Source organism: Actinomycetospora lutea (genome assembly GCF_028737205.1).
In the GTDB taxonomy this organism is placed as follows: Bacteria; Actinomycetota; Actinomycetes; order Mycobacteriales; family Pseudonocardiaceae; genus Actinomycetospora; species Actinomycetospora lutea.
This window is the reverse complement of the sequence record NZ_JAQZAL010000022.1, coordinates 1-55,796: the sequence shown is the minus strand read 5'-3', so window position 1 is coordinate 55,796 and position 55,796 is coordinate 1. Positions and strand designations below refer to the sequence as shown.

Genomic DNA, 55,796 nt, shown 5'->3' with positions numbered 1-55,796 from the left:
CCGAGAGCCGTTGCACGACCGGGGGAGGTCGCATGCCCGAGCCGACGGATGCCCGCGACACGGAGGACGACGCCGCGTGGCGCAAGAGCCGACGCAGCAATCCCAAGGGGAACTGCGTCGAGGTCGCCCCGCTGCCCGACGGCGGGGTCGCCGTGCGCAACTCGCGCCACCGTGACGGGCCGGTCCTCGTCTACACCCGCGCCGAGATGACCGCCTTCCTGCTGGGCGCCAAGGACGGCGACTTCGACGACCTGCTCGCCGAGGGGGCCTGAGCCTCCTCGTCCGCGTCCGGACCGGGAGCGACTGTTACGGTCGTCTCCCTGTCCGGGCGCGCCCTCGGGCGCGCCGGCGAGCGCGTGGAGGTGCCGGCGTGGGCCCACCCGGGGAGCCCGCGGGTGCGGAGGTGCCGCCGGACCGGCCGCGCGACATCCGTGGCGCCCCCGGCGGCGGGCCGACCGTCCTGCGCATCATGCTCGGCCAGCAGCTGCGTGGCCTGCGCGAACGCGCGGGGGTGACCCGCGAGGCCGCCGGCGACCGCATCCGCGGCTCCCACGCCAAGATCAGCCGGCTGGAGAACGGGCGCACCGGGTTCAAGGAGCGCGACGTCGGCGACCTGCTCGCCCTCTACGGCGTCCACGACCCCGACGAGCGCGACGCGCTGCTCGGGCTCGCGCGCCGGGCCAACGCGCCGGGGTGGTGGCACCGGTACTCCGACCTGCTCCCGCCGTGGTTCGAGACCTACGTCGGCCTCGAGCAGGCCGCGAGCCAGATCCGCACCTACGAGCCCCAGTTCGTGCCGGGGCTGCTGCAGACCGAGGCGATGGTGCGCCACGTGACCGCGCTCGGGCACGCCTCGATGCCCGACGACGAGGTCGAGCGGCGTGTGGAGCTGCGGCTGCGGCGACAGGAGGTGCTCGACTGGGACGACGCGCCCACGTTGTGGGCGGTGCTCGACGAGGCCGCGCTGCGCCGGCTGACCGGCGGGCCCGCGGTGATGCGCGAGCAGCTCGACCACCTGATCGACGTCTCGGAGCGCCCCGGTGTGGTCGTGCAGATGGTGCCGTTCCACCTCGGCGGGCACGCCGGGGCGGGCGGCCCGTTCAGCATCCTGCGGTTCCCGCGGGAGTCCGCGGTGCCCGACGTCGTCTACCTCGAGCAGCTCACCAGCGCGCTCTACCTCGACAAGCGCGCCGACGTCGACGACTACCTGGCGACGATGGAGCTGCTCTGCGTCCAGGCGCTCGCGCCCGACGGGACGCGGGAGGCCCTGCGGACGCTGCGGGCCGAGCTCGGCTGAGCCCGCAGACCGGCTAGCGGTTGACCTTGCCGGCCTTCAGGCAGGAGGTGCAGACGTTCATGCGCTTGCGGTTGCCGTTGTCCAGGCGCGTGTGGACGACCTGCACGTTCGGGTTCCAGCGGCGGTTCGTCCGCACGTGCGAGTGCGACACCGACTTCCCGAACCCCGGGCCCTTCGCGCACACGTCACACACGGCACTCACGGCTGAACTCCTCGACACGCCGACGACTCCGCACTCACACCGGGACGGCGGGTGCGCACTGTCTCCAGCGTAACCGAGGCCCGCGCCGCCACCGGCCGCCGGGGTGTCCGGCCCGTCCGCGGCACCGCTGTCGGTGCGGGATGACATCCTCGAGGGCGTGGTCGGCATGGACACGTCGCTGCGCACGGCCCTCGGCGACAAGACCGCGCGGCCGCTGGCCAAGCAGCTCGAGCTGGCGACGGTCGGCGATCTCCTGCGCCACTATCCGCGCCGCTACGTCGCGCACAACTCGGTGACCCACTCCTCCGAGCGCGAGGACCAGCGGTTCCGGCCCGGCGAGCACGTCACGCTGCTCGGCCGGGTCGACGGGCTCGACGGCCGGCGGATGCGCCACCGCCGCGGACACGTCCTCGAGGTCGCCGTGTCGGTCGGCGGGCAGCGCTTCACGTGCACCTTCTTCAACCAGCCCTATCGCGAGCGCGACCTGCAGCCGGGCACGACGGCGCTGTTCTCGGGCGACCTCAAGCGCTACCGCAACGCCTGGCAGCTCGTGGCCCCGGAGTTCATCGTGCTCGGCGCCGGCGACAGCGGGCAGCTGCCGGGGCTGATCCCGATCTACCCGGCCAGGCGCAAGCTGCGGTCCTGGGTGATCATGATGGCGGTCCGCCAGGTGCTCGACCTGCTCGACGACCCCGAGGACCCCCTGCCCGACACGCTGCGGGCCGCCCACGGCCTCGCCTCGCTCGGCGACGCCCTGCGCCGCGTGCACCTCCCCGACAGCTGGGAGGAGCAGGCCGCGGCGCGCCGGCGTCTGGTGTGGGACGAGGCGTTCGGGCTGCAGCTCGCGATGGTGGGCCGGCGCGCGAGCGCCACGACCCGCCCGGCGCCCGCCTGCCCGCGCCGCGACGACGGGCTGGCGGCGGCGTTCGACGCGCGGCTGCCGTTCACCCTCACCGGCGCGCAGCGGCGGGTCGGCGCGTCGCTGTCCGAGGTGCTCGCCGGCGAGGAGCCGCTCAACCGCCTGCTGCAGGGCGACGTCGGCTCGGGCAAGACGATGGTGGCGCTGCGGGCGATGCTCCAGGTGGTCGACGCCGGCCGGCAGGCGGTGCTGCTCGCGCCCACCGAGGTGCTCGCCGCCCAGCACGCCCGCTCGCTGCGGGCGATGCTCGGGCCGCTGGGGCGGGCCGGCGAGCTCCCCGACGACCCCGCGGCCGACCCGGATCACGCCACCCGGGTCACGCTGCTCACCGGCTCGCTCGGGGCCAAGGCGCGGCGCGAGGCGCTGCTCGACGCCCAGTCCGGCGCCGCGGGCATCGTCGTCGGCACCCACGCGGTGATCCAGCAGGGCGTCGGGTTCGCCGACCTCGGCCTCGTCGTCGTCGACGAGCAGCACCGCTTCGGGGTCCACCAGCGCGACGAGCTGCGCTCGCGGCCCGGCACCACGACGCCGCACGTGCTGGTGATGACGGCCACGCCCATCCCGCGCACGGTCGCGCTGACCATGTACGGCGACCTCGACACCTCCGAGCTCGACGAGCTGCCGGCGGGCCGCCGGCCGATCGCCACGACGGCGGTCCCCGCGGGCGTCAAGCCCCGGTGGCTCGAGCGGGCGTGGGAGCGCGTGCACGAGGAGGTCGCCGCCGGGCACCAGGTCTACGTCGTCTGCCCGCGCATCGGCGAGGAGGGCGGCGAGCCCGGCGAGGCGTGGCCCGAGCCGCCGGCCGACGACCTGCTCGACCCGGAAGCGCCGGGGCCCGACGAGTTCGAGGAGGCCCTGCGCACGCTGCGTCCCCCCGACGAGGGGGAGCCGGAGGAGGGGTCGCGCCCGCCGCTCGCCGTCACCCAGGTCGCCCCGATGCTGGCGGAGGGCCCGTTGCAGGGGCTGCGCCTCGAGGTGCTGCACGGCCGGATGCCCACCGACGAGAAGGACGCCGTCATGCGGGCGTTCGCCGACGGGACGGTCGACGTGCTCGTGGCCACGACGGTCATCGAGGTGGGCGTCGACGTCCCGAACGCCACGATGATGATCATCATGGACGCCGACCGCTTCGGCGTCTCCCAGTTGCACCAGCTGCGCGGCCGGGTGGGTCGCGGGTCGGCGCCGTCGTCGTGCCTGCTCGTCACCGAGGCGGTCGAGGGCTCGCCCGCGCTCGATCGCCTCGAGCGGCTGGCGGCCACCCCGGACGGCTTCGAGGTCTCGCGGATCGACCTCGAGGTGCGCGACGAGGGGGACGTGCTCGGGGCCGAGCAGTCCGGACGGCGCTCCGGGCTGCACATGCTCTCGGTGCTCAAGCACGCCGACCTGGTCGAGGAGGCGCGCGACGAGGCCCGGGCCGTCGTGGCCGGCGACCCGACGCTCGCGCATCACCCGGGTCTCGCCGGACTGGTGCGGTCGGTGGTCGGCGAGGACGACGCGGCGTTCCTCGATCGGCTGTAGTCCCCGCCCGTCCGGCCGCAGGTCGACGACGAGGAGTGAGATCCACCGTTCGTCGTCACCGATTCAGGGCAGTCTCGCGGCGAGCGGTTCAGGGGCTCGATCACCCTGCCGATGAGCGCGGTGCGACGACCGGCGAGCGCGCTGTGACGGCGTGGCGTGGCGCCCGGGGGTCACGGATCGGTTACGTTCTGGTCGTCGCCCGGCATCAGCGGGGCGGCGCGCTCGGCCGCTTCGTCCGACTCCCCGTCCGGCGGCCTCCCCGGGGCGCACGACCACCCAGGACGGGGCGGGTGACCGACGTCGCGCCGCAGCTCCCCAGCGGCACGCCGTCCACGGGCCCGGAGCCGTCCCCACGGCCCCGGCCCGTCGCGAGCCGCCCGGCGGACGTGGAGTCCACGCATGACGGCTGTGCTGCCCGAGATCGCCGAGGTCCCCCCTCGCGCCCAGGGACGCCACCGGGCGCCCGAGGACGCGACGACCGGCTCGATGGGCGTCATCCCCGCCGAGCTCCGCACGCGGTCCGGCCGGGGACGTCACGGCCGGCCGGACAGCGCCTCCCACGCGCCGGCCGCCCACCCGCTCTCGCGCGCCGCCCGCACCGCCGGCCTCTCGCTCGCGGCCCTCGGGGCCGTCGCGACCGCCGGTGGTCTGGCCACGCACGGTCTCGTCGGCGGCGAGGACGCCCCGGCGACCGGTGAGCACGCGCTGGGCCCGCAGCTGGCCTCGGCCAACCTCGCGATCGCCCCGGCCGCCACGAGCGGCACGGATGCCGCCACCTCCTCGGTGCTCCCGGTCGTCAACGAGCCCGCCGCGTCGGGCGCCTCGTCGATCAAGCACGACTCGCCGGACTCCCGCGCCGCGGCCGCCCGCACGGCCCAGCAGACGCAGGAGCGCCAGGCCGCGGCCTCCACGCAGCGTTCGGAGACCACGGAGACGCAGGCCTCCTCCGCCGGCTCCTCGGCCGCGCAGCAGGCCATCTCGGCGGCGCGCGCCCAGCTGGGTGTGCCCTACGTCTGGGGCGGCACCTCCCCGAGCGGGTTCGACTGCTCCGGGCTGATCCAGTTCGCGTACGAGAAGGCCGGCGTCGATCTGCCGCGCACCTCCCGCGCCCAGGCCACCGAAGGGCAGGAGGTCAGCGCCGACAGCATGAAGCCCGGCGACCTCATCTTCTTCAACGAGCCGGTCAGCCACGCCGGCATCTACATCGGCGGTGGCAAGATGATCGAGGCGCCGCGCACGGGCTCCGACGTCAAGATCTCCGACGTCGAGCGGCGCTTGGACGACGTGAACACCGTCCGGCGCGTCCTCTGAGCACGCCACGACCGTGACGTAGAAGGGTCCGGGCCCGTCGCCCCGAACGACGGGCCCGGACCATGTGGTGTGCGGAGGCTCCCCAGCTCCCACTCACCAAGTCCGTGGGACGGGGGTAGCCCCGCGGTGCGCCGCACAAACACCCTGTGCGGGCCGATCGGTCTGTTCTGCGCGCCCACCGGTCACCCCGCCCCGTGCGATCCCTCCGTGCCGCGTGCCGGCGTCGACCGCTCGGCGCGCTCCTGCTGGTGATCGGCGCGGTGCTCCCGTCGTGTGGTGTGGCGCCGGCGGGCCCCGATCCGTGCTCGCCCGCCGTCCCCGGAGCGGTGACCCGCGCCGTCGACACGGCGGGTCCACGCCTGCACGTCACGGTCGCCGGCCCCGCGGACGCCCCGCCCGTCGTGCTCCTGCACGGGTTCCCCGAGACCGCGGCGACCTGGCGGGCCGTCGCGGCCGACCTCGCCGCCGACCACCGCGTCGTCGTCCCCGACCTGCGGGGGGCCGGGTGCTCGGGGTTCGCCCCGCCGGGCACCGACGCCTACGCCACCGCCGACCTCGCCGCCGACCTGGCCGCCGTCGCCGCGACCCTGCGCCTGCCCCCGGCGACGGTCGTCGGGCACGACCTCGGCGCCATGACCGCCGTCGCCTGGGCGCACGGCCGCGCCGACCAGGTCGCCCGCCTCGTGCTCTCCGGCGGCGGCGTGCCCGGCGTCGGCCTCGCCGAGCGCGGCCCGCCGCACCTGCGCGCCTTCGGTGACGCGCCGCCCGGCGCCGTGGAGGCGGCGCAGCGTCCCCGGCTGCGGGACTTCCTGGCCGGCTTCACCGGCAGCCCCGCGTTCCCGCTCGACGAGGCCGTTGCCGCGTACGCCCCGCCGGGGCGTCTCGTCGCCGCGATGGGCCGGTACCGCGCGCTCGACCGCGACGCCGTGGCCCGGCGCGCCGACGCCCGGCCGCTCGCGATGCCCGTGCTGGTGGTGGCCGGCGGCGCGCCGGACCTCACCGTGGACACCGTGACCCCGCTGGCGCCCGCCCGACGCGTCACGGTGATCCCGGGCGCCGGGCACTACGTGCCGGTCGAGCAGCCCGCAGCGTTCGCCGCCGCCGTCCGCGGCGCGTGATCGACGGGGACGGCGCGCCCGTGACGCAGCGAGCCCGTCGTCGCCGGGGGAGGTGACCGGGGTCAGGCGCGCAGGCGGTCGCGCAGGTCGCGGGCGCCGCGGACGGCGGCGCGGCGGACGGCCTCGGCGGCCTGGGTGTACTCCGACCCGGGCGGGTTCACGCGCGGGGGAGCGGGGTCGACGGCGCGGGTCTCCGACGCGAGGGGTGCCTGCGGCCGGGGCGACTCGGCCCGCGGCGACTGGGCCCGCTGCGGCTGGGCCTGCGGCGACTGGCCCCGCCGCGACTGGGCCAGACCCTCCGCCACGCGCTGCGCGTCCTCCCACGCCGAGGCGGCGCGGTCGACGGCGGCGGCGAACTCGGCGCGCCGGGGGCCGGAAGGCTCCTCGTCGGTGGCCAGGAACTCGGCGTCGCCCATGGCCTGCACGAACCGCGCGGTGGCGGGGACGGTGACGTCCGCGAGCGCCGGGCGGGCGGCCACGGCGTACTTGTCGGCCTCGAAGGCGGCGTACTCGGCCTGCAGGGTCGCGAACCGGTCGCGGGCGAGGTGCCAGCGCGCCGCGTCGTGCTCGGCGAGGCGCCCGACGCGGCCCTGCGGGTGGCCGTGCACGACCGTGCGCACCCGCGTGACGCCCCGGCGCACCGCGATGACGGTGGCCACGACGGCGGCGACGACCGCGGCGACGAGGTCGGCGACGGCGGCCAGCAGCGCGACGCCGAGGCCCTCGAGGTCGCCGGCGGCGACCCAGACGGCGAGGAAGATCACGGGAGAGAGGAGCGCGAGCAGCCCGGCGAGACCGTAGAGCCAGGGCGCGGCGGAACGTCGGGGTCGGTCCACGGTGTCCTCCTCGTCTCACTCCTGCTCTCCTTGATACCGCACGGCCCCGGCACACGTCGCCCGGCGCGGTAGCCTCCGCCGGCCCGGGTGCCGGGTGGACCCGGCAGGAGGGTGTCTCGATGTTCCGCAAGGTGCTCGTCGCCAACCGTGGCGAGATCGCGATCCGGGCCTTCCGGGCCGCCTACGAGCTGGGTGCGGCCACCGTCGCCGTGTTCCCGCACGAGGACCGCAACTCCGAGCACCGTCTCAAGGCCGACGAGGCCTACCAGATCGGCGAGGTCGGCCACCCCGTCCGCGCGTACCTCTCCATCGAGGAGATCATCGAGGCCGCCCGGCGCTCGGGCGCCGACGCGGTCTATCCCGGCTACGGGTTCCTCTCCGAGAACCCGGGGCTCGCCACCGCGTGCGAGCAGGCGGGCATCACCTTCATCGGCCCGCCCCCGCGCGTGCTCGCGATGGCCGGCAACAAGCACCGGGCCGTCGCCGCCGCCCGCGAGGCCGGGGTCCCGGTGCTCGACTCGTCCGACCCGTCCGACGACCTCGACACCCTGCTCGCGGCCGCGGAGTCGATGACCTACCCGGTGTTCGTCAAGGCCGTCGCGGGCGGCGGCGGGCGCGGCATGCGGCTCGTGCAGGAGCACGGCGGCATGCGCGACGCCGTGGCGGCCGCGATGAACGAGGCGTCGAGCGCGTTCGGCGACGCCACCGTGATCCTCGAGCAGGCCGTGGTCGACCCGCGGCACATCGAGGTGCAGATCCTCGCCGACGGCGACGGGCACGTGATGCACCTCTTCGAGCGCGACTGCTCGGTGCAGCGGCGCCACCAGAAGGTCGTCGAGATCGCGCCCGCGCCGCACCTGGGCCCCGAGCTGCGCGAGCGCATCTGCGCGGACGCGGTGAAGTTCGCCGAGGCGATCGGCTACGTCAACGCGGGCACCGTCGAGTTCCTGCTCGACGGCGAGGGCCACCACCACTTCATCGAGATGAACCCGCGCATCCAGGTGGAGCACACGGTCACCGAGGAGGTCGCCGACGTCGACCTCGTCGGTTCCCAGATGCGCATCGCGGCGGGGGCCACGCTCGCCGACCTGGAGCTCTCGCAGGACACGGTGGCCCTGCACGGGTTCGCCATCCAGTGCCGGATCACCACCGAGGACCCGGCCAACGAGTTCCGGCCCGACATCGGGATGATCTCGGCCTACCGCTCGGCGTCCGGGTCGGGCGTGCGGCTCGACGGCGGCACCGCGTACGCCGGCGCCGAGATCAGCGCGCACTTCGACTCCCTGCTGGTCAAGGTCACGTGCCGCGGGCGCGACTTCACCACCGCGGTGCGCCGGGCCCGCCGCGCGCTCGCCGAGTTCCGCGTGCGCGGCGTCGCCACCAACATCCCGTTCCTCATGGCCCTGCTCGACGAACCGGACTTCCGCGAGGGCCGGGTGACGACGAGCTTCATCGCCGAGCACCCCGACCTGCTCGCGGCGCGGGCCCCCGCCGACCGCGGCACCCGCCTGATGACCTACCTGGCCGACATCACCGTCAACAAGCCCTACGGCGAGCCCCCGCGCCTGGTCGACGCGCGCGAGAAGCTGCCCGCGGTCGACCTGACCACGGCGCCGCCGGACGGCTCGCGGCAGCGGCTCGGCGAGCTCGGGCCCGAGGGCTTCGCGTCCTGGCTGCGCGAGCAGACGAGCGTCCCGGTCACCGACACCACCTTCCGCGACGCGCACCAGTCGCTGCTCGCCACCCGCGTGCGCACCCGCGACCTCATCGATGTCGCGCCGCACGTCGCCCGCACCACCCCCGAGCTGCTCTCGCTCGAGTGCTGGGGCGGCGCGACCTACGACGTCGCGCTGCGCTTCCTCGCCGAGGACCCGTGGGAGCGCCTCGCGCGCCTGCGCCAGGCCGTCCCCAACCTGTGCCTGCAGATGCTGCTGCGCGGGCGCAACACCGTCGGCTACACGCCCTACCCGACCGAGGTCACCGACGCGTTCGTCGCCGAGGCCGCCCGGGTGGGCATCGACATCTTCCGGATCTTCGACGCGCTCAACGACGTGGGGCAGATGCGCCCGGCGATCGACGCCGTCCGCGCGTCCGGCGGCGCGGTGGCCGAGGTGGCGCTCTGCTACACCGGCGACCTCTCCGACCCGGGGGAGAAGCTCTACACCCTGGACTACTACCTGCGCCTCGCCGAGCAGATCGTCGACGCGGGCGCGCACGTCCTGGCGATCAAGGACATGGCGGGCCTGCTGCGCCCGCCGGCGGCGCGCACGCTCGTCACCGCCCTGCGCGAGCGCTTCGACCTCCCCGTGCACCTGCACACCCACGACACCGCCGGCGGCCAGCTCGCGACGCTGACCGCGGCGATCGACGCCGGGGTCGACGCCGTGGACGCCGCGGTCGCCTCGATGGCGGGCACGACGTCGCAGCCCTCGCTGTCCGCGCTGGTCGCGGCCACCGACCACAGCGACCGCCCGACCGGGCTCTCGCTCGACGCCGTCAACGCGCTCGAGCCCTACTGGGAGCTCGTGCGCAAGGTGTACGCGCCGTTCGAGGCCGGGCTCGCGTCGCCGACCGGGCGCGTCTACCACCACGAGATCCCCGGCGGGCAGCTGTCGAACCTGCGCCAGCAGGCCGTCGCGCTCGGGCTCGGCGACCGCTTCGAGCAGGTCGAGGACGCCTACGCGGCCGCCGACCGGATGCTCGGGCACCTGGTGAAGGTCACCCCGTCGTCGAAGGTCGTCGGCGACCTGGCCCTGCACTTCGTGGGGGCCGGGGTCGACCCGGCGGCGTTCGAGGCCGAGCCTTCCAAGTTCGACATCCCCGACTCGGTGATCGGCTTCCTGCGCGGCGAGCTGGGCGACCCGCCCGGCGGCTGGCCCGAGCCGCTGCGCACGCGCGCCCTGGAGGGCCGGACCGAGCGTCCGGGGCTCGCGGAGCTCACCGACGACGAGCGCAAGGGCCTCGAGGCCGACCGGGCCGCGACCCTCAACGACCTGCTCTTCCCCGGGCCGACCAAGGACTTCCGCGAGCACCGCCAGTCCTACGGCGACACCTCGGTGCTGCGCAGCCAGGAGTTCTTCTACGGGCTGGAGTCCGAGCGCGAGTACGCGGTCGACATCGACACCGGCGTGCAGCTGCTCATCGAGCTCCAGGCGATCTCCGAGCCCGACGAGCGCGGGATGCGCACCGTGCTGATGTCGCTCAACGGCCAGCTGCGGCCGCTGTCGGTGCGCGACCGTGCGGTCGACACCGACGTCAAGGCCGCCGAGAAGGCCGACCGCAGCAATCCGGGCCACGTGCCGGCGCCGTTCGCCGGGGTGGTCACGCTGCAGGTCGACGAGGGCGACCGCGTCGAGGCCGGGGCGACCGTGGCGACGATCGAGGCGATGAAGATGGAGGCCTCGATCACCGCGCCCACGGCGGGCACCGTCGAGCGCCTCGCGATCGGTGCGGTCCAGCAGGTCGAGGGCGGGGACCTCGTGGTCGTCCTGTCCTCGTGACCCGGATCATCGGCGGCACGGCCGGCGGGCGGCAGATCGCCGTGCCGCCGACGGGCACCCGCCCGAGCACCGACCGGGTCCGCGAGGCCCTGTTCTCGGCGCTCGAGGCCCGCGGGGCGATCGAGGACGCCGAGGTCCTCGACCTCTACGCGGGGTCCGGCGCGCTCGGGATCGAGGCGCTCTCGCGCGGGGCGTCCACGGCGATCCTCGTCGAGCGCGACCCCCGGGCGTGCGCGGTGATCCAGAGCAACGTGGGCGTCGCCGGCGTGCACGGCGCGCTCGTGCGCCGGAGCGCGGTCGAGGCGTACCTGAGGAAGACACCGGGGCCGGTCGACCTCGTCTTCGTCGACCCGCCGTACCAGGACCCCGTCGACGGCGTCCTGGCGCGCGTGCCCCGCTGGATGCGCGCGGGCGCCGTCGTCGTGGTCGAGCGCGATTCCCGCTCGCCGGCGCCGGCGTGGCCCGACGGCCTCGAGCCCGACGACCCCCGGACCTACGGCGAGACGACGCTGTACCTCGCGACCGCCCGGGGTTGACTTCGGCACGGCGGTGCGAGCGATGCGGCATCGCTGGCGTGTGACGCCAGGATCGCCACATCCTCGCCACGCGACACGCCGCGGGTCGGTCGGCGTCAGGGCCGTCCCGAGCCGATCGGACGGCCGGCGCCACGACGGTGGGCGCAGAGCGGTGCGGTGGTGGGCGGCATGCGCTGCGCCGCTCGGAGCCACTTCGCCGTGGGGGCCCTGAACGTCGCGTCGGGCGCCCACGACCGGGGAAGACCGGGCTCCCCGACGACGGGTCGAGCACCGCGGCCCGCCCGTCCCGAGCGACGGACAGCGACGTCCGGCACCCCCGGAAGGACCACCACCCCATGACCGAAGCGCTGGGCATCGAATCGATCGACCTGCACGGGTCCGTCGTCATCGGCGGCCGCACGGTGCGGATCGACATCACGACCGAGGAGACGCCGGCGCGCGACGCCGGCCGGAGCGAGGAGCCGGACGAGGCGGTCGACCGGGACGAGCTCGACGACGGGTCCGACGACCTGCCCGCGGAGGACGTCGACGACGAGGTCGAGGACGACGAGGTCGAAGACGTCGAAGACGTCGAGGACGCCGACGACCTCGAGGTGGAGGACGAGGCGGACGCCGAGGACGAGGACGCCGACGACCTCGAGGTCGAGGACGAGGCGGACGTCGAGGTGGAGGACGAGGCGGACGTCGAGGACGTCGAGGACGTCGAGGACGTCGAGGACGTCGAGGACGTCGAGGACGAGGCTGACGACGAGGACCTCGAGGACGAGGTCGACGGCCAGGTCGACGACCAGGTCGAGGACGAGGTCGAGGACGAGGTCGACGACGAGGCCGAGGAGACCGGCGAGGAGGAGCAGCGCCAGGGGCTCGCCGAGAGGTTCCACCTGCGCCGGGGCGGTCGGGGCCGGTCCGGCGAGTCCGGCGAGTCCCCGGCGTCGTCGGAGGAGGAGACGGCGCCGGCACGGAGCGGGCGGCGACGCCGGACGGAGTCCGGGACGGACGAGCCGCCGCGCCCGCGCTCGCCGCGGCGGCGGAGCACGTCGGGGTCGACCAGCTGACCGACCCCTCCGGGCGGCCGGCGCCGGGCCGGCCGCCCGGAGCCGTCAGGTCGGCTCGTCGGGCGTGTCGATCCAGGACAGGATTGCCGCGTCGACCTGCACGTCCTCGTAGGTCACGTGCGCGCGGACCTCGTTCGGGAGGTTGGTGCGCCGGCTCCCGGAGCGCGTGGCCTCGATCCGGACGTCGGGCTCCTCGTCGAAGCGCAGCCTCCGGGCCCGCACCGAGGCGCGGAACTCGATGTCGGGGGCGCGGTCCTCGCTCACCCCGTCGTCCGCCGCGCGGGGCGTGGACGGGCCGACGAACCGCGCCGCGACGTGTCCGTCGACGACGAGTTCTTCGACGACGAGCCCTGCGGTGACGAGCCCTCCTCGTCGCCGTCCCCGTCGTCGGAGGACTTCCGGGACGAGCGGCGCCGCCGGACGGCCTTCGGCGCCTGCTCCTCGGAGCCTCCGCCGGAACCCCCGCCGTCGGAACCCCCGCCGTCGGACTCCCCGTCGCCGGACTCCCCGGCGACCGCGCCGGTCGCGTCGCCGACGGCCTCGGTGGCGGTGCCGGCGACGTCCTGGACGGTGTCGCCCACCTCGCTCGTGGCGTCCGCGGCCGCCTCGCCGACGCTGCCGACCGCGTCGCCGGCGGCGTCGCCGACGGAGCTGCCGAGCTCGCCGACCGCCGACCCGGCGGCGCCGCCGATCTGCCCGACCGCGTCCCCGGCGGCGCTCCCGACCTCGCCGACCGCCTCGCCGACACCCGACCCGACCTCGCGGACGGCGTCCTGCGCGGTCCGCGCGATCGTCTCGATGATCTGCGGGTTGCGATCGATCGTGTCGAGGACCCGGTCGATGATCCGCGCGACCTCGTCGAGGCGGACCTTCAGCGTGGCCTCGGCCTGGACGCCGTCGATCTCCAGCTCGACCGAGCCCAGCTGGGCGTCGACGCCGACGTTGAGCTTGAGCAGGTTGAGCACCTCGGCCTGCAGCGAGACCTTCGCGCGCAGGTCCTGCACCTTGAGCCCGATGTGCTCGACCTCGAGCTTGGGCACGTCGAGGTAGACGTCGGGCCGGCCGCCGGCCTCGCCGCGCCCACCCTCCGGGCGCCTGCTCGTGCTGCCGGATGCGCGCCGCGCGGGCCGCTCCTCGGAGCGCCCGGCTCCGTCGTCGGTGTCGCCGGTCGGGGTGCTCGTCCGTCGCGTGCGGCGCGGGGGACCGTCAGCCATGCGTACCTCCTGCTCGGTGCCCGGAGGATGCTCCGCGGGGACCTTCCGGGAAACGGGCCCGGTCGGCCCAGCCGGCCCCGCCCGACGGCCCAGCACGACCCCCGCTGGCCAGCTCTGACAGCATCGCCGCGTGCGGTGGACCGCCCTCGGTGGGCTCCTGGCCCTGCACCTGGTGCTGGCGGCGTGCGGGCCCGGGGTCGAGCGCGTGCCCGCCGGCCCGCCGAGCGCGGAGCAGGTCGACCGGGCCCTGCGCTTCGCCGCGCTCGCCCCGCTGCCCCCGGACGCGGCCGTCACCCGCCTCGAGACCCAGGGGGGCATCGACACCCAGGTGGTGCTCGCCGTGCGGCTGCCCGCCGGATCGACCTGGCGGACCGCCTCGGGGCTGCCCGCCGACGGGACCCAGCAGCGCGTCGCCAACCCCGACGGCGCGATCGTCGTCCGCGAGGTCCGGACCGGGCCCGGCGAGCTGACGGTCACGGCCTTCACGACCTGACGGTCACCCGCTGATCGCCGCCAGGAACGCGTCGGCGCCCTCGACCTCGACGTCCCGGAGGCGCTTCCGGCGCCACGCCGCCGGGGTCACCGCCGCGTGCACCTCGACGACCCCGTCGGTGCCGGTCTCGCGATGGGTCTCGCGGTAGCCGCAGGCGGCGCTGACGCGGCGCGAGGCGGCGTTCCCCTCGGCGGCCGCGGTGACCGCGCGCGCCATGCCGAGCGGCCCGAACGCCAGCTCCAGCAGCATCAGCCGCACGCGCCGCCCGAGGCCGCGGCCCTGCTCGGCGCGCGCGAGCCAGGACGAGGTGCGCACGGTGCCCGCGGGGTCGTCGAGCTCGTGGGCCAGCACGGCGAGCCCGAGCGCCCGGCCCCCGTCGAGCACCGCGAGCGGGGCCCGCCAGCGCGCGGCCGACGGCGTCTCGCGCAGCCGCCACGCCCACTCGAGGAACCGGCGGGCGGCCACGGCGCCGTCGTCCTCGGGCCAGCCCAGGAGCTCCCCGGCGCGGCCCGGCGCCACGATGCCGCCGGGCTCGGCGACGATGTCGGCGAGCTCGAGCAGCTCCTCGTCGGTCGGCGCGAGCAGGACGGTGCCTCGGTGCGCCACGCGCAGCCCGTACTGCGGGTAGAGCGCCGCCAGGTCGGCGCGCAGGAGGTCGGCGTCCACGCAGCGCATGGTGCCGCCTCTGCGATGATCGCGACCATGGCGATCGCGGTCTGCCCCGGCTCGTTCGATCCCGTGACGCTCGGGCACGTCGACGTCGTCACCCGGGCCGCGGCGCTGTTCGACGAGGTGGTCGTCGCGGTCGCGGTCAACCCGGTCAAGCAGGGCCTGTTCACCGTCGACGAGCGCCGCGAGCTGCTCGCCACGTCCCTCGCGGGCCTCGACAACGTCCGCACCGACGCGTTCGAGGGCCTGGTCGTCGACTACTGCACCGCGATCGGCGCCGCCGCGCTGGTCAAGGGCCTGCGCTCGTCGACCGACTTCGGCTTCGAGGAGCCGATGGCGCAGATGAACCGCCACCAGACCGGGGTCGACTCGGTCTTCCTCATCACCGACCCGCGGTACTCCTACGTGTCGAGCTCGCTGGTCAAGGAGGTCGCGCGCGGGGGCGGGGACGTCGCGGCGTTCCTGGACCCCGAGGTGCACCGCCGCCTGCTCGACCGCCTGGGCTGAGCAGACCCGATGGGTCGAGCTCCCCCTCTCGGCGTGCTCCCCTGTCTGCTCCGTCTCCCCGCGACACGCCGACGGGCAGGGCGAATCCCCGGCCGCCGTGACCGGCGGCGGCACACTCACCCCCGTGTACCGCGTGTTCGAGGCGCTCGACGAGCTCGTGACCCTCTGTGAAGAGGCGCGCGGGCTCCCCATGACCACCAGCTGTGTCGTGCCGCGCGGCGACGTGCTCGAGCTGCTCGATGACGTCCGCGAGGCCATCCCGGGCGAGCTCGACGACGCGCAGGACGTCCTCGACCACCGCGACAAGCTCCTCGCCGACGCCACCGAGGAGGCCGAGCGCGCGCGGACCGAGGCGCAGGTCGAGGCCGACCGGCTGCTCGCCGAGGCCCGCGAGCAGGCCCAGCAGATGATCGCCGAGGCCGAGCACGAGGCCGAGCGCACGGTGGGCCGCGGGCGCCGCGAGTACGCCGAGCTCACCGAGCGCGCCGAGGCCGAGGCCGAGCGCATGGTCGAGGCCGGCCGGCAGAACTACGAGCGCTCGGTGGCCGACGGGCGCGCCGAGCAGGCCCGTCTCGTCGAGGCGCACGAGGTCACGCGGGCCGCGCACGTCGAGGCCGAGCGGCTCGTCGACGCCGCCACCGACGAGGCCGACCGCCGCCGCGCCGAGTGCGACCACTACGTCGACGGCACGCTCGCCGACTTCTCCGAGACGCTCGAGTCGGTGCTCGACACCGTCGGGCGCCACCGCCACCAGCTGCGCATGAACGCCCCCACCGGCCCTGCCGCCGCCGGACCGCCACGCGGCCGGGACGACGAGGAGGGCGAGTCCCGCGAGGCCGCCCCGCGCGAGGGCTGGCGCCGGTGGAGCGAGCGGCTCGGCGCCTGAGACCGCTCGCGTAGACTGATCGGTTGGGCCGCGTCGTGCGGCCGCCGAGCGCTACCCCGTCGGGACCAGAGATGACGAGCGAGAAGCCCCACCCCACCGTCGACGCGACCAGCCCCTGGGTGGTCGACGTCGCGCGCGAACTGCTGCGCAGGCCCGGCCAGATGAAGCCGCTGCGGCGCGACGTCGCGGCGCCCGAGGGCTTCGGGCTGGACATGGTCGGCGTGCCCGTCGGCGAGACGATCCACCTCGACCTGCGCCTCGAGTCGGTGATGGAGGGCGTGCTCGCCTCCGGCACGGTCCAGGCGGACGTGCGCGGTGAGTGCTCGCGCTGCCTCGAGCCGTTCACCGACCACGTCGACGTCGACCTCACCGAGCTCTACGCCTACCCCGACTCCGTCACCGACGACACGACGGACTCCGACGAGGTCAGCCGGATCGTCGACGAGCGCATCGACCTGGAGCCGGCCGTGCGCGACGCGGTCCTGCTCGAGCTGTCCGTCACCCCGCTGTGCCGCGAGGACTGCCCGGGCCCGGAGTCGCCCGACCCCGAGGCGTGGGCCTTCGTCCCGTCCGGGGAGGCCCATGAGAGAATCGATCCTCGCTGGGCCGCGCTGCAGGAGAAGTACGGCGCCGGCCGTACCGAGAACTGAGGAGAGCTGACCGAAGTGGCCGTCCCGAAGCGCCGGATGTCCCGCGCGAACACCCACGCCCGCCGCTCGCAGTGGAAGGCGTCCGTGCCGCAGCTGATGGCGTGCCAGAACAAGGCCTGCGCCAAGCCCAAGCCGCCGCACGTGGCCTGCCCGCACTGCGGCCAGTACGCCGGCCGCCGGGCCGTCACCCCGGCCTGAGGGCCGTCCCGGACGACCGCGGCATGACGGCGTCGAGCACGCAGTCGGCGGAGAACCCGACGGAGCCCACTCTCGGTGAGGTGCTCGGGGTCGATCTCGACCCGGAGCTGGTCGAGCTCGCCCTGACCCACCGCTCCTACGCGTACGAGCACGGCGGGCTCCCGACCAACGAGCGCCTCGAGTTCCTCGGCGACGCCGTGCTCGGCGTCGTCGTCACCGAGCGTCTCTACCGGGAGCACCCCGACCTCCCCGAGGGCCAGCTGGCGAAGCTGCGGGCCAGCGTCGTCAACATGCACGCGCTCGCCGGCGTCGCCCGCGAGCTCGGGCTCGGCGACCGCCTGCACCTCGGCCGCGGCGAGGAGATGACCGGCGGGCGCGACAAGCCGAGCATCCTCGGCGACGCCGTCGAGGCCGTGCTCGGCGCCGTGCACCTGCAGCACGGCATCGAGATCTCGCGCCAGGTCGTCGAGCGGCTGTTCGGCGAGCTGCTGCGCACCGCCCCGCTGCTCGGCGCCGGGCTCGACTGGAAGACGAGCCTCCAGGAGCTCACCGCCGCCTCCGACCTCGGCGTGCCCGAGTACCGGATGGTCGACGAGGGCCCCGACCACCTCAAGGTCTTCACGGCCACGGTGGTCGTCGCCGGCCACGAGCGCGGCAGCGGTGTCGGGCGCACCAAGAAGGAAGCCGAGCAGAAGGCCGCCCGCGCGGCGTACCAGTACCTCGACGGGGAGGGCGGCGCGTCCTCGGGCCAGGACGCCGAGCGCAGCGGAGCCGGACCGTCGAGTAGTGCCTGAGCTCCCCGAGGTCGAGGTCGTCCGGCGGGGTCTCGCCGCCCACGTGCTCGGCCGGCGGGTGAAGTCCGTCGAGGTCACCCACCCCCGGTCGGTCCGCCGGCAGGCCGGCGGCGCCGCCGAGCTGGGTGAGCGCCTCAGTGGCCGCGTGCTGCGGGCCGCGCGCCGCCGGGGCAAGTACCTCTGGCTCGAGCTGGGCGGACCGGACGGCGAGGTCGAGGCCGCCCTGCTGGCCCACCTCGGCATGAGCGGGCAGCTGCTCGTCCAGCCCGCCGACCGGCTCGACGAGTTGCACCTGCGCATCCGGCTGCGCTTCGACGACGACGGTCCCGAGCTGCGGTTCGTCGACCAGCGTACGTTCGGCGGGCTCACCGTCACCGACGTCACCGGCCCCGACGCCCTCCCGGTGCCCGTGGCCCACATCGGGCGCGACCCCCTCGACCCGGCGTTCGACGCCGAGGCGGCGATCGGCGCCCTGCGCCGGCGGCGCACCGGCCTCAAGCGCGCCCTGCTCGACCAGACCCTGGTGTCGGGCATCGGCAACATCTACGCCGACGAGTCGCTGTGGCGGGCGAAGCTGCACTACGAGCGCCCGACGGCCACGCTCTCGCGACCCGAGGGCCGGCGCCTGCTGGCGGCGGCGAGCGAGGTCATGGGCGAGGCCCTGGCCGCCGGCGGCACGTCGTTCGACGCGCTGTACGTGGACGTCAACGGCGACGCGGGCTACTTCGACCGTGCGCTCGCCGTGTACGGGCAGGAGGACCGGCCCTGCCCGCGCTGCGGCACCCCGATCCGGCGGGCGGCGTTCATGAACCGCTCGTCGTTCTGGTGCCCCACCTGCCAGCCCCGTCCCCGGCGCCGGCACGTCTGAGCAGCGACTACGGGGTCTCGGCGCGCACGACGTCGAGGTTGCGGAAGGAGATCGGGCCCTCGCACAGGCCGGTCATCTTGCTCGCGAACGCCGATGTCACCGGGCTGTCGGAGTTGCGCTGCGCGGCCTCCGAGCTGGGGAACTCGACGACCTCGACGTAGGTGTCGGCCCGGTCGCGGTCCCGTCCCATCACCATCCACCGGGCGGTGCGGTCGGCGCCGATCTCGGACGTCCAGCCGTCGATGAGCATGTCCATCTGGTCGTACTGCTGCGTCCGGAACTCGATGAGCTGCACGAACGCGCCGGCTCCGGTCGCCTGCGGCGCGTCGCGCAGGTGCGCCCGGAGCCCCGAGCGCAGCTCCTCGCCGTCGGTGTGTCCGTGGACGGCGACCGCGTGGGCCGCGCCGGCCTCGAGGACCTCGTCCTCCTCGCCGGTGAGGGTGAGCGTGCAGTCGTTGTCGCTGGGCACCTCGCGACAGTCGAGCATCCTGCGCATGACGGGCCTCCTGGGGCGATCGGCCGTCGGACACGGACGGCGCAGTCCCAGTCAAGTCCGGTGTGCGGTGAGCACTCGATACGGAGGCCTACGTAGACCGAACGGGTGACGACGGCTCCCGGCGCAGCGGGGGTCGCGAGACACTCGGTGACCCGCTCACCGGAGTGGTGCCCATGACCGCCGAGCGCGTCCTGACCGTGGCCCTCGACCTCGTCGCGGCCACCGCCACCGTGCGCACCTGCACGGACCTCGACCGCGCCGTGTGGCCGGGGCTCTCCGCGCTCGTCGGCGGGGCGAGCCTCGCGGCGACGGGGTTCGACGGGCGCGCGATGACGTGGCCGCGTGACGCGGCCGCCGACCCCGGGGCCCGTCCGCGCGCCGTCCTCGTCGTGCGCCGGCAGGGCGCGGAGGCGAGCGTGGCCCTGCGTCGCGAGGACCGCGACTTCACCGACCGCGACGTCGCCCTGCTCCACCTCGTGCGGCCCCACCTCGCGGACGCGTTGTGGCGCGCCGCGCACGGCCCGCCGCCGCGGCCGCTCACCGCCCGCGAGCAGGCCGTCGTGGCCAGGGTGGCCCGGGGGGCGACGGACGCGGCGATCGCGCACGAGCTCGGCATCAGCCGCCGCACCGTCGGCAAGCACCTCGAGAACGCCTACGCCGCCCTCGGCGTGCACGACCGCACGTCCGCGGCCCTTCGCCTGGCGGTACCGCCCGCCTGAGGACCCGCCCTCGCCGCTCCGTTCAGTCGTCGCGATGCAGCGAGCGGCGGATCTCCTCGAGCTTGTCGTGGGCGGCGGCCTCGTGGTCGGCCTCCTGCTCGGCCCGCGCCCGGCCCTCGGCGCTGTCGGCGACGAGCTCCTCGTACCCCGCGGCGGCCGCGGAGCGGCGCTCGATGGTCTCGCGGACGTGCTCGAACGTGGGCACGCCGTCCTCGGTGTATCCCGGCTCCGTCACACCGTCGAGGGTAGCGCCGCGGACACACGTCGGACCCCGCATCGTGAGGCGACGCGGGGTCCGGACGACGGAGCTCAGGAGCTGACGTTCTGCGACGAGCTCTCCATGAGTTGCTTGAACTCGTTCAGCGCCTTCTCGATCTTCTTCTGCGGGTCCGCGAAGAGCTTCGCGGCCGCGTCGCCCGCGGCCCCACCCGGCGTCTGCACGTGGAGGCTGACCTCGACGCCGGTGGTGTCACCGTGCGGGTCGAAGCGCACCGCGCCGCCGGTCTCGACGTGGTTGTTGCTCTGCTCGAGCGACTTCCACGCGATCTTCCGGTCGCGCTCCTCGTCGATGATCTTGGCGTCCCACTCGACGGTCTTGCCCAGCGGGCCGTCGACCACCCAGTGCGTGACGTCGGCCTGGCCGTCCTTCGGCTCCACCGACTTCACGTCGTCCATGATCTGCGGCAGGTGGGTCAGCGGCCGCCACCACTGGTAGCACTGCGCGGCCGGGGCGTTGACCTCGAGGTAGTGCGTTGCGGTTGCCATGTCGGCGGGTTGACGTCTCGTCGCGACCCGAAACGGACGGGTTCGGGCGGCCGGAGCGACGCGCCACACGCGCCCGACCGATCCCGACGACGTGAAGCGACGTGTGGCGACGTGTCAGTCGGACCCCGGCGGTGGTGGATAGATGTGGATCCAGTCGGTCTCCATGACGGCGGGCTGCAGCCCACTCGGCGTGTTGGCATCGAGCTGCACACACGGGGTCATCGGTCCGCCCGGCTGCACGACGAGGTCGGTCACGACATACCACTGCTGGCCGTCGATCCATCCCGCGATGTGGGTCGGGGTCCACTCGACCGCGTAGTTGTGCCACTGGGAGAGGTCCACGGGTTGCCGGAAGGCCTTCCGGTCGGCGTCGCTGGTCGGGGGGTGGAGGAAAGTGCTGACCTGGCCGCTGCCCACGTCGGTCTCGGCGAAGTCGATCTCTCCGCCGGTACCGCCCGGCTTCACCGAACCAGGCGCGTTCGCCGGCCAGAGCAGCAGGACGGGGTGGTAGGGGTCGCCGTCGCTCGCTCCGGGCAGGGGTGCGGCGCGCATGCGGACCTCCCATCGGCCGTACCGCTGGGCGGTGCGGTTGGCGAGGCCGCCGGTGGTGCCCTCGGCGTCGCCAGTGATGGTGAGCACGCCGTCGCGGACGGCGACCGCGTCGGGGCTGCGCGTGCCGTTGCCGGCGTGGCCGTCGCCGTCGTACACGTCCCATCGGGTGGGGTCGACGCCGCCGTCGGTGAAGTCGTCGGAGCCCGGGCCGGGAGCACCCCACTGGTTGACCGCCGCCGCGGTGGTGTCGCCGGTGGTGGCGTCGAGCGAGAGGACCGGCTCGCCGGAGGTGGGACCGGGGGTGGACGGCGCCGTGCTGCACCCGGCGATCAGCGCGGCGGTCGTGACGGCCGTGCCGATCAGGGCGAGAGCCCGATGGCTTGTCATCAGTCGGCGTCCCTGGGACGGAGGGTCAGGGGAGGTGTCGAGGTCCTGGAGCGCAGTGACACTGTGCGGGGCGGGGATGGGCACGGCCAAGAGCACGGCCCGGATTCGGCCCCCCGCGGCGCCACGGAGGGGAGACCCCGGGTCGGCGCATGTCGGCGAGGATGAGCCACGCGGGTGGCACCTCCCTGGGCAGTTCCTGTGAGAACGATGTGGAGCGGAACGTCGGGCTCCGGCACGCGCGTGGCGAGGCGGGGCTCCGGCCCCGACGTCGGGGCCCTCGCGTAGCGTCCTCGATACCCGGGCTGGGGGAGGAGGACCGGGCGTGCACCTGAAGAGCCTCACGCTGAAGGGCTTCAAGTCCTTCGCGTCGTCCACGACGCTGCGCTTCGAGCCGGGCATCACGTGTGTGGTCGGACCCAACGGCTCGGGCAAGTCCAACGTCGTCGACGCCATCAGCTGGGTGCTGGGCGAGCAGGGGGCCAAGGCCCTGCGCGGCGGCAAGATGGAGGACGTCATCTTCGCCGGCACCTCGGGGCGGGCCCCGCTGGGCCGTGCCGAGGTCACGCTGACCATCGACAACGCCGACGGCGCGCTGCCGATCGAGTACGCCGAGGTGTCGATCACCCGGCGGGTGTTCCGCTCCGGCGCGGGCGAGTACGAGATCAACGGCAGCAGCTGCCGCCTGCTCGACGTCCAGGAGCTGCTCTCCGACTCCGGCATCGGCCGTGAGCTGCACGTCCTGGTCGGCCAGGGCCAGCTCGACGCCATCCTTCAGTCACGCCCCGAGGAGCGCCGGGCGTTCATCGAGGAGGCCGCGGGCGTCCTCAAGCACCGCAAGCGCAAGGAGAAGGCGCTGCGCAAGCTCGAGGCGATGCAGGCCAACCTCACGCGCCTGTCCGACCTCACCACCGAGCTGCGCCGCCAGCTCAAGCCCCTCGGGCGCCAGGCCGAGATCGCCCGCCGGGCCCAGACCATCCAGGCCGACCTGCGCGACGCCCGCCTGCGCCTCGCCGCCGACGACCTGGTCACCCTGCGCGGGCAGATCGAGCGTGAGCAGGCCGACGAGGACGCCGCGCGCCGCCGCCGCGACGAGACCGAGCGCGCGCTCACCGAGGTGGGCGGGCAGGTCACCGCGCTCGAGGCGGCGGTCGAGGCCGCGACCCCGGCGCACACCCGCGCGCAGGAGGGCTGGTTCCGCCTGTCGGCGCTGCAGGAGCGCCTGCGCGGCACGGTCGCGCTCGCCGCCGAGCGCCACCGGCACGTCGCGACGGCCGAGGACGCGCCCACCGGCCCCGACCCCGACGAGCTCGAGCGCCGTGCGGACGAGGCCGCCGGGCACGAGGCGGCGCTGGAGGCCGAGGTCGCCGAGGCCCGCGCCACCCTCGAGGCGCACGCCGAGGGCCGCGAGCGCGCCGAGGACGCGCTGACCACCGCCGAGCGCCGGCTCGCCGCGGCCACGCGTGCCGCCGCCGACCGCCGCGAGGGCGTGGCCACGCTCGCCGGGCAGGTGGAGACGCTGCGCGGGCGGCTGGCGTCGTCCACCGAGGAGCTCGAGCAGATCGCGAGCTCGCTGCACGAGGCGCACGAGCGCGCGGCCGTGGCCCGCGAGGAGCTGGCCGCGGTGGAGGAGGAGGCCGGTCCCGCGCCGGTGGTGGCCCAGGACGCCACGACGCCGGAGCCCGCGGCCGACGACGACCGGCCCGACCCCGAGGCCGCGCTCGACGCCGCGGTCGAGCGCCACGAGGTCGCCCGGGGCGCGGTCGACGCCGCCGGCGCGGCCCACCGCGACGCCGAGCGCGACCGCGCCCACTGGCAGGCACGCACCGACGCGCTCGCCCTCGGTCTCACGCGCCGTGACGGCGCCGGCGCCCTGCTCGCCGCCGCCGACCCCGTGCCCGGGGTGCTCGGCTCGGTCGCGGCGCTGCTGCGGGTCGGCGCGGGCGACGAGGACGCGGTCACCGCCGCGCTGGGCCCGGCGGCGGACGCAGTGGCGGTGCGCGGCCCCGAGGCGGCCGCCGACGCGCTCGACCGGCTCCACGAGACCGAGGGCGGGCGCGCGGGGCTGCTGGTGGGCGGGGGTGCCGACGGTCCGGCGTCGTCCGGACCACCGCCGGAGGGCAGCCGCTGGGCCGTCGACCTGGTCCGCGCTCCCGACGAGCTCGCCGGCGCCGTCGCGCGGGTCCTCGCCGGCGTCGTCGTCGTCGACGACCGCGCCGCCGCCCGCGCGGTCGTGCGCGACCACCCGCACCTGCGCGCGGTCACCCGTAGCGGCGACCTGCTCGGCGCCGACTGGGCGTCCGGCGGCCCGTCGGGCAACCAGAGCCTGCTCGAGATGCAGGCCGCCGCGGACGAGGCGGGCGACCGGCTCGCCGCCGCCGAGCGCCACGTCCGCGAGGCCGAGGCGGCGCTCGAGGCGGCGCGCGAGGCCGAGTCCGCCGCCCGCGCCGAGGTCGGCGTCGCCCGCCAGGTGCGTGACGACCGGCGCCGCGCCGACGCCGAGGCCCGCCGTGCCGCGGACGCCCGCCGCGCCGCCGACGACGCCGCGCGCGCCGACGCGGCCCGCCGCCACGGCCGGCTGAGCGAGACCGTACGCGCCGCCGAGGCGGAGGCCCAGCGGCTCACCGAGCGGCGCGCGGCGGTCGAGCGCACCCGCGACGAGCGCCGCGACGAGCTCGACGAGCTCACCGAGCGCCTCGCGATGGCCCAGGACGAGGCCGCCGACGACGCGGCCGGCGCCGACGCCGACGAGCACGCGGCGGCGCGCGACCAGGCGTCGGCCGCGCTCACCGCCGCCCGGGCCGCCGAGGTCGACGGCCGGCTGGCCCTGCGCACCGCCGAGGAGCGGCTGCGGGCCGTCGCGGGGCGCGCCGAGGGCATGCGCCGGCGCGCCGAGGGCGAGCGCGACGCCCGCGCCAAGGCCGCGGACCGGGCCCGCGAGCGCGCGCGGGTCGCGACGCTCACCGAGGCGGCCGTCCGGCACGGCCAGGACGCGCTGGCGCGCCTGCAGACCTCGCTCGCCCGGGCCGCCGAGGCCCGCGACGCCGCCGCGGCGGTGCGCACGGCCCGCGCCGGCGAGCTCGACACGGCCCGCGAGCGCCAGCGGGAGCTGCAGGCGGGCCTCGAGCGGCTCACCGACGCCGTGCACCGCGACGAGGTCGTCCGCGCCGAGCAGCGCACCCGCCTGCAGCAGATGGAGGCGGGCATCGGCGAGCGCTTCGGGATCGGGCTGGAGGACCTCGTCACCGAGTACGGCCCCGACGTCCCGATCCCGCCGCCGGCCGGCGAGGTCGCCGAGGTGGAGGCGGCCCGCGAGCGCGGCGAGCAGGTCGTCATGCCCCCGCCCGAGCCGTTCGACCGCGCCACCCAGCAGCGCCGCGCGACGCGCGCGGAGAAGGAGCTGGGCACGCTCGGCAAGGTCAACCCGCTCGCCCTCGAGGAGTTCGCCGCGCTCGAGGAGCGCTATCGCTTCCTGTCCACGCAGCTCGAGGACGTCAAGAACAGCCGCAAGGACCTCCTCGAGGTGGTCTCGCAGGTCGACGCCACCATCCTCGAGGTCTTCGCGACGGCCTTCGCCGACGTCGCGCGGGAGTTCAAGGCGGTGTTCCCGGTGCTCTTCCCCGGCGGCGACGGGCGCCTCGTGCTCACCGACCCCGAGGACCTGCTGGCCACCGGCGTCGAGGTCGAGGCCCGCCCGCCGGGCAAGAAGGTCAAGCGGCTCTCGCTGCTGTCGGGCGGCGAGAAGTCGCTGACGGCCGTGGCCATGCTCGTCGCGATCTTCCGGGCGCGCCCCTCGCCGTTCTACGTCATGGACGAGGTCGAGGCGGCCCTCGACGACGCCAACCTGCGGCGCCTCATCGGCCTGCTCGCCGAGCTCCGCCGCAACTCCCAGCTCGTCATCATCACCCACCAGAAGCCCACGATGGAGATCGCGGACGCGCTCTACGGCGTGAGCATGCGGGGCGACGGGATCACCGCTGTCATCTCGCAACGCCTGCGGGGCGCGGATGCGCCCGGACCGTATGCCGGGACCACCCCGTCGTAATCACTCTGCGTGCTGCTACGTTGCGCTGAGTATCACCGGCAGCCCGGATCGGGGGCGAGGACGACGCTGTCGTGGCCTCCCGGCTCGCGACCGGCGCCTCTACCGTGCTGGTGAGAGCGCTGCGAGCGGACTGACGGGGGGGCGGACATGACGGCGGTGCGGTCCGGACCGGAACCCGCTGCCCCCCTGCCCCGCACCGGGCGGCACGCGCGGCGGGAGACCGGGGCCCCGTCGGGTCCGCTGGTGCCGCTGCGCACGGTCGTCCGCACCCCGGTCCCGGACCCGATGGCGTCCGTCGGGCTCGCGCCCGGCCGCCTGGTGATCGACAGTTCCTACTCCCGCCTGTGCCCGCACCTCGGCGCGCGCCGGGTCGCGGTCAGCGTCGACGGGCTGCCATGGCGCTTCGCCTGGGGGCGCACCCCGATCGACCTGCCCGCCAGCCGGCACCTCGTCGAGATCGAGGTCGAGCAGGGCCGCGCTGGGCGCCGCGCGTGGGGCCACGTCGCCGACGCGGTGCCGGTCGCCGCGGGCAACACCGTCGAGGTCTTCTACCGCGCCCCCGCCCTGCCCCGCCTCGCCGGCTCGCTGGGCCCCTCGCGCCAGCGCACCGCCGGGTTCGCCCTGTGCGCCGCGCTCCTGGCCCTGGCCGGCGTGGCCGTCCTCGCCGGCCTGGGCCTGCTCGTCCTCGCGCTCGTCGCGCTCGCGGGCTGACGCGCGCGAGATCAGGAGCGTCGTGGTGCGCACGCCGGCGCGTGCGGGGCGCACCGTGCGCTCCTGATCTCGGGGGGACGCGGTGCCGGGCGACCGGCCGCGCGCCGTCGCCCGGCCCGACTGGGAGACTGGCGGGCGTGTCACTGAGCTCGTCGCTGACCTCCCCGCTCGACCTGCCCGCCACCGACCCGACGGTGGGCGCCGCCCTCGCTGCCCCGGCCGGCGCGGGCACGCTGTCGACCGGGCTGATCGCCACGATCGTGGTCGTCGCCGTGGTCGTCGTCCTGCTCATCGTGCTGGGCGTCGGGCTCTACCTGCGCCGGCGCCGCCAGGTCTCGCTCGCCGAGGAGCAGGAGGAGCCGGCCAAGCCGACGAAGGGCTCGTACCAGGCGGGCGGCGGGTTCAGCTTCAGCGCGGGCAGTGGCGGCAGCTCGACGCTCGCGCCACCGCGCCCCGAGCCGCAGCCCGAACCGCAGCCGGAGCCCGAACCGAGCGAGCCGGCCGAGCGCCCGGAGGCCGGCGGCCCGCAGGGCACGGCCCCGCCCGGCGCGGCCGGGGCCCCGCCGGCGACCGCGCCCGCCGAGCCCGCCGAGCCCGCCGAGCCCGCCGAGCCCGCGGCACCCGCCGAGCCCGCCGAGCCCGCGGCACCCGAGCCCGACACCGCCGCCACAGGCCCCGGCACGCCGGCGTTCCCCGACGTCGCCGCCGGCCCGCAGGCCACGGCCCCGCCGGAGGCCGCCGAGCCCGAGACCGCCGAGCAGGTGGCGCCGGAGCCGGAGACCCCCGCCGCCCCGGCCCCCGCCGGCACCACCACCGAGGACACGACCGAGACCGTCGCCCCGTCGACGGGGACGACCGTGGCGCCCGCCGCGCCGCCCGAGGAGATCCCGTCCGCCGAGGGCCGCCTCGAGCGTCTGCGCGGCCGGCTGGGGCGCTCGCGGTCGACGCTCGGGCAGGGCCTGCTGGGGCTGCTCGGCGCCGGGGACCTCGACGAGGACTCGTGGGAGGAGGTCGAGGACACCCTGCTCCTGGCCGACCTCGGCTCCGCGACCACGCAGGAGATCGTCGGCAAGCTCCGTGAGCGCATCGCCACCCGCGGCGTGCGCACCGCCGACCAGGCCCGCGAGCTGCTGCGCGAGGTGCTGGTCGAGTCGCTGGGCCCGGACATGGAGCGCTCCGTGCGCGCGCTCGCCCACGACGGGCGCCCCGCGGTGGTGCTCGTCGCCGGCGTCAACGGCACCGGCAAGACCACGACCACCGGCAAGCTCGCCCGCGTCCTCGTCGCCGACGGCCACGTCGTGCTCCTGGGGGCCGCCGACACCTTCCGCGCCGCCGCGGCCGAGCAGCTCGCGACGTGGGGCGAGCGCGCCGGCGCCGAGACGGTGCGCGGCAAGGAGGGCGCCGACCCCGCGAGCGTCGCGTTCGACGCGGTCAGGCGCGGCACGGAGTCCGGCGTGGACGCGGTGCTGCTCGACACCGCCGGGCGGCTGCACACCAAGACCGGCCTGATGGACGAGCTCGGCAAGGTCAAGCGGGTCGTCGAGCGCCAGGCCGAGGTCGACGAGGTCCTCCTGGTCCTCGACGCCACCACCGGCCAGAACGGGCTGACCCAGGCGCGGGTGTTCAGCGAGGTCGTCGACGTCACCGGCGTCGTGCTCACCAAGCTCGACGGCACCGCCAAGGGCGGCATCGTCTTCCAGGTGCAGCGCGAGCTGGGCGTGCCGGTGAAGCTCGTGGGCCTCGGCGAGGGCCCTGACGACCTCGCGCCGTTCGAGCCCGGGGCGTTCGTGGACGCGCTGCTCAAGTAGCGCTGTCGGGGGGCGTCCCTACCGTGCGCGCCATGTCCGGCATCGCGCGCCTGCAGCTGACCGCCATCGACAGCCCCGACCCCCGGGCCCTCGCGCAGTTCTACGCGACGCTCGTCGGGCTGCCGATCGACGAGTCCGCCACCGACGACGACTGGATCGAGCTCGACGGCGGCGGCGGGCCGACCCTGGCCTTCCAGCTCGCCCCCGCCCGGCGCGCGCCGGCGTGGCCCGAGGAGGGGGCGCTGCAGTTCCACCTCGACGTGGAGGTCGACGACCTCGACGCGGGCGAGGCGGCCGTCCTCGCGGCCGGCGCGACGAAGACGGCCCACCAGCCGGGGACGACCTTCCGGGTCTTCCTCGACCCCGACGGCAACCCCTTCTGCCTGGTGCTGTCCGCCGATGGAGCAGGCGATCATCGCGCACCGTCATGACGCAGGTCTCACGCCGCCCGGTCACGCCGGTCGCGAAACATGATGGTGACATCCGCGGGCGGGCTGTTAACTGCCGCGAAACGAAGCGCGCCCCCATCGGAAACACGGCCTGCGCATTCTCGCTCTTCGAAATCGGTGCCCGCGAGAAGGGAAGCTGCTGGCCGTGGAACTCGACAGCGGAACGATCGCCTGGATGTTGACCAGCACCGCGCTGGTCCTGCTCATGACGCCGGGCCTGGCGCTGTTCTACGGCGGCCAGGCGCGCTCGAAGAGCGTCCTCAACATGATGATGATGGTCTTCAGCACCTTCGCCACGGTGGGCGTGCTGTGGGTCATCTTCGGCTACTCGATGTCGTTCGGTGACGACGTCGGCGGTGGCCTGCTCGGCAACCCGGGCCAGTACTTCATGCTCTCGAGCCTGCTGTCCGAGACGGTGCAGACCGACGGCCTGCCCGACATCGCCTTCGTGGCCTTCCAGGCCATGTTCGCGATCCTCACGGTGGGTCTGATCGCGGGCGCCGCTGCGGACCGCATGAAGTTCAACTCGTGGATGGTCTTCTCCATCCTCTGGGCGACGCTGGTGTACTTCCCGATCGCCCACTGGGTGTTCGACCTCGACGCCGGCTGGATCGCCAACGGCATCGGTGCGGTCGACTTCGCCGGTGGGACGGCGGTCCACATCAACGCCGGTACGGCCGCGCTCGTGCTCTGCATCGTCCTGGGCCGCCGCCGCGGCTGGCCGCGCGAGGCCATGCGCCCGCACAACCTCACGATGGTCATGCTCGGTGCCGGTCTGCTGTGGTTCGGCTGGTTCGGGTTCAACGCCGGTTCGGCCGCGGTCGCGAACTACTCCGCCGCGTACGCGTTCCTCAACACCGTCGTCGCCACCTGCACCGCGATCTGCGGCTGGCTGATCATCGAGCAGATCCGTGACGGCAAGGCCACCTCGCTGGGCGCCGCCTCGGGCATCGTGGCCGGTCTGGTCGCCATCACCCCGGCCTGCGCGGCGGTCACCCCGCTGGGCGCCATGGCCATCGGCTTCATCGCCGGCATCGCCTGCGCCTACGGCGTCGGCCTGAAGTACCGCCTGGGCTTCGACGACTCGTTCGACGTGGTCGGCGTCCACCTCGTCGGCGGCATCGTCGGCACGCTGCTCATCGGCTTCTTCGCCTGGGACGGCTCCCCGGCGGCGGCCGCGGGCGTGTTCTACGGCGGCGGCTGGGGCCAGCTCGGCATCCAGGCGATCGCGGCCGTCGCGGTCATCGCCTACAGCGGCATCGTCACGGCGATCATCGCTCTGATCATCAAGGCCGTCATGGGCCTGCGGGTGGAGGACGACAGCGAGGCCGCGGGCATCGACGAGGGTGAGCACGCCGAGTCGGGCTACGACTTCTCCAGCCTGCGCAGCGGGGGTGGCGGATTCGGGTCCTCGCACTCGACGCTGTCCTCCGCGACGCAGGTCACCGCGACCGCAGGGAAGGAGGGCTGAGCGAGATGAAGATGGTGACGGCGATCATCAAGCCGTTCGTGCTGGAGGACGTCAAGGGTGCCCTGGAGCAGCTCGGGGTCCTGGGCATGACCGTCAGCGAGGTCCAGGGCTACGGCCGCCAGAAGGGCCACACCGAGGTCTACCGGGGTGCGGAGTACTCCGTGGACTTCGTGCCGAAGGTCCGCATCGAGGTCGTCACCGACGACACCGCCGCGGAGAAGGTCGTCGACGCGATCGCCGAGACCGCCCGCACCGGCAAGATCGGTGACGGCAAGGTCTGGGTGACCCCGGTCGAGACCGTGGTGCGCGTGCGCACCGGCGAGCGCGGGGCCGACGCGCTCTAGGGCTGCCCTGCAGTTCAGGCACCACGACGACGCCGGGTCCCCGCGACGTGGGGACCCGGCGTCGTCGTCCCGGGCACCAGCGAGAGGGGACGCGGGCCGATGGCCGTGGCGGACGCGGAGTGGAACGGCGGGATCGACGGGGGACCGTCGAGCCTCGACGACGAGCGCGGGACGACGAACGGCGACGCCGTGGACCTCGTCCGCGCCCGCGCCGCGCTGCTCGACCCGCCGCCGGGCGCGCGCCGGCTCGGCCCCGCCGCGCTGCGCGAGGCGCTGGTCGAGCTGCACGACTTCTGGCTCTCGTCGCGGGCGGCGGCGGTCGGGGTGGGGGAGGGCTCGGCGCTCGTCGCGGTCGGCGCCCTGGGCCGCCGGGAGTTCGCGCCGTACTCCGATCTCGACCTCGTGCTCGTCCACGACGGGAAGCACGGCGGTCGCGACCAGATCTCCCGGGTGGCCGACTCGCTCTGGTACCCGCTGTGGGACGCGGGCATCGGGCTGGACCACTCGGTGCGCACCGTCGGCGAGGCCGTCGAGGTCGCCACCACCGACCTGCGCGTGGCCCTGGGCCTGCTCGAGGTCCGCTACCTGGCCGGCGACCCGGAGCTGGCCGAGCGCCTCGCCGCCACCGCCCGCCAGGCCTGGCGCGCCGGCATCCGCAACCGCTTCGACGACCTGGTCGCGTCCACCGGGACGCGCTGGGCCCGCTCCGGCGAGGTCGCGCACCGCATCGAGCCCGACCTCAAGAACGGCCACGGGGGGCTGCGCGACGTCCAGCTGCTCGACGCGCTGGCCGCCGCGCAGCTCGTGGACCGGCCCACCGTCGACGTCCAGGACGCCCGGCGCCTCATGCTCGACCTGCGCGTGGAGCTGCACCGCCGCGCCGGGCGGGCCCGCGACGTGATGCAGGCCGAGGACGCGCACGAGGTGGTCGCCGCCGCCGCGAACGAGCTCGGCGTCACCGACCGCTTCGACCTCGCGCGGGCCCTCTCCGGCGCCGCCCGCACGGTCGTGTTCGCCACCGACGCCGCCCTGCGCTCGGCGCGCGCCGCCCTGCCGCGCCGGGGCCTGGCCGCGCTGCGCCGCGCGCCGGCGCGCCGCCCGCTCGACGACGGCGTCGTCGAGCACGGCGGCGAGGTGGTCCTCGCCCGCGACGCTCAGGTCTCCCGCGACCCGGCGCTGGTCCTGCGCCTCGCCGCGACGGCGGCCCGCACCCGGCTGCCGATCGCCGCGAGCACCCTGCACCGGCTCGCCGACGTGGCCCCCGAGCTGCGCGAGCCGTGGCCGCGGGCGGCGCTCTCCGAGCTGCTGGCGCTGCTCGGCGCCGGCGAGGGCACGGTCGACGTCATCGAGGCCCTCGACCGCACGGGCCTGTGGGGGCGGCTGTTCCCCGAGTGGGGCGCGGTGCGCGACCTGCCCCCGCGCGACCGCCAGCACGTGTGGACCGTCGACCGCCACCTCGTCGAGGTCACCCGCCGCGCCGCGGAGCTGACGACGCGCGTCTCGCGGCCCGACCTGCTGCTGCTCGGCGCGCTCGTGCACGACATCGGCAAGGGGCGCGACGAGGACCACTCGGTGGTCGGCGAACGTCTCGCCACCCACCTCGGCAAGCGACTGGGGCTCTGGCCCGCCGACGTCGACCTCCTCGCGGCGATGGTGCGCCACCACCTGCTGCTGCCCCACACCGCGTCGCGCCGCGACCCGGAGGACCCGGCGACGGTGGAGCGCGTCGTGGAGACCCTCGGCGCCGACCCGGTCCTGCTCGAGCTGCTGCACGCCCTCGCCGAGGCCGACTCGCTGGGCACCGGCCCGGGGGTGTGGACGCCGTGGCGGGCGACGCTGATGGGCGACCTCGTCCGGCGCTGCCGCGTCGTGATGGCCGGCGAGCCGACGCCCGGGCCGTCGACCCTGTCGGCGGAGGCCCTGGGGCTCGCCGAGACCGTGGCCGCCAGCGGCCGCCCGGAGGTGTCGGTGTCCGGCGACGGCGAGCTGACCACGATCACGATGACGGTCGCCGCGCCGGACCGCCCCGGCCTGCTCTCCCGCGCCGCGGGGGTGCTGGCGCTGCACTCGCTGCAGGTCCACACCGCCGACCTCGGCGAGCACGACGGCGTCGCCGTCGACGCCTTCACCGTCTCGCCGCGCTTCGGGCGCCTGCCCGAGGCGTCGCTGATCCGCGAGGACCTCGTGCGGGTGCTGCGCGGCTCGCTCGACCTGCCCGCGCGCCTCGAGGCCAAGGAGCGCGACTACGACCGCCCGGGGCCCGCCCCGGCTCCGAGCCGCGTGCTGTGGTTCGACGACGAGGCCACCGGGGCCGTGGTGCTCGAGCTGCGCACCGGCGACCGGATCGGGCTGCTGCACCGCGTCGCCGCGGCGCTCGAGGCCGAGGGTCTCGACGTGCGGTGGGCGCGGGTCTCGACGCTGGGCAGCTCGGTGCTCGACGCCTTCTGCCTGGAGACCGCCGAGCACGAGGTCCTCGACCCCGAGCGCCGGCAGCGGGTCGAGGAGGTCGTGCTGGCCGCGGCCACCAGCGGGCTCGCGGCGCCGGAGCGGTATCCGACGGCCTGAGCCGGCCTGAGGCGGCCTGGGACCGCCCGACACGGCGCGACCGTTAGGCTGGGGGTTCGCCCGCGGTGATGTCGTGCCGGGGCCCGCCTGCGCCGCCAGCGACACCTCGAGGAGTGCGAGCGCCGTGTTCGACGCCCTGTCCGACCGCCTCACGTCGGTCCTGTCCGACCTGCGCGGGAAGGGTCGGCTCTCCGAGACCGACATCGACACGACGTGTCGCGAGATCCGCATCGCGCTGCTCGAGGCCGACGTCGCCCTGCCCGTGGTGCGCGGGTTCGTCAAGCAGGTCAAGGAGCGGGCGCGCGGCGCCGAGGTCTCCGAGGCGCTCAACCCGGCGCAGCAGGTCGTCAAGATCGTCAACGAGGAGCTCGTCGGCATCCTCGGCGGCGAGACCCGGCGCCTGCGCTTCGCGAAGACGCCGCCGACCGTGATCATGCTCGCCGGTCTCCAGGGCTCCGGCAAGACGACCCTGGCCGGCAAGCTCGCGTTCTGGCTCAAGAGCCAGGGCCACACCCCGATGCTCGCGGCCTGCGACCTGCAGCGCCCCAACGCCGTCAACCAGCTCCAGATCGTCGGCGAGCGCGCCGGGGTCGAGGTCTTCGCGCCCGAGCCGGGCAACGGCGTCGGCGACCCGGTCGACGTCGCCCGCCGCGCCGTCGCCGACGCGCGCAGCCGCCAGTACGACGTGCTCGTCGTCGACACCGCCGGCCGCCTCGGTGTCGACGAGGAGCTGATGCGCCAGGCCGCGGACATCCGCGACGCCGTCAGCCCCGACGAGACGCTGTTCGTCCTCGACGCCATGGTCGGCCAGGACGCGGTCACCACCGCCGAGGCGTTCCGCGACGGCGTCGGCTTCTCCGGCGTCGTGCTCACCAAGCTCGACGGCGACGCCCGCGGCGGCGCCGCGCTGTCGGTCCGCGAGGTCACCGGCGAGCCGATCCTCTTCGCGTCCAACGGCGAGAAGCTCGACGAGTTCGACGTCTTCCACCCCGACCGGATGGCCTCGCGCATCCTCGGCATGGGCGACGTGCTCACCCTCATCGAGCAGGCCGAGCAGGCCTTCGAGGAGGGCCAGGCCGAGGCCGCCGCGGCCAAGATGGGCACCGGCGAGCTGACCCTCGAGGACTTCCTCGAGCAGATGATGGCCGTGCGCAAGATGGGTCCGATCGCGAACGTGCTGGGCATGCTGCCCGGCGCGAACCAGATGAAGGACCAGCTCGCCGGGCTCGACGAGAAGCACCTCGACCGCGTCCAGGCGATCATCCGCGGCATGACGCCGGCCGAGCGCGCCGACCCGAAGATCATCAACGGGTCGCGGCGGCTGCGCATCGCCAACGGGTCCGGGGTCGGCGTCACCGACGTCAACCAGCTGGTCGAGCGGTTCTTCGAGGCCCGCAAGATGATGAAGAACATGGCCGGCCAGTTCGGGCTGCCGGGCATGGGCGGCGGCCGCAAGGGCAAGCGCCAGGCGGCGAAGGCCGCGAAGAACGTCCGCAAGGGCCCGAAGCAGATGCCGGCGATCGCGGGCATCGCGCAGGAGAGCACCGGGCAGCAGGACCGTGGCGAGCGCGCGGTCGGCAGCTACCAGACCCCGGGCCTCAACCAGCTCCCGCCGGCGCTGGCGGGCATGAACGAGCTGCCCGCGGGCTTCGACCCGAGCGCGCTGAGCTTCCCCGGCAACGCCGGCGGCGGGGGCGGGCGCGGCAACGGCGGCGGCAAGAAGGGCAACAAGAAGAAGCGCAAGTAGTCAGCGCCCTCCGGCGAGCCACTTCTCCCGCCGGCGGTTCGAGGCCCGCGACAGCCAGGCGTCCTGCACGATCTCGGTGAGCTCCTCGCGCGAGAGCCGGTCGAGGTGGGCCGCGCGCAGGAGCACCGAGAGGTGCCCGTCGAAGCGCGGCGTGGTGAAGAACGGCGTGGCCGGGTCGTGCACGAGGGCGTCCTTGTCCTCCTCGGACTCCACCCAGAACATGATCACGTCGGGGTACTTCTCGCCGGTCCCCGGGTCGCGGGCGTCGGGCTGGGGCGTCCGGAAGAACACGAAGGACTTCCCGCCGACCTGGTAGACGGTGTTGCCCTTCGGCCCCTCGACGCTCGTGACGTGCGGCATCGCGGCGGCGAGGGCGTGCACGTCCTCCACGCGGGCGGGCTCCGGGCTCACGGGGGCCGACCCTAGGACGCGCACCCGCGGCCGGGTCCGCTGGTTACCCTGCGCGGCATGTCGTCGCCGCTGCGCCCGTCCCCGCCGCTGCACCTGCGCGGTGTCCTCCTCGACGGCACGGCGGAGGGGGAGCGCGTCGGCGAGCTGTGGGTCACCGAGCAGGGGCGGATCAGCCTCGACCCGGTGCCGGGCGCCGAGACGGTCGCCGACGGCGGCTGGATCCTCCCGGGCCTGGTCGACGCGCACTGCCACGTCGGCATCGGTCCCGACGGCCCCGTCGACCTCGAGGAGGCCCGCGAGCAGGGCCACACCGACGCGGCGGGCGGCGCGCTGCTGCTCCGCGACTGCGGCAGCCCCGTCGACACCCGCCCGCTCGACGACGACCCGCGGATGCCGGAGATCCTCCGCGCCGGGCGCCACCTCGCCCGCCCCAAGCGCTACATCCGCGGGCTGCCGATCGACCTCGAGCCCGACGAGCTGCCGGCGGCGGTCGCCGAGACCGCGCGGGCGAACCCGTGGGTCAAGCTCGTCGGCGACTGGATCGAGCGCGACGCGGGCGACCTCGCGCCGCTGTGGCCGGACGACGTGCTGCGCGCGGCGATGGACGCCGCCCACGCCGAGGGGGCGCGGGTCACCGCGCACGTCTTCGGCGAGGACGCGCTGCCCGGGCTGATCGGGGCGGGCATCGACGGCATCGAGCACGGCACCGGCCTGACCGACGACACGATCGCGATGATGGTCGAGCGCGGCACGGTGCTGGTCCCGACGGTCATCAACGTCGAGAACTTCCCGTCGTTCGCCGACGCGGCCGGCGACAAGTTCCCCCGCTACGGCGCCCACATGCGCGAGCTCTACGCCCGCGCGCCGCGCACGATCGCCGCCGCGATCGAGGCCGGCGTGCCGGTGTTCGCGGGCACCGACGCCGGGGGTGGCATCGAGCACGGGCGGATCGTCGACGAGGTCGCGGCGCTGTCCGGGATCGGGCTCGGGCCCGCGCGGGCGCTCGCGGCGGCGTGCGGCGACGCGCGGGCGTGGCTGCGCCGGCCCGGGCTCGAGGAGGGTGCGCCCGCCGACCTGGTGGTCACCGTCGAGGACCCCCGCGTCGACACCGACACCCTGCGCGCGCCCACGCTCGTGCTGCGGGCCGGGACGGCCCTCTAGGAGGACGGCCGGGTCCGCGCCGGCAGCCGCCGCGACAGCGCGATCGCCGCGACGAGCACGACGGCGATCACCAGCAGGGCGTCGGAGAAGGGAGCGCCCGCGCCGTCGTGCAGCGGGTTCCACGAGCCGGCGCCGCTCGCGGTGCGCGCCGCGAGCACGGTGCCCAGCACCGCCGCGCCCGTCCCGCCGCCGAGGAAGAACGCGCCCTGGTAGATGCCCAGCCCGACCCCGGCGTGCTCGGAGGGCACCGCGGCGGCCACGGCGTTGATCAGGGGCGACGTGATCGACGCGAGGGCCAGGCCGACGGCGAACGTCACCCCGGACAGGAGCAGCGCCGACCCGCCGGCCGCGGTCGAGAGCGTCGCGACGGCCGCGAGCAGCAGCGTCAGGCCGATCCCGACGAGCCGGCGCGGGCCGAGGCGGTCGGACAGCCGGCCCGCCGGCGACGAGAGCGCGGCGACCGCGACCGCGCCCGGCAGCAGCACCAGGCCCACGTGGCCGACGCCGAGCCCGTTCACGGTGGCCACGAGCAGGGGCACGAGCAGGATCGTGCCGAGGTAGCAGAACATCGCGAGGAAGCCGACCGCGACGGCCGTGAGGAACGGGCCGGGGACGAGCAGCGACGGCGGGACGAACGGGCGCCGCGTCCGCCGGATGCGCACCGCGAACCCGCCCGCGAGCGCCAGGGCGGCGAGCCCGGCGCCCCACGAGGACGGCGCGAGGCCCACCTGCTGCGCGCGCGTGAGCGCGAAGAGCCCGAGGCCCACGGCGCCGCCGAGCAGCACGCCGCCGACGAGGTCGATCTGGCGCCACGAGGGGTCGGCGCTCTGGCGGCCGTCGGGCAGCACGCGGGGCGCGATGACGAGCAGCGGGGCGACGAGCAGGGCGGCGCCGAGGAACGGCCAGCGCCAGCCGGCGAGCTCGGCGACGAAGCCCGCCAGCGGCGGCCCGAGCGCCTGGCCCGCCCCGACACCGGTGCCGACGATCCCGAAGCCGAACCCGCGGCGGCCCGGCGGCAGCGAGCGCGCGACCGCCACCGACCCGAGCGCGGGCACCGCGGCGCTCCCGAGGCCCTGCAGCACGCGCCCGACCAGGTGCACGCCGATGGTCGGCGCGAGCCCGGCGACCACGGAGCCGACGAGGAAGATCGCGATGCCGGCGGCGAACACCCGGCGCACGCCGAAGACGTCGGCGATCCGCCCGTAGAGGGGCGTGGCGACCGCGAAGCTCAGCGAGAAGGCGGTGACCACCCACGCCAGCCCGCCGGGGGAGGCGGTGTAGTCCCGGCCGATCTCGGGGACCAGCACGAGCACCATGCTGTTGGCGAGCACCGCCACGGCGACCGCGACGAGCAGCACCCCCAGCAGGAGGCCGACCCGGACCGGGGGCTCCTCGACGGCCTGCTCGGGGGTCTCGACCGGCCCGACCGTCGTCGGTCGCGGATCACTCACCCCGACAGCGTGCGCCTTCGTGTGCGCTCCAGGTCAAGGGAGGGGCGGTCCTAGGCTGGGGGATGTGAGCACCCCGACCCTCGACCTCAACGCCGATCTCGCCGAGGGCTTCGGGACCTGGTCGCTGACCGACGACGACGCGCTCCTCGACGTGATCACCTCCGCGAACGTGGCCTGCGGGTTCCACGCCGGCGACCCGCTGAGGATGCAGCGGGTCTGCGCGGCGGCCGTCGAGCGCGGCGTGACGATCGGCGCGCAGGTCTCCTACCGCGACCTCGCGGGCTTCGGGCGCCGGTTCGTCGACGTCGACCCCGCCGAGCTGACCGCCGACCTGCTCTACCAGGTCGGCGCGCTGCGGGAGTTCGCGCGCGCGGCCGGCGGGGACGTCGCCTACCTCAAGCCCCACGGCGCGCTCTACAACGCCGTCGTACACCACGACGCCCAGGCCGGCGCGGTCGTCGCGGCCGCGGACCGGGCGGGCCTGCCGGTCCTGGGCCTGCCGGGCTCCCGGTTCCTCGCCATGGCGGCCGAGGCGGGCCTGGTCGCCCACGCCGAGGCGTTCGGCGACCGCGGCTACACCCGCGAGGGCACCCTCGTGCCCCGCCGCGAGCCCGGCGCGCTGCTGCCCGACGCGGACGCGGTGGTCGAGCGCGCCCGGCGGCTGGCCGCCGAGGGGGTCGTCGTCGCCGTCGACGGCACCGAGCTCCCCACGCGGGCGGCCTCCCTGTGCCTGCACGGCGACACCCCGGACGCCGTGGCGGCGGCGCGCCGCGTCGCCGAGGCGCTGCGCGACGCCGGGGTCACCCTCGCGCCCTTCGCCTGAGGGGCGGTCTGGCACAATCGCCAGGTCATCGTGTCCGCCACCGGCGGGCGCGACCGCGCACGAGCGGGCACGCCGTCCCCGGGGACCACCCCCGGCCGGGCGGCCCCGAGCACCATCGACCGAGGAGCATCTCCGAGCAGTGGCTGTCAAGATCAAGCTGGCCCGCATAGGCAAGATCCGCGAGCCCCACTACCGCATCGTGGTCGCGGACGCCAAGAACCGCCGTGACGGTCGCGTCATCGAGCAGATCGGCGAGTACCACCCCAAGAGCCAGCCGAGCGACATCAAGATCAACTCGGAGCGCGCGCAGTACTGGCTGGGCGTCGGCGCCATCCCGACCGAGCCGGTGCACAGCCTGCTCAAGGTCACCGGCGACTGGCAGAAGTTCAAGGGCCTCCCGGGCGCCGAGGGCAAGCTCCAGCCGCAGCCGGAGAAGGTCGACAAGCAGGCCCGCTTCAACGAGGAGCTGGCCAAGGTTTCCGGCTCGGCCGAGTGAGCGAGCTCGCCGAGGCGCTCGAGCACCTCGTGCGCGGCATCGTCGCCCACCCCGACGAGGTCGCGGTCGACCTCGTCACCAACCGCCGCGGCCGCACCCTCGAGGTCCGGGTCCACCCCGACGACCTCGGCAAGGTGATCGGTCGCAACGGCCGGACCGCCACCGCCCTGCGCACCGTCGTGGGCGGCATCGGCGGTCGCGGCGTGCGTGTCGACGTCGTCGACACCGACCGCTGAGGACGCGGTGAGCACTCCGTCCGACGAGCGTGTCGTCGGCCGGGTCGTGAGGGCCCACGGCCTGCGCGGCGAGCTCGTCGTCGAGCCCCGCACCGACAACGTCGACACCCGGTTCGCCCCGGGTGCGGTGCTGTCGGTGCGGGGCCGACGTGTCCCCGGGACCGGGTCGCTGACCGTCGCCGCCGTGCGTCGCCACGGCGACCGCCTGCTCGTCACCGTCGAGGAGGTCGGCGACCGCGACGCGGCCGAGGCGCTGCGCACCGCCGAGCTCACCGCGCCCGCGCTCGCCGAGGCGCCCGAGGACCCCGACGAGTTCCACGACCACCAGCTCGAGGGGCTCACCGCCGTGCTCACCGACGGGACGACCGTCGGCACGGTGACCGCCGTGCTGCACGGCGCGGGCGGCGAGCTGCTCGCCGTCGAGCGCGCCGAGGGCGGCGAGCTCCTCGTGCCCTTCGTCGCCGCGATCGTCCCCGAGGTCGACGTGGCGGGCGGGCGTCTCGTGCTCGATCCGCCGGAAGGCCTGCTCGACCCCGCAGACTGACCGGTGACGGTGCTCGTCGGGCTCGACCTGCCCACCGCCGGCCGGGTGCGGTGGAACGGGCAGGACCTGCGCGAGACCGACTCCGCGGCCGCCCTCGAGCACCTCGCGCTCGTCGCGCAGGACCCCGTGCCGTGGCCGCTGCGCGCCGACGACACCGTGACCATCGGGCGCCTGCACCGCGACGACCCCGACGAGCGGGCCTACCTCGACGCCCTCGGGCGCTCGGGGGCGGCGGAGGTCGTCGACGACCTGCCCCGCGGCCGCGCCACCGTGCTCTCCCGCGGCTCTCCCGCGCCTTCCAGGGCGGGCGGGACCTCTCCGGGGGCCAGTAGTGGCAGCGGATGGCGGTGGCGCGCGGGCTCCACCGCGACGCAGGGGCGCGCCGACGCGGATGCCGGGTGAGCTACTCCTCCTCGGCCGGTACCCGGACCGCCAGCACGCCGGGCAGCTCGGAGAGCTCCCCGGACAGCGGCGCGAGCGGCCCGCGCCCGGTCAGCGACAGCGTCACCGTCGCGACGCGGGTGCCGCCCTCGGTGCCCCCGGCGCCGTCGGTCGCGTCCTCCCGGTCGACGTGCATGCCGGCGACGGCGAACCCGCGCTCGGTGCAGATCGAGAGCACGCGGCGCAGCACCCCGCGCCCGTCGGTGTAGGAGAGGTGCAGGTCGCGGGGCGCGCCCGAGGCGCGGGTGACCAGGCGGGCCAGCGGCCGGTAGCCCCGGGTCACGAGGTAGTGGACGACCGTGCCGCCGATGGTGAGCAGCGGCAGCCCGGCGCCGCACGCGGTCCCCACCGCGGCCGCGGTCCAGACCGTGGCCGCCGTCGTCAGCCCGCGGACCGCGTCCCGGCGGACGAAGATCAGACCGCCGCCGATGAACCCGATGCCCGAGACGATCTGTGCGGCCACCCGCGACGGGTCCAGCGAGATGTCCGGGGACGACAGCAGGTCGTTGAACCCGTACTTCGAGATCAGCATGAACGCCGCCGCCCCCACGCCGACCAGCGTGTGCGTGCGCAGGCCCGCGCTCTTGGCCGCCAGCTCGCGCTCGAGGCCGATCAGCGTGCAGAGGACCACCGCGAGCGCGAGCGGCGCGAGCAGGCGCCACTCCTGCGGGTAGGACAGGAACTGCTCCACCCCTCGCCACCTCCTCGGCTCGTGCCAGGGGCAGGATCGTGCCCGATGCGCATCGACGTCGTCACGATCTTCCCGGGCTACCTCGCCCCGCTCGACGAGGCCCTCGTCGGCCGGGCGCGGCGGGCCGGCCTGCTCGACGTCCGCGTGCACGACCTGCGCCGGTGGGCCTCGGGCGTGCACAAGGCGGTCGACGACTCGCCCTACGGCGGCGGCCCCGGGATGCTCATGACCGCGCCGGTGTGGGGTGCCGCGCTCGACGAGGTCGCCGGGTCCGGGGAGGGCGCGCCCCGCCTGCTCGTGCCGTCCCCGGCGGGCGCGCCGCTGACCCAGCGCCGGGCGGCGGGCTGGGCGGCCGAGCCGTGGCTGGTGCTCGCCTGCGGGCGCTACGAGGGCATCGACGCCCGCGTGCTGTCCGACGCCCGCCGCCGGATGCCGGTCGAGGAGGTCTCGCTGGGCGACTACGTGCTCGCGGGCGGGGAGGTCGCCGCCCTCGTCGTCGTCGAGGCGGTGTCGCGGCTGGTCCCGGGCGTGCTCGGCAACCCGGCGTCGGCGGAGCTGGACAGCTTCGCGGACGGTACCGGGGGTCTCCTCGAGGCTCCGGCGTACACGCGCCCCGAGCAGTGGCGTGACCTCGAGGTGCCCGAGGTCCTGCGCGGCGGCAACCACGCCCTCGTCGAGCGGTGGCGCCGCGACCGCTCGCTGGAGCGCACCGCCGCCGTGCGCCCCGACCTGCTCGACGCGCTCGTCGCCCGGCACGGCGCCGACGCCTTCGACGCCCGCGACCGCGAGGTGCTCGCGGCCTGCGGGTACGACCCGGCCCCCGGACCCCGCGCGGCGGCATGGCAGACTGGGGAGGTTGCCGCGGACGGCGGACGACCCGATCAGGGTCGGTGAGCGCCGTCCCGCCGCCCGAGAACCGCTTCTCCTCGGCAGGCCAGGTCACCCGCGCGCGGGCCCTGGCACCGGGGCCGTGAGACCGCGAGGACGCTGACGATGAACGCCCTGGACGAGCTCGACGCCAAGTCGCTGCGCTCCGACATCCCCGACTTCCGTGCCGGGGACACCGTGAAGGTGCACGTCCGGGTCATCGAGGGTTCACGCTCTCGTGTACAGGTCTTCCAGGGTGTCGTCATCCGTCGCCACGGTGGCGGCCTGCGCGAGACGTTCACCGTCCGCAAGGTCTCCTTCGGCGTCGGGGTGGAGCGCACCTTCCCGGTGCACTCGCCGAACATCGACCACATCGAGGTCGTCACCCGCGGTGACGTCCGCCGCGCGAAGCTGTACTACCTCCGTGAGCGCCGCGGCAAGGCCGCGAAGATCCGCGAGAAGCGCGAGACCACGCCGGCTTCCTGAGCCGACGCGACCCGGTCTCCTAACCTGTCACGCGTGCGTCCCCAGGAGCCAGGCGGGCCCCCGTTCCGGAACCACGGAACGGGCGGCGAGACGACTCGTACGGACGCGTCCGACGCCTGGGGCGGACGGGGGGCGCACGCCCGCCCGGACGACGACGAGCACCTCGCCGATCCCTACGGCGACGTCCCCGCGCCCGGCCTCGGCGGGTCGGCGCCGTACGGCTCGTCGGGCTGGAGCGGCTCCGACCGCCCCGCCGGCGGCGACGCCGCGTACGGCGACGTCGGCGGGTACGGCGACGTCGGCGGGTACAGCAACGGCCACCGACCGGACCCCCGTGACCCCCTGCGCGACGGGGACGGGTACGGCGACGTAGGCCGCGGCCTCGCCGGCCCCGGACCGCTGCCCGCGTCGTCGAACGGCTACGGAGACCCCGCGGGCGGGCACAACGGCCACGGCGGGCCCGGCCCGCACAGCCAGGCGGGCCCGCCGCCCGGCGGACCCCGCGGGCCGGCGTGGGGAGCCACGCCGCCGCCGGCGCCGCACGGCGCCCCGCAACCCGACGGCCGTCCGGTCGGGCCGCCCCCTCCGCAGGCCAACGGGCACCCCGGCCGGCCCGTGTCCCCTCCGGTGGCCCCTCCGGTGTCCCCTCCGGTGCCGCCGCAGGGCCCCGGGCCCGCCGGACCCCCTCCCGGACCCGCGGCACCGCCGCCGCCCCGGACGTCCGGCCCCACCTCGGGCCCGAACGGCGCCGCGGCCGGCACGTCCTCGTCCGCGGCGGCCGAGGACGCTCCGGCACCCACCCCCGTCGAGGGGGGCCTGGCGGGTTCCGACGGGTTCGCCTCGCGGGCCCCGCGCCCCCGGGACGAGGGCTCGTCGACCAGCACCACGGCCCTCACCGGTGGCGCCGGCGCGGGGCCGGGACGGCACCGCCGCGCCGGGCTCGGACCCGGGCGCGACGAGGAGGCCCCCGAGGACGACGCCGACGCCGGCGACGCCGGTCGCGCCGGGCGTCGCGGCAGCGGCGGCGGCAAGGCCGGGAAGGGCAAGACGAAGAAGAAGGGCTCGTTCTGGCGCGAGCTCCCGCTGCTCATCGTCGTCGCCGTGGTCCTGACGTTCGTCATCCAGACGTTCCTGGCGCGCATCTACGTCATCCCGTCGGCGTCGATGGAGCGGACGCTGCACGGCTGCAACGGCTGCGCCAACGACCGCGTCGCCGTCGACAAGATCACCTACCGGTTCTCCGACCCCGCGCCCGGCGACGTCGTCGTCTTCCGCGGCCCGCCGACCTGGGGCGACAACGGCGAGGTCGCGGGCGAGCAGCCGTCGGGGAACGTGCTGGTCCGGGGCCTGCAGAGCGGGCTGTCGCTGGTCGGCCTGGCGCCGCCCAACGAGAAGGACTTCGTCAAGCGCGTCATCGCCGTCGGCGGGCAGACCGTCGCGTGCTGCGACGCGCAGAACCGCGTCACGGTCGACGGCCGGCCCCTCACCGAGCCCTACATCTACTACCAGCCCAACCTGGGCCGCACCCAGGCGGACTTCGCGCCGGTGCGCGTGCCCGAGGGCCAGCTGTGGGTGATGGGCGACAACCGCAACAACTCCGCGGACGCCCGCGTCCACGGCCCCATCGGGGTCACCGACGTCATCGGCAAGGCACGCGTGATCGTGCTGCCCGTCGGCCGGTGGGGCGGCGTGCCCGACACCGACCCCCAGGCCCGGCCCTCGGCCCTCGGCGCGCCCGTGTGGACCTCGGGGGCCCCGCTCGCGGCCGGTGCCCTCGGCGCGGTGCCCCTCGTGGTGGTGACCCGCCGGCTGCGGCAGCGGTGGACCGCGCACGGCGGGTGGTCGTCCGGTCCCGACGAGCCTCCTCGCTCCGGCCGGTGACCACAGGAGACGCCGCGGAGCGGAGCTCGACCTCCGGCTCCGGTCACGACACGGGTCACGACACGGGTCACGACACGGGTCACGACACGGGTCACGACACGGGCCGGCGGCGCGCCGCCGGCCGCCCGGGCGGACGGCCGACCGCCCGCCGCCGCCCGCTCCCGCCGCGCACAGGCGTCCAGCCGCCGCGCGCCATCGTGCGGCGCAGCACCGAGAGCTGGGCGCTGCAGTCGGCACTCGAGCGCCACGGGCTCGGGCCGGTGGTCGGTGTCGACGAGGCCGGGCGCGGGGCCTGCGCGGGACCCCTGGCGGTCGCGGCCTGCATCCTGCGCCCCGGCGACGCGCGCCGGTTCGAGGGCCTCACCGACTCCAAGCTGCTCACCCGCGAGGAGCGCGAGGAGTTCTTCCGGGTCATCCAGCGCCGCGCCGTGGACTTCCGCGTGGTGCTCGTCGACCCGCCGGAGGTCGACCGCCGGGGGGTGCACATCGCGAACATCGACGGCATGCGCCGCGCCGTGGCGCGCCTCGACGTGCGCCCCGGCTACGTGCTCACCGACGGGTTCCCGGTCAGCGGGTTCGGCGTGCCCTCGCTGGCCGTGCCCAAGGGTGACCTCGCGGCGGCGTGTGTGGCCGCCGCCTCGGTGCTGGCGAAGGTGACCCGGGACCGGCTGATGGCGGAGCTGCACGAGAAGCACCCGGAGTACCGTTTCGACCTCCACAAGGGCTACTGCACGCCGACCCACGGCGCAGCGCTCCGCGAGCACGGGCCGTGCCCGGAGCACCGCTTCAGCTTCGTGAACGTCGCCGCCGCCGCCCGGGGCCGGAGCCCGGACGGGTTCCCGGTGGGCGTACGCCACAATGGTGCGGTGACCGTCGACGACGTGTCCGCCGAGAGCGGGGAGGCCGACGAGCTCGTGGCGCCCGAGGACATGGAGGACGTCGAGGACGTCGCGGGTGAGGGGGGAGAGGCGCGATGAGCGCGGAGGATCTCGAGAAGTACGAGACCGACATGGAGCTCTCGCTCTATCGCGAGTACCGCGACATCGTCTCGCAGTTCTCCTACGTGGTGGAGACCGAGCGCCGGTTCTACCTGGCCAACTCCGTCGACGTCGCCGTCCGCAACGCCGACGGCGAGGTCTACTTCGAGGTCACCATGTCCGACGCGTGGGTGTGGGACATGTACCGCCCGGCCCGCTTCGTCAAGAACGTGCGCGTCGTGACGTTCAAGGACGTCAACGTCGAGGAGCTGGAGAAGCCCGACCTCCGGCTCGACGAGGGCCCGTTCAGCGGCTGACGCTGCTCCGCACGGCCTGACTCGGCCGGCACCACGGCACCGGTTCGTCCCCACCCCGGGCGGTCGTCCCCAGGCGCCGAGCCGACGCTCCCGCTCGCCGGGCGCGGCCCGCCACGCTCGATCCCGCCGCCGGACCGCCCGGCGAGGACGAGGGGGCCGGGCCATGACCACCACGCGCGCCGTCACCGACGGGCCACCACCCGACCGCCGAGCGCTCGGTCGACGGGGCGAGGACGTGGCCGCGGAGCACCTCGCCGCCCGCGGGCTGACGGTGATCGAGCGCAACTGGCGCTGCCGCGAGGGCGAGCTCGACCTCGTGGCCGCCGAGGGCGACCGGCTCGTCGTCGCCGAGGTCAAGACGCGCTCGGGCACCGGGTTCGGCCTGCCCGCCGAGGCGGTGACCCGCGGCAAGGCGGCCCGCATCCGCCGGCTCGCCCAGCGCTGGCTCGCCGAACGCCACGCCGCCGGCGGGTCGGGCTTCGCCGAGGTGCGGTTCGACGTGCTCGCGGTCCTCGTCACGCGCGGTGCCGCGCCGCAGGTCGAGCACTACGAGGGGGCGTTCTGACGTGGCGCTCGCGTGTGCGTGGGCCATCGGCCTGCGCGGGGTCGACGGCGAGGTCGTCGAGATCGAGGCCGATATCGGCCAGGGGCTGCCGGCGGTCTCGCTGGTGGGGCTGCCGGACGCGGCGCTGGCGGAGTCGCGCGACCGGGTGCGGGCCGCCGTGGTCAACAGCGGGGAGACCTGGCCGGCGCGGCGCATCACGCTCGCCCTGTCCCCGGCGACGTTGCCCAAGCAGGGCAGCGGGTACGACCTCGCGCTGGCCTGCTCGGTGCTCGCTGCGGCGCGGACGGTGCCGGTCGCGGCGCTGCGCGGCGTGGTGCTGCTCGGCGAGCTGGCCCTCGACGGGCGCGTGCGCGGGGTCCGGGGCGTGCTCCCGGCGCTGCTCGCGGCCCGTCGGCTCGGGGTGGAGCAGGCCGTGGTGCCCGCGGCGGCCGCGGTCGAGGCGGGGCTGGTCGACGGGCTCGAAGTCCTCGGTGCCGAGCACCTCTCGGACGTGCTGGGCTGGCTGCGCGGCGACCGCGCGCGGCTGCGCACCGTCCGCGGCGGAGCACGCCAGCAGGGCGGCGGCCCGCGCGAGGACCTCGCCGACGTCGTCGGGCAGCTCGGGGCGCGGCGGGCGGTGGAGGTCGCGGCCGCCGGGGGGCACCACCTGCTGATGGTGGGCCCGCCGGGCTCGGGCAAGACGATGCTGGCGCGGCGGATGACCGGGCTGCTGCCCGATCTCGACGTCGACTCGGCCCTCCAGGTGGCCGCGGTGCGGTCGCTGGCGGGCGCGCTCGACCCGCAGGAGGCGCTCCCGGCGGCGCCGCCCTTCGTCGCCCCGCACCACTCGGTGTCGTCGGCGGCGCTCGTCGGGGGCGGCAGCGGGCTCGCCCGCCCGGGTGCGGTGTCGCTCGCGCACCGCGGGGTGCTCTTCCTCGACGAGATCTACGAGTTCGGTCCCCACGTGCTGGAGATGCTGCGCACGCCCCTCGAGGACGGCGAGGTCCGGCTGGCCCGCACCGACGGGGTGGTGCGCTACCCGGCGCGGTTCCAGCTGGTGATGGCCGCGAACCCGTGCCCGTGCGCGCCGCCCCGGCCCACCGACTGCACCTGCTCGGGCCAGGAGAAACGCCGGTACACCCACCGTCTGTCCGGGCCGATGCTCGACCGCGTGGATCTCCAGGTCACCCTGAGCTCGGTCGAGGCGCTGTCGTGGGACGGCGCCTCGTCGGTGCCGCTCGAGGAGGTCCCGGAGGACACCAAGTCGGTCCGGGCCCGGGTGCTCGCCGCCCGGGCGGCCGCCCGCGAACGCTGGCGCGACGCCGGGTGGCGCACCAACGCCGAGGTGCCCGGCCCCGAGCTGCGCCGCCGCGGCCACCTGCCCCGCCCGGCCGCCGAGGTCCTCGAGCGCCAGCTGCGCTCCGGGGCGATGACCGCCCGCGGGGTCGACCGCGCGCTGCGCGTGGCGTGGACGGTCGCCGACCTCCGCGGCGCCGCGGGCCCGGAGCTGCCCGACATCGAGGAGGCGATCTCGTTCAAGGGCTTCGTCACCGAGAGCGTCCCGGGCGCGGCCCGCGACGAGGAGGTCGCGTGAGCACGCTCCCGACGACGCCGAACCCGGTCGACGCCGTCCCGGTCGACCGGGAGGTGCTGCTCGCCCGCGCCTACCTCTCGCGGGTCGCCGAGCCCCCGGCCGCGGCGCTGGCCGCCTTCGTCGACGAGGTCGGGCCCGTCGCCGCCGCCCGCCGCGTCCGCGCCGGGATCGGCGACGGGCCGGGCGCCCTGCCGCCCGAGGTCGCCCGGGAGACCTCGGCGCGGCGGGGCACCGACCGGGCGGAGGCCGACCTGGCGCTGCTCGCCGCGCGGGGCGGACGGCTGATCGTCCCCGAGGACCCGGAGTGGCCGGCGGTTGCGCTTGCCGGGCTCGGCGTGGTGGCCGGCCCCGACGGGGCGCCGGGACTCGAGGGCCCCGCGACCCGCGACGGGCCCGCCGCCCCGCTGGCGCTCTGGGCCCGCGGACCCCTGCGCCTCGACGAGGGACCGGCCGGGTGGGTGGCGGTGGTCGGGGCGCGCGCGGCGAGCGAGTACGGCCTGTGGGTCGCGCGCGACTGGTCCGCGGAGCTCGCCGACCGCGGCGTCACCGTGGTGTCGGGCGCGGCGCTGGGGGTCGACGGCGCGGCGCACCGCGGGGCCCTGGCGGTCGGCGGCGACACCGTCGCGGTGCTGGCCTGCGGCATCGACCGCGTCTATCCGCCGAAGCACGCCACGCTGCTCGAGCACGTGGCCCAGCGCGGGCTGGTGGTCACCGAGTACCCGCCGGGCGCTACCCCGGCGCGCCACCGGTTCCTGGTGCGCAACCGGATCATCGCGGCGCTCACCGCGGGGACGGTGGTGGTCGAGGCCGCGGCGCGGTCGGGCGCCATGCGGACCGCGCTCGTGGCCGGGGCGCTGGGGCGCGCGGTGATGGTGGTGCCCGGGCCGGTCACGTCGCTGATGTCGCTGGGGTGCCACGAGCTCGCCCGCCGCCCCGAGGTGTCGGTCGTCGGCCGGGTCGACCACGTCGTCGAGGAGGTGAGTCCAGTGGGGGACGGGCTCGCCGCTCCACCGGGTACCCCGACGCGTCCGACGGACGGTCTTGACCCGGGCGCGATGCGTGTGCGGGAAGCGCTTCCCCTCCACGCGGCGCGCACAGTGGTACGTCTGGCCCACGACGCCGGGGTCGATCTCGCGGAGGTGGACACCCACCTGAGGGAACTCGAGGCCCGTGGGCTCGTCGTGGAGCACGGTGGGCGGTGGCGTCGCCGACCCGGGTGAACAGGCACAGAGCGACGAACGGTTGCAGAGCGCGACGAGTGGAACCGCTCCCCGACAGTGGCCGACGGTCACCGAACGCGGTGCGGCGGTGCTTGACCGTCGCCTCTCTGATCGGGAGTCTTCACGGCGATGACCGGCACGTTCTCTCCCGACGACGCAGCCCGACGGCTGTCCGCGACGCCGCGGTCACCCGGTCGAGGGGCCTCTCGTGAGTTCCCCTTCGACCCGGTGATTTCGTCACGCTCCGCGTTCACCGACGCGGGCAGTGCGGGGACTCCGGACGGGTCGGGAACTGGCGAACCGGCCGGTCCGGATGCCGCGCGTCACGTTGCGGACGACCGATCCGCGACCGTCGGTGCCGTGCCGGCGCCGCGTCACGCCGGCGCGCCCGCGGGAGACGTCGCCGGAGACGCCGACGGTGCGGGCTCGGCCGCCCACCTCGCGGCGTTCGCAGCACACCTGCGCTACGAGCGGGCGCTCTCGCCGCACACCGTGCGGGCCTACCTGGGCGACGTGACGTCCCTGCTGGCCCACCTCCGCGGCCCGGACCTCGGGGAGGACGAACCGCTCGACCTCGACGCGCTCGACCTCGCGGGCCTGCGCGCCTGGCTCGCGGCGGTGCGGGCGCGGGGCGCGAGCCGGACGACGCTCGCGCGCCGGGCGGCGGCCGCCCGCACGTTCACCGCCTGGGCGGCCCGGACCGGGCGCGCGGCCACCGACGCGGGCGCGCGGCTCGCCTCGCCGCGGGCCCACCGGCGCCTGCCCGAGGTGCTGCGCGCCGACCAGGCCGCCGCGGCCCTGCAGGCGGCGGCCTCGGGAGCCGCCGAGGGCGACCCGGTCGCCCTGCGCGACCACCTGCTGCTGGAGCTCCTCTACGCCACCGGCGTGCGGGTCGCGGAGCTGTGCGGTCTGGACGTCGACGACGTCGACGACGGCCGCCGCACGCTGCGGGTCCTCGGCAAGGGCGGCAAGGAGCGCACCGTCGTGTACGGCGCTCCGGCCGCTGCCGCGCTCGACGCCTGGCGCCGGGAGGGGCGCCCGGCACTCGCCGTCCCGACGTCACCACCGGCGCTCCTGCTGGGCGCCCGCGGTGGTCGGCTCGACCAGCGCATCGCGCGCACGGTCGTGCACGACGCCGCCGGTGCCGTCCCGGGGGCACCCGACATCGCGCCGCACGGGCTCCGGCACTCGGCGGCGACACACCTGCTCGAGGGGGGAGCGGACTTGAGGAGCGTCCAGGAGCTGCTGGGGCACGCGTCACCGGCGACGACCCAGCTGTACACGCACGTGTCCGCCGAGCGGCTGCGCGCTGTTCACGACACCGCCCATCCCCGTGCCTGAGGCGTGGGGCGGCGTCGCGCGGGTCCCCGTGGCGACGATGTCCGCCGACACGCCCCAGCCGGGCCACCGGACGGGCCCCGAGACCGGCCCCGAGACCGGCCCGCTGCCCGCCCTGCCCGGGTCGAACTCCGATGCGGCCGTGCGCGCCGCCGGGGTGGCCGCCCGCACCCCGCGCCGGCGGGCCCCCGAGCGCCCCGACGCGACCGGTCCCGCCACCGACGGCGCGACGGCGCTGGCGCCGGTGCCCGCGCCGGCGGACGGGTCGCGCGAGGGTCGTCCCGACGGCCGGGCGCACGCCCCCGACGGTCACGTCCTGCCCGCGACGCTCGGTGGTGCGTCGCCGGGCGGGGCGGACGAGGAGGCGATGGTCGAGGCCGGCATCGCCGACCTCTGGGCCGCGTACGCCGACGACCCGCGCAAGTCGACGAAGGACCGGCTGGTGCTGCACTACGCGCCGCTGGTCAAGTACGTCGCCGGGCGCGTGGGCACCGGCCTGCCCGCCCACGTGGACGTCGCGGACCTCATCCAGTGCGGGATCTTCGGTCTCGTCGACGCCATCGAGCGCTTCGAGCCCGACCGCGGCCGCAAGTTCGAGGTCTACGCGATGCAGCGCATCCGCGGCGCGATCCTCGACGAGCTCCGCTCCCAGGACTGGGTGCCGCGCTCGGTGCGCTCCCGGGCCCGCGAGATCGAGCGCGCCATCGAGCGTCTCGAGGGGCGCGAGCAGCGCTCGTGCAGCGACTCCGAGCTCGCCGCCGAGCTGGACACCTCCACCGAGGACCTCCGCTCGACGTTCGGGCGGATCGCGATGACCAGCGTCGCCGCGCTCGACGAGCTCGTCGCCGCCGGGCGCGGGGGCGGCTCGGTGGACGGGGCGAGCGCGCCGTCGCTCGCCGACTCGTTGCCCGACACCGGCGCCGAGGACCCGCTCTCCGCGATGGAGGACCGCGAGACGCGCCGCCTGCTCGCCGAGGCGGTGGGGCAGCTCGCCGAGCGCGACCGCACCGTCGTCGGGCTCTACTACTTCGAGAACCTCACCCTCGCCGAGATCGGGCGGGTCCTCGGGGTCACCGAGTCGCGGGTCTGCCAGCTGCACACGCGCGCGGTGATGCGGCTGCGCGCCCGGCTCGCCGAGCTCCAGCACGCCTGACGCTCACGGGGGATCGGTCGGCAGCAGGCGCACCCGGCCGAGCCCGAGCAGCAGGAGCGGATCGAGGTACTCGAGCGCGCCCGCCGCGGGGTCGGCCGAGGGCCGGCGCAGGCCCCAGTGCAGGCACGCCGCCACGGGGCAGCCGCGGTGCCCGGGCTCGAGCGCGCCGAGGGTGTCCCCGCGCCGGACGTGTACGCCCGGCGTGACGGCGACCGCTACCGGCTCGTAGGTCGTGCGCAACCCCGCGGCGTGCTCCACCGAGACCACCCCGCGCCCGGCCACCCGCCCGGCGAACACCACGACGCCGTCGCCCGCGGCCATCACCGCCAGTCCGGGCCGCCCGGCCACGTCCGCGCCCCGGTGCCCGCGGCCGTAGTAGTGCGGCGGGGGGTCGAACAGCCGCGTCACCGTGCCCGGAGCGCCCGCCGTGGCCGGTGCGGCGCGGCCGTCCACCCCGGCGACGGGCCACCCGAAGGCGCCGACGGGCACCACGGGCGGGGGAGCGGGCGCGGCGACGGCCGTGCCCGCGAGCAGGGCGGCGACCAGGGCAGGGAGCACGACCAGGGCCAGGAGACATCGCGTCACACGGGGTTGGACGCAGCCGGCGCCCGATCGGCTCCCCCGGAGCTCGAGGACGACGTCGGCGCGACCTGCTCTCGGCGTGTCGCACGAGCGAGGATGTGGCGATCCTGGCGTCTGACGCCAGCGATGCCGCATCGCTCGCACCGGGCCCGTGCGCTGCCCCGAGGGCGCGGGGAAGGGGCAGGAGGCGCGCGGGTACACTCGTGACCAGCGGTTCGTCGTCTCCATCCTGTGGGGCCGCACGGGCCGACTTCGCGTGCCCTCGCAAGCGCTCGCACGATCGTGCGCTGCCGGTGCCCGGGCGGTCCCGCCTCGCAGCGGGTTTCCGGGATCGGTTCACCGAGGGCACCAGGGCGACGGCCCGACCGGGACCGTCGCGACAACCGCAGGGCCCGGTCACCGTGCCGGGCCGCCGAGAGAGGTAGTTCCACCGCATGGCCGTCGTCACGATGCGCCAGCTGCTGGACTCCGGTGTCCACTTCGGCCACCAGACCCGCCGCTGGAACCCCAAGATGCGCCGCTTCATCTTCACCGAGCGCAACGGCATCTACATCATCGACCTGCAGCAGACGCTGTCCTACGTCGATCGTGCCTACGAGTTCGTCAAGCAGACCGTCGCCCACGGCGGCACGGTGCTCTTCGTCGGCACGAAGAAGCAGGCCCAGGAGGCCATCGACGAGCAGGCGCGTCGCGTCGGCATGCCGTTCGTGAACCAGCGCTGGCTGGGCGGCATGCTCACCAACTTCCAGACCGTGCACAAGCGCCTCCAGCGCCTGAAGGAGCTGGAGGCCATGGAGCAGAGCGGGGGCTTCGAGGGTCGCACCAAGAAGGAGATCCTCATGCTCACCCGCGAGCACGACAAGCTCGAGAAGACCCTCGGCGGCATCCGCGACATGGGCCGCGTGCCCAGCGCGGTGTGGGTGGTCGACACCAAGAAGGAGCACATCGCGGTCGGCGAGGCCCGGAAGCTCAACATCCCGGTCGTCGCCATCCTCGACACCAACTGCGACCCCGACGAGGTCGACTACCCGATCCCGGGCAACGACGACGCCATCCGCTCGGCGGCGCTGCTGACCCGCGTGGTCGCCCAGGCGTGCGCCGACGGCCTGCAGGCCCGCGGCCAGCGTGATGGCGGCGAGCGCGGCGAGGACGAGCCGCTCGCCGAGTGGGAGCAGGAGCTCATGGCCCAGGGTGGCGACGGCGCCAGCGCGCCGACCGGCCTGGAGCAGGGCAGCACCAGCTCCGCGGTGGACGCGCCCGGCGACGCGCCGGTCGCCACGCCCGAGGCCGAGGCGACGACCAACGCCATCGGCGACGACACCACGCCGGTCAGCCGCCCCGAGCGCACGGCGGGCACCGTCGACGCGAACGCGGAGAGCGACGACAACGCGATCGCCGCCGCGCCCGAGGCCGGCCAGCAGAACGGTGCGCCGACCCCGCAGGGCGGGGCCGGCTGACGGTCGGCCCACGCCGACCGCGAGCACCGAGACGACGATCCACCAGACACGAGGACGGACGAGAGCCGCACCATGGCGAACTACACCGCTGCGGACGTGAAGAAGCTCCGGGACCTCACCGGGTCCGGGATGATGGACTGCAAGAAGGCCCTCGAGCAGAACGAGGGCGACATGGACAAGGCCGTCGAGGCCCTGCGCATCAAGGGTGCGAAGGACGTCGGCAAGCGGGCCGGCCGCACCACCGCCAACGGCGTGGTGGCCGCCCGCGACGGCGCGATGATCGAGCTCAACTCCGAGACCGACTTCGTCGCCAAGAACGCCGACTTCGTCCAGCTCGCCGACGACATCCTCGGCGTGGCGCTCTCGAGCGGCACCAAGGACCTCGAGTCGCTCAAGGCCGCGTCCCTCGGTGAGGGCACGGTCGAGGACAAGGTCCAGGAGCTCTCGGCGCGCATCGGCGAGAAGCTCGAGCTGCGCCGCGTCGCGCTGCTCGACGGCCCGACGGCGACCTACCTGCACCGCCGCTCCTCGGACCTGCCGCCGGCCATCGGCGTGGTCGTCGGCTACACCGGCGACGGCGACGAGGCCGCCGAGGCGGCCCGCGGCGCGGCCATGCAGGTCGCGGCGGCGCGCCCGCTCTACACCACCCGCGACGAGGTCCCCTCGGACGTGGTGGACAACGAGAAGCGCATCGCCGAGGCCACCGCCCGCGAGGAGGGCAAGCCCGAGAAGATCCTCGACAAGATCGTCGAGGGTCGCCTCAACGGCTACTACAAGGACACCGTGCTCCTCGAGCAGGACTCGGTGTCGGTGGACAAGAAGACGGTCGGCAAGGTGCTGGAGGAGGCGGGCGTGTCCGTCCGCACCTTCGCGCGCTTCGAGGTCGGCCAGCCCTGACGATCCGCCGCGGCGCCGGCACCCGGGGGAATCCGGGTGCCGGCGCCGTGACGGCGGTACCGCCGGAATCCCCGGAATCTGTGGTGGTGGAGGAGAGCGTGGCGAGTCCTCAGACCGTGTCCGACGCCGGACCCGATGCCCGCTCCGGCCATCGCCGCGTCCTGCTCAAGCTCGGCGGCGAGATGTTCGGCGGCGGCGGGGTCGGGGTCGACCCGGTCGTCGTGCAGACCGTCGCCCGCCAGATCGCGGACGTCGTCAACTCCGGCATCCAGATCGCCGTCGTCATCGGCGGCGGCAACTTCTTCCGCGGTGAGGAGCTGCACCGCTACGGCATGCAGCGCCAGCGCGCGGACTACATGGGCATGCTCGGCACGGTCATGAACTGCCTGGCCCTGCAGGACTTCCTCGAGCGCGAGCACCACATCGACACCCGGGTGCAGACCGCGATCACCATGGGCCAGGTCGCCGAGTCGTACATCCCGCGGCGCGCGATGCGCCACCTCGAGAAGGGCCGCGTCGTCATCTTCGGCGCCGGCGTCGGGATGCCCTACTTCTCCACCGACACCACGGCCGCCCAGCGGGCGCTGGAGATCGAGTGCGAGATCGTGCTCATGGCCAAGGGCGTCGACGGGGTCTACACCGCCGACCCCAAGCTCGACCCCACGGCGACGATGTTCCACGAGATCTCCCACCGCGAGGTGCTGGAGAAGGGCCTCAAGGTCGCCGACGCCACGGCCTTCAGCCTGTGCATGGACAACAACATGCCGATCATGGTGTTCAACCTGCTGGTCGACGGGAACATCGCACGCGCGGTGCGGGGTGAGAGGATCGGCACGCTGGTCCACACCCCTTCCGGTCCCTGAGGAGAGGCGACACATGATCGACGAGACGCTCCTCGACGCCGAGGAGAAGATGGAGAAGGCCGTCAGCGTCGCCAAGGAGGACCTCGGCGGCGTGCGCACCGGCCGTGCCAGCCCGGCGATGTTCAACCGCATCAACGTCGAGTACTACGGCGCCTGGACGCCGCTGAACCAGCTCGCGTCGGTGCAGGTGCCCGAGGCGCGGATGGCCGTCATCAAGCCGTACGACGCCAGCCAGCTGGGCAGTATGGAGCGCGCCATCCGCGATTCCGACCTCGGCGTCAACCCCAGCAACGACGGCCAGATCATCCGCGTCGTGTTCCCGCAGCTCTCCGAGGAGCGCCGCAAGGACATGGTCAAGGTGGCGCGCAGCAAGGGCGAGGACGCCAAGGTGTCCATCCGCAGCGTGCGGCGTCACGCCATGAGCGAGCTCCAGCGCATCGTCAAGGACGGCGAGGCCGGCGAGGACGAGGAACAGCGCGCCGAGAAGGAGCTCGAGAGCGTCACCGCGCGCTACGTCGCGGCGGTCGACGACCTCGTGAAGAACAAGGAAGCCGAGCTCCTCGAGGTCTGAGGTCCCCATGCCCTCCTCCGCATCGCGGCCCCGGCGTCCGGCCCCCGGGGTCACCGCAGCGGCCGACGCCGCCGGGTCCCCGGCGACCCCTGCGGAGGACACGCCGCCCGACGAGCCCGCCGACAAGCCCGCCGACAAGCCCGCCGACAAGCCCGCCGACAAGCCCGC

The 55,796-nt window shown here is 75.5% G+C and carries 54 protein-coding genes and 3 pseudogenes; 44 read left to right on the top strand and 13 right to left on the bottom strand.

The window, feature by feature from the left end; all coding sequences use genetic code 11:
- The first annotated feature begins 32 nt into the window (after nt 1–32).
- Nucleotides 33–272: a DUF397 domain-containing protein gene (locus PHK61_RS22445; RefSeq protein WP_274283234.1), complete on the top strand. Its 240-nt coding sequence runs from the start codon at nt 33–35 to the stop codon at nt 270–272.
- Nucleotides 273–370: 98 nt separating this feature from the next.
- Nucleotides 371–1,297 (top strand): helix-turn-helix domain-containing protein, encoded by a 927-nt coding sequence (locus PHK61_RS22440; protein WP_274283233.1) that lies wholly within the window; start codon nt 371–373, stop codon nt 1,295–1,297.
- 13 nt (nt 1,298–1,310) lie between these two features.
- Here PHK61_RS22440 and rpmB read toward each other — a convergent pair whose 3' ends face one another.
- Nucleotides 1,311–1,499, bottom strand: coding sequence for a 50S ribosomal protein L28 (rpmB, locus tag PHK61_RS22435; RefSeq protein WP_133824881.1), 189 nt, complete (start codon nt 1,497–1,499; stop codon nt 1,311–1,313).
- A gap of 166 nt (nt 1,500–1,665) precedes the next feature.
- Between rpmB and recG the strand changes: the two genes are divergently transcribed.
- The 3 genes from recG (at nt 1,666) to PHK61_RS22420 (ending at nt 6,365) form a co-directional block, all read left to right on the top strand.
- On the top strand, nt 1,666–3,936 hold the full coding sequence (recG, locus tag PHK61_RS22430) for an ATP-dependent DNA helicase RecG (RefSeq protein WP_274283313.1): 2,271 nt from the start codon (nt 1,666–1,668) through the stop codon (nt 3,934–3,936).
- A 399-nt stretch (nt 3,937–4,335) separates the two neighbouring features.
- Complete coding sequence (locus tag PHK61_RS22425; RefSeq protein ID WP_274283232.1) at nt 4,336–5,247, top strand: C40 family peptidase; 912 nt, start codon at nt 4,336–4,338, stop codon at nt 5,245–5,247.
- A gap of 326 nt (nt 5,248–5,573) precedes the next feature.
- Complete coding sequence (locus PHK61_RS22420) at nt 5,574–6,365, top strand: alpha/beta fold hydrolase (protein ID WP_274283231.1); 792 nt, start codon at nt 5,574–5,576, stop codon at nt 6,363–6,365.
- A gap of 62 nt (nt 6,366–6,427) precedes the next feature.
- Here PHK61_RS22420 and PHK61_RS22415 read toward each other — a convergent pair whose 3' ends face one another.
- Entirely contained in the window at nt 6,428–7,201 is a 774-nt protein-coding gene (locus tag PHK61_RS22415; RefSeq protein WP_274283230.1) for a hypothetical protein, read from the bottom strand.
- A gap of 119 nt (nt 7,202–7,320) precedes the next feature.
- Here PHK61_RS22415 and PHK61_RS22410 point away from each other — a divergent pair, with 119 nt between their 5' ends.
- The 3 genes from PHK61_RS22410 to PHK61_RS22400 all read left to right on the top strand — a co-directional run bounded on the left by PHK61_RS22410 (nt 7,321) and on the right by PHK61_RS22400 (nt 12,292).
- Complete coding sequence (locus PHK61_RS22410; RefSeq protein ID WP_274283229.1) at nt 7,321–10,701, top strand: pyruvate carboxylase; 3,381 nt, start codon at nt 7,321–7,323, stop codon at nt 10,699–10,701.
- A complete protein-coding gene (rsmD, locus tag PHK61_RS22405) occupies nt 10,698–11,237 on the top strand; it encodes a 16S rRNA (guanine(966)-N(2))-methyltransferase RsmD (RefSeq protein WP_274283228.1) in 540 nt (179 codons plus the stop codon). Before PHK61_RS22410 ends, rsmD begins: the two co-directional genes overlap by 4 nt.
- A gap of 335 nt (nt 11,238–11,572) precedes the next feature.
- On the top strand, nt 11,573–12,292 hold the full coding sequence (locus PHK61_RS22400) for a hypothetical protein (RefSeq protein ID WP_274283227.1): 720 nt from the start codon (nt 11,573–11,575) through the stop codon (nt 12,290–12,292).
- A 45-nt stretch (nt 12,293–12,337) separates the two neighbouring features.
- Here PHK61_RS22400 and PHK61_RS22395 read toward each other — a convergent pair whose 3' ends face one another.
- Entirely contained in the window at nt 12,338–12,556 is a 219-nt protein-coding gene (locus PHK61_RS22395; RefSeq protein ID WP_274283226.1) for a hypothetical protein, read from the bottom strand.
- A complete protein-coding gene (locus tag PHK61_RS22390) occupies nt 12,553–13,506 on the bottom strand; it encodes a hypothetical protein (RefSeq protein WP_274283225.1) in 954 nt (317 codons plus the stop codon). The genes PHK61_RS22395 and PHK61_RS22390 overlap by 4 nt, the downstream gene beginning before the upstream one ends.
- 130 nt (nt 13,507–13,636) lie before the next feature.
- On the opposite strand from PHK61_RS22390, the gene PHK61_RS22385 reads away from it, so the two are divergent.
- Nucleotides 13,637–13,999, top strand: a complete 363-nt coding sequence (locus PHK61_RS22385; protein ID WP_274283224.1) for a hypothetical protein — start codon at nt 13,637–13,639, stop codon at nt 13,997–13,999.
- A gap of 3 nt (nt 14,000–14,002) precedes the next feature.
- On the opposite strand, the gene PHK61_RS22380 is transcribed toward PHK61_RS22385, so the two are convergent.
- Nucleotides 14,003–14,665, bottom strand: coding sequence for a GNAT family N-acetyltransferase (locus PHK61_RS22380; RefSeq protein ID WP_274283223.1), 663 nt, complete (start codon nt 14,663–14,665; stop codon nt 14,003–14,005).
- Between the two features lie 36 nt (nt 14,666–14,701).
- Here PHK61_RS22380 and coaD point away from each other — a divergent pair, with 36 nt between their 5' ends.
- The 6 genes from coaD (at nt 14,702) to mutM (ending at nt 18,571) form a co-directional block, all read left to right on the top strand.
- A complete protein-coding gene (gene coaD / locus PHK61_RS22375; RefSeq protein WP_274283312.1) occupies nt 14,702–15,175 on the top strand; it encodes a pantetheine-phosphate adenylyltransferase in 474 nt (157 codons plus the stop codon).
- Nucleotides 15,176–15,299: 124 nt separating this feature from the next.
- Nucleotides 15,300–16,061, top strand: a complete 762-nt coding sequence (locus tag PHK61_RS22370) for an ATP synthase F0 subunit B (RefSeq protein WP_274283222.1) — start codon at nt 15,300–15,302, stop codon at nt 16,059–16,061.
- A gap of 71 nt (nt 16,062–16,132) precedes the next feature.
- Nucleotides 16,133–16,711 (top strand): YceD family protein, encoded by a 579-nt coding sequence (locus PHK61_RS22365; RefSeq protein ID WP_274283221.1) that lies wholly within the window; start codon nt 16,133–16,135, stop codon nt 16,709–16,711.
- Nucleotides 16,712–16,726: 15 nt separating this feature from the next.
- The gene (gene rpmF / locus PHK61_RS22360; RefSeq protein ID WP_274283220.1) at nt 16,727–16,909 is read left to right on the top strand and encodes a 50S ribosomal protein L32; all 183 of its coding nucleotides are present in this window, start codon (nt 16,727–16,729) and stop codon (nt 16,907–16,909) included.
- 23 nt (nt 16,910–16,932) lie between these two features.
- Entirely contained in the window at nt 16,933–17,703 is a 771-nt protein-coding gene (gene rnc / locus PHK61_RS22355) for a ribonuclease III (RefSeq protein WP_274283219.1), read from the top strand.
- Nucleotides 17,696–18,571 carry a bifunctional DNA-formamidopyrimidine glycosylase/DNA-(apurinic or apyrimidinic site) lyase gene (gene mutM / locus PHK61_RS22350; RefSeq protein WP_274283218.1) on the top strand — a complete coding sequence of 292 codons (876 nt, stop codon included), beginning with the start codon at nt 17,696–17,698 and terminating at the stop codon, nt 18,569–18,571. Before rnc ends, mutM begins: the two co-directional genes overlap by 8 nt.
- A 7-nt stretch (nt 18,572–18,578) precedes the next feature.
- Here mutM and PHK61_RS22345 read toward each other — a convergent pair whose 3' ends face one another.
- A complete protein-coding gene (locus tag PHK61_RS22345) occupies nt 18,579–19,067 on the bottom strand; it encodes a DUF1059 domain-containing protein (protein ID WP_274283217.1) in 489 nt (162 codons plus the stop codon).
- A gap of 173 nt (nt 19,068–19,240) precedes the next feature.
- Between PHK61_RS22345 and PHK61_RS22340 the strand changes: the two genes are divergently transcribed.
- A complete protein-coding gene (locus PHK61_RS22340; protein ID WP_274283216.1) occupies nt 19,241–19,786 on the top strand; it encodes a helix-turn-helix transcriptional regulator in 546 nt (181 codons plus the stop codon).
- Between the two features lie 22 nt (nt 19,787–19,808).
- Here PHK61_RS22340 and PHK61_RS22335 read toward each other — a convergent pair whose 3' ends face one another.
- The 3 genes from PHK61_RS22335 to PHK61_RS22325 form a co-directional block, all read right to left on the bottom strand.
- The gene (locus PHK61_RS22335; protein WP_274283215.1) at nt 19,809–20,021 is read right to left on the bottom strand and encodes a hypothetical protein; all 213 of its coding nucleotides are present in this window, start codon (nt 20,019–20,021) and stop codon (nt 19,809–19,811) included.
- 74 nt (nt 20,022–20,095) lie between these two features.
- Nucleotides 20,096–20,551, bottom strand: a complete 456-nt coding sequence (locus PHK61_RS22330) for an SRPBCC family protein (RefSeq protein ID WP_274283214.1) — start codon at nt 20,549–20,551, stop codon at nt 20,096–20,098.
- 114 nt (nt 20,552–20,665) lie between these two features.
- Nucleotides 20,666–21,490, bottom strand: a complete 825-nt coding sequence (locus tag PHK61_RS22325; RefSeq protein WP_274283213.1) for a glycoside hydrolase family 16 protein — start codon at nt 21,488–21,490, stop codon at nt 20,666–20,668.
- Between the two features lie 322 nt (nt 21,491–21,812).
- Between PHK61_RS22325 and smc the strand changes: the two genes are divergently transcribed.
- From smc to ffh, 8 genes are all read left to right on the top strand, one after another.
- Nucleotides 21,813–25,532 (top strand): chromosome segregation protein SMC, encoded by a 3,720-nt coding sequence (gene smc, locus PHK61_RS22320; RefSeq protein ID WP_274283212.1) that lies wholly within the window; start codon nt 21,813–21,815, stop codon nt 25,530–25,532.
- Nucleotides 25,533–25,679: 147 nt separating this feature from the next.
- A complete protein-coding gene (locus PHK61_RS22315; RefSeq protein WP_274283211.1) occupies nt 25,680–26,243 on the top strand; it encodes a hypothetical protein in 564 nt (187 codons plus the stop codon).
- A gap of 260 nt (nt 26,244–26,503) precedes the next feature.
- The gene (gene ftsY, locus PHK61_RS22310; protein WP_420791432.1) at nt 26,504–28,051 is read left to right on the top strand and encodes a signal recognition particle-docking protein FtsY; all 1,548 of its coding nucleotides are present in this window, start codon (nt 26,504–26,506) and stop codon (nt 28,049–28,051) included.
- A 32-nt stretch (nt 28,052–28,083) separates the two neighbouring features.
- Nucleotides 28,084–28,482 (top strand): VOC family protein, encoded by a 399-nt coding sequence (locus tag PHK61_RS22305; protein ID WP_274283210.1) that lies wholly within the window; start codon nt 28,084–28,086, stop codon nt 28,480–28,482.
- Nucleotides 28,483–28,675: 193 nt separating this feature from the next.
- A complete protein-coding gene (locus PHK61_RS22300; RefSeq protein WP_274283310.1) occupies nt 28,676–29,971 on the top strand; it encodes an ammonium transporter in 1,296 nt (431 codons plus the stop codon).
- A 5-nt stretch (nt 29,972–29,976) separates the two neighbouring features.
- Entirely contained in the window at nt 29,977–30,315 is a 339-nt protein-coding gene (locus tag PHK61_RS22295; RefSeq protein WP_133824904.1) for a P-II family nitrogen regulator, read from the top strand.
- Nucleotides 30,316–30,414: 99 nt separating this feature from the next.
- The gene (locus tag PHK61_RS22290; protein ID WP_274283209.1) at nt 30,415–32,880 is read left to right on the top strand and encodes a [protein-PII] uridylyltransferase; all 2,466 of its coding nucleotides are present in this window, start codon (nt 30,415–30,417) and stop codon (nt 32,878–32,880) included.
- Nucleotides 32,881–33,004: 124 nt separating this feature from the next.
- Entirely contained in the window at nt 33,005–34,627 is a 1,623-nt protein-coding gene (gene ffh / locus PHK61_RS22285; RefSeq protein ID WP_274283208.1) for a signal recognition particle protein, read from the top strand.
- On the opposite strand, the gene PHK61_RS22280 is transcribed toward ffh, so the two are convergent.
- Complete coding sequence (locus PHK61_RS22280; protein ID WP_274283207.1) at nt 34,628–35,038, bottom strand: MmcQ/YjbR family DNA-binding protein; 411 nt, start codon at nt 35,036–35,038, stop codon at nt 34,628–34,630.
- 57 nt (nt 35,039–35,095) lie between these two features.
- Here PHK61_RS22280 and PHK61_RS22275 point away from each other — a divergent pair, with 57 nt between their 5' ends.
- A complete protein-coding gene (locus PHK61_RS22275; protein WP_274283206.1) occupies nt 35,096–36,199 on the top strand; it encodes an amidohydrolase family protein in 1,104 nt (367 codons plus the stop codon).
- Here PHK61_RS22275 and PHK61_RS22270 read toward each other — a convergent pair.
- Nucleotides 36,196–37,650 (bottom strand): MFS transporter, encoded by a 1,455-nt coding sequence (locus PHK61_RS22270; protein ID WP_274283205.1) that lies wholly within the window; start codon nt 37,648–37,650, stop codon nt 36,196–36,198. The genes PHK61_RS22275 and PHK61_RS22270 overlap by 4 nt on opposite strands.
- Nucleotides 37,651–37,714: 64 nt before the next feature.
- Here PHK61_RS22270 and PHK61_RS22265 point away from each other — a divergent pair, with 64 nt between their 5' ends.
- From PHK61_RS22265 to PHK61_RS22245, 5 genes and pseudogenes are all read left to right on the top strand, one after another.
- Complete coding sequence (locus tag PHK61_RS22265; RefSeq protein ID WP_274283204.1) at nt 37,715–38,473, top strand: LamB/YcsF family protein; 759 nt, start codon at nt 37,715–37,717, stop codon at nt 38,471–38,473.
- A 139-nt stretch (nt 38,474–38,612) separates the two neighbouring features.
- A pseudogene (rpsP, locus tag PHK61_RS22260) lies at nt 38,613–38,945 on the top strand (30S ribosomal protein S16); the annotation flags it as partial.
- 20 nt (nt 38,946–38,965) lie between these two features.
- Nucleotides 38,966–39,205: an RNA-binding protein gene (locus PHK61_RS22255; protein ID WP_133824910.1), complete on the top strand. Its 240-nt coding sequence runs from the start codon at nt 38,966–38,968 to the stop codon at nt 39,203–39,205.
- Between the two features lie 7 nt (nt 39,206–39,212).
- On the top strand, nt 39,213–39,749 hold the full coding sequence (gene rimM, locus PHK61_RS22250) for a ribosome maturation factor RimM (RefSeq protein ID WP_274283203.1): 537 nt from the start codon (nt 39,213–39,215) through the stop codon (nt 39,747–39,749).
- 3 nt (nt 39,750–39,752) lie between these two features.
- Nucleotides 39,753–40,151 (top strand): hypothetical protein, encoded by a 399-nt coding sequence (locus tag PHK61_RS22245; protein ID WP_274283202.1) that lies wholly within the window; start codon nt 39,753–39,755, stop codon nt 40,149–40,151.
- Nucleotide 40,152: 1 nt separating this feature from the next.
- Here PHK61_RS22245 and PHK61_RS22240 read toward each other — a convergent pair whose 3' ends face one another.
- Complete coding sequence (locus PHK61_RS22240; protein WP_274283201.1) at nt 40,153–40,881, bottom strand: MgtC/SapB family protein; 729 nt, start codon at nt 40,879–40,881, stop codon at nt 40,153–40,155.
- 45 nt (nt 40,882–40,926) lie between these two features.
- Between PHK61_RS22240 and trmD the strand changes: the two genes are divergently transcribed.
- The 10 genes and pseudogenes from trmD (at nt 40,927) to PHK61_RS22190 (ending at nt 51,258) form a co-directional block, all read left to right on the top strand.
- Entirely contained in the window at nt 40,927–41,775 is an 849-nt protein-coding gene (trmD, locus tag PHK61_RS22235) for a tRNA (guanosine(37)-N1)-methyltransferase TrmD (RefSeq protein ID WP_274283200.1), read from the top strand.
- 99 nt (nt 41,776–41,874) lie between these two features.
- Nucleotides 41,875–42,234 (top strand): 50S ribosomal protein L19, encoded by a 360-nt coding sequence (gene rplS, locus PHK61_RS22230; RefSeq protein ID WP_116706340.1) that lies wholly within the window; start codon nt 41,875–41,877, stop codon nt 42,232–42,234.
- Nucleotides 42,235–43,191: 957 nt separating this feature from the next.
- A pseudogene (gene lepB, locus PHK61_RS22225) lies at nt 43,192–44,046 on the top strand (signal peptidase I); the annotation flags it as partial.
- A 263-nt stretch (nt 44,047–44,309) separates the two neighbouring features.
- Complete coding sequence (locus tag PHK61_RS22220) at nt 44,310–45,092, top strand: ribonuclease HII (RefSeq protein WP_274283309.1); 783 nt, start codon at nt 44,310–44,312, stop codon at nt 45,090–45,092.
- On the top strand, nt 45,089–45,409 hold the full coding sequence (locus PHK61_RS22215) for a DUF2469 domain-containing protein (protein ID WP_274283199.1): 321 nt from the start codon (nt 45,089–45,091) through the stop codon (nt 45,407–45,409). Before PHK61_RS22220 ends, PHK61_RS22215 begins: the two co-directional genes overlap by 4 nt.
- Nucleotides 45,410–45,572: 163 nt before the next feature.
- On the top strand, nt 45,573–45,974 hold the full coding sequence (locus PHK61_RS22210) for a YraN family protein (RefSeq protein WP_274283198.1): 402 nt from the start codon (nt 45,573–45,575) through the stop codon (nt 45,972–45,974).
- Nucleotide 45,975: 1 nt separating this feature from the next.
- Nucleotides 45,976–47,547 carry a YifB family Mg chelatase-like AAA ATPase gene (locus PHK61_RS22205; RefSeq protein ID WP_274283197.1) on the top strand — a complete coding sequence of 524 codons (1,572 nt, stop codon included), beginning with the start codon at nt 45,976–45,978 and terminating at the stop codon, nt 47,545–47,547.
- A complete protein-coding gene (dprA, locus tag PHK61_RS22200) occupies nt 47,544–48,767 on the top strand; it encodes a DNA-processing protein DprA (protein ID WP_274283196.1) in 1,224 nt (407 codons plus the stop codon). Before PHK61_RS22205 ends, dprA begins: the two co-directional genes overlap by 4 nt.
- Nucleotides 48,768–49,127: 360 nt before the next feature.
- Entirely contained in the window at nt 49,128–50,108 is a 981-nt protein-coding gene (locus tag PHK61_RS22195; protein WP_274283195.1) for a tyrosine-type recombinase/integrase, read from the top strand.
- A gap of 37 nt (nt 50,109–50,145) precedes the next feature.
- Nucleotides 50,146–51,258: a FliA/WhiG family RNA polymerase sigma factor gene (locus PHK61_RS22190; RefSeq protein WP_420791431.1), complete on the top strand. Its 1,113-nt coding sequence runs from the start codon at nt 50,146–50,148 to the stop codon at nt 51,256–51,258.
- A 3-nt stretch (nt 51,259–51,261) separates the two neighbouring features.
- On the opposite strand, the gene PHK61_RS22185 is transcribed toward PHK61_RS22190, so the two are convergent.
- A complete protein-coding gene (locus PHK61_RS22185; RefSeq protein ID WP_274283194.1) occupies nt 51,262–51,816 on the bottom strand; it encodes a M23 family metallopeptidase in 555 nt (184 codons plus the stop codon).
- A 458-nt stretch (nt 51,817–52,274) separates the two neighbouring features.
- Here PHK61_RS22185 and rpsB point away from each other — a divergent pair.
- From rpsB to frr, 4 genes and pseudogenes are all read left to right on the top strand, one after another.
- Nucleotides 52,275–53,135, top strand: a pseudogene (gene rpsB / locus PHK61_RS22180) (30S ribosomal protein S2); the annotation flags it as partial.
- A 234-nt stretch (nt 53,136–53,369) separates the two neighbouring features.
- Nucleotides 53,370–54,194, top strand: a complete 825-nt coding sequence (gene tsf / locus PHK61_RS22175) for a translation elongation factor Ts (protein ID WP_274283193.1) — start codon at nt 53,370–53,372, stop codon at nt 54,192–54,194.
- A gap of 116 nt (nt 54,195–54,310) precedes the next feature.
- A complete protein-coding gene (gene pyrH, locus PHK61_RS22170) occupies nt 54,311–55,057 on the top strand; it encodes a UMP kinase (RefSeq protein WP_274283307.1) in 747 nt (248 codons plus the stop codon).
- 13 nt (nt 55,058–55,070) lie between these two features.
- Nucleotides 55,071–55,628 (top strand): ribosome recycling factor, encoded by a 558-nt coding sequence (gene frr, locus PHK61_RS22165; RefSeq protein WP_274283192.1) that lies wholly within the window; start codon nt 55,071–55,073, stop codon nt 55,626–55,628.
- Nucleotides 55,629–55,796: the final 168 nt, after the last annotated feature.

Bases quoted from the DNA above. Each gene is read 5' to 3' on its own strand.
- PHK61_RS22445 (WP_274283234.1), top strand. From the start codon at position 33: ATGCCCGAGCCGACGGATGCCCGCGACACGGAGGACGACGCCGCGTGG.
- recG (WP_274283313.1), top strand. From the start codon at position 1,666: ATGGACACGTCGCTGCGCACGGCCCTCGGCGACAAGACCGCGCGGCCG.
- PHK61_RS22425 (WP_274283232.1), top strand. From the start codon at position 4,336: ATGACGGCTGTGCTGCCCGAGATCGCCGAGGTCCCCCCTCGCGCCCAG.
- PHK61_RS22410 (WP_274283229.1), top strand. From the start codon at position 7,321: ATGTTCCGCAAGGTGCTCGTCGCCAACCGTGGCGAGATCGCGATCCGG.
- PHK61_RS22400 (WP_274283227.1), top strand. From the start codon at position 11,573: ATGACCGAAGCGCTGGGCATCGAATCGATCGACCTGCACGGGTCCGTC.
- PHK61_RS22390 (WP_274283225.1), bottom strand. From the start codon at position 13,506: ATGGCTGACGGTCCCCCGCGCCGCACGCGACGGACGAGCACCCCGACC.
- coaD (WP_274283312.1), top strand. From the start codon at position 14,702: ATGGCGATCGCGGTCTGCCCCGGCTCGTTCGATCCCGTGACGCTCGGG.
- PHK61_RS22365 (WP_274283221.1), top strand. From the start codon at position 16,133: ATGACGAGCGAGAAGCCCCACCCCACCGTCGACGCGACCAGCCCCTGG.
- rnc (WP_274283219.1), top strand. From the start codon at position 16,933: ATGACGGCGTCGAGCACGCAGTCGGCGGAGAACCCGACGGAGCCCACT.
- PHK61_RS22345 (WP_274283217.1), bottom strand. From the start codon at position 19,067: ATGCGCAGGATGCTCGACTGTCGCGAGGTGCCCAGCGACAACGACTGC.
- PHK61_RS22340 (WP_274283216.1), top strand. From the start codon at position 19,241: ATGACCGCCGAGCGCGTCCTGACCGTGGCCCTCGACCTCGTCGCGGCC.
- PHK61_RS22330 (WP_274283214.1), bottom strand. From the start codon at position 20,551: ATGGCAACCGCAACGCACTACCTCGAGGTCAACGCCCCGGCCGCGCAG.
- PHK61_RS22325 (WP_274283213.1), bottom strand. From the start codon at position 21,490: ATGACAAGCCATCGGGCTCTCGCCCTGATCGGCACGGCCGTCACGACC.
- PHK61_RS22315 (WP_274283211.1), top strand. From the start codon at position 25,680: ATGACGGCGGTGCGGTCCGGACCGGAACCCGCTGCCCCCCTGCCCCGC.
- PHK61_RS22305 (WP_274283210.1), top strand. From the start codon at position 28,084: ATGTCCGGCATCGCGCGCCTGCAGCTGACCGCCATCGACAGCCCCGAC.
- PHK61_RS22300 (WP_274283310.1), top strand. From the start codon at position 28,676: ATGTTGACCAGCACCGCGCTGGTCCTGCTCATGACGCCGGGCCTGGCG.
- PHK61_RS22295 (WP_133824904.1), top strand. From the start codon at position 29,977: ATGAAGATGGTGACGGCGATCATCAAGCCGTTCGTGCTGGAGGACGTC.
- PHK61_RS22290 (WP_274283209.1), top strand. From the start codon at position 30,415: ATGGCCGTGGCGGACGCGGAGTGGAACGGCGGGATCGACGGGGGACCG.
- PHK61_RS22275 (WP_274283206.1), top strand. From the start codon at position 35,096: ATGTCGTCGCCGCTGCGCCCGTCCCCGCCGCTGCACCTGCGCGGTGTC.
- trmD (WP_274283200.1), top strand. From the start codon at position 40,927: ATGCGCATCGACGTCGTCACGATCTTCCCGGGCTACCTCGCCCCGCTC.
- rplS (WP_116706340.1), top strand. From the start codon at position 41,875: ATGAACGCCCTGGACGAGCTCGACGCCAAGTCGCTGCGCTCCGACATC.
- PHK61_RS22215 (WP_274283199.1), top strand. From the start codon at position 45,089: ATGAGCGCGGAGGATCTCGAGAAGTACGAGACCGACATGGAGCTCTCG.
- PHK61_RS22210 (WP_274283198.1), top strand. From the start codon at position 45,573: ATGACCACCACGCGCGCCGTCACCGACGGGCCACCACCCGACCGCCGA.
- PHK61_RS22190 (WP_420791431.1), top strand. From the start codon at position 50,146: ATGTCCGCCGACACGCCCCAGCCGGGCCACCGGACGGGCCCCGAGACC.
- tsf (WP_274283193.1), top strand. From the start codon at position 53,370: ATGGCGAACTACACCGCTGCGGACGTGAAGAAGCTCCGGGACCTCACC.
- frr (WP_274283192.1), top strand. From the start codon at position 55,071: ATGATCGACGAGACGCTCCTCGACGCCGAGGAGAAGATGGAGAAGGCC.